This is a genomic window from Plantactinospora veratri (assembly GCF_036421995.1).
Taxonomy (GTDB): Bacteria; Actinomycetota; Actinomycetes; order Mycobacteriales; family Micromonosporaceae; genus Plantactinospora; species Plantactinospora veratri.
Genome location: NZ_JAZGQL010000015.1, coordinates 57,672 through 99,440 on the forward strand (window position 1 = coordinate 57,672; position 41,769 = coordinate 99,440).

39 protein-coding genes, 1 tRNA gene and 1 pseudogene (1 of these 41 cut by a window edge) are annotated in these 41,769 nt (G+C 70.5%); 26 read left to right on the forward strand and 15 right to left on the reverse strand.

Annotated elements, in window-relative coordinates:
* The 7 genes from glmU to V1634_RS20560 all read left to right on the forward strand — a co-directional run.
* On the forward strand, positions 1-900 hold the 3' portion of the coding sequence (gene glmU / locus V1634_RS20530) for a bifunctional UDP-N-acetylglucosamine diphosphorylase/glucosamine-1-phosphate N-acetyltransferase GlmU (protein ID WP_331209511.1). The gene continues 615 nt to the left of window position 1, outside the view; the window shows 900 of its 1,515 coding nt (coding positions 616-1,515); its start codon lies beyond the left edge, outside the window; it ends in the stop codon at positions 898-900.
* A gap of 51 nt (positions 901-951) precedes the next feature.
* Positions 952-1,932, forward strand: a complete 981-nt coding sequence (locus V1634_RS20535; protein WP_101369534.1) for a ribose-phosphate diphosphokinase — start codon at positions 952-954, stop codon at positions 1,930-1,932.
* Positions 1,933-2,259: 327 nt separating this feature from the next.
* Positions 2,260-2,949, forward strand: coding sequence for a 50S ribosomal protein L25/general stress protein Ctc (locus V1634_RS20540; protein WP_331209512.1), 690 nt, complete (start codon positions 2,260-2,262; stop codon positions 2,947-2,949).
* 120 nt (positions 2,950-3,069) lie between these two features.
* A complete protein-coding gene (gene pth, locus V1634_RS20545; protein ID WP_331209513.1) occupies positions 3,070-3,663 on the forward strand; it encodes an aminoacyl-tRNA hydrolase in 594 nt (197 codons plus the stop codon).
* A gap of 153 nt (positions 3,664-3,816) precedes the next feature.
* Complete coding sequence (locus tag V1634_RS20550) at positions 3,817-4,680, forward strand: inositol monophosphatase family protein (RefSeq protein WP_331209514.1); 864 nt, start codon at positions 3,817-3,819, stop codon at positions 4,678-4,680.
* Positions 4,681-4,833: 153 nt separating this feature from the next.
* Positions 4,834-5,745 carry a sulfate adenylyltransferase subunit CysD gene (gene cysD / locus V1634_RS20555; RefSeq protein WP_331209515.1) on the forward strand — a complete coding sequence of 304 codons (912 nt, stop codon included), beginning with the start codon at positions 4,834-4,836 and terminating at the stop codon, positions 5,743-5,745.
* The gene (locus V1634_RS20560; RefSeq protein WP_331209516.1) at positions 5,745-7,034 is read left to right on the forward strand and encodes a sulfate adenylyltransferase subunit 1; all 1,290 of its coding nucleotides are present in this window, start codon (positions 5,745-5,747) and stop codon (positions 7,032-7,034) included. Before cysD ends, V1634_RS20560 begins: the two co-directional genes overlap by 1 nt.
* 30 nt (positions 7,035-7,064) lie before the next feature.
* Here V1634_RS20560 and V1634_RS20565 read toward each other — a convergent pair whose 3' ends face one another.
* Genes V1634_RS20565 through V1634_RS20580 form a run of 4 tightly spaced genes read right to left on the reverse strand, consistent with a single transcriptional unit; the run spans position 7,065 to position 9,814 of the window.
* Positions 7,065-7,451, reverse strand: a complete 387-nt coding sequence (locus tag V1634_RS20565) for a RidA family protein (RefSeq protein ID WP_331209517.1) — start codon at positions 7,449-7,451, stop codon at positions 7,065-7,067.
* A gap of 6 nt (positions 7,452-7,457) precedes the next feature.
* Positions 7,458-8,189 carry a C2 domain-containing protein gene (locus tag V1634_RS20570; RefSeq protein WP_331209518.1) on the reverse strand — a complete coding sequence of 244 codons (732 nt, stop codon included), beginning with the start codon at positions 8,187-8,189 and terminating at the stop codon, positions 7,458-7,460.
* Positions 8,186-9,298 carry a hypothetical protein gene (locus tag V1634_RS20575; protein ID WP_331209519.1) on the reverse strand — a complete coding sequence of 371 codons (1,113 nt, stop codon included), beginning with the start codon at positions 9,296-9,298 and terminating at the stop codon, positions 8,186-8,188. The genes V1634_RS20570 and V1634_RS20575 overlap by 4 nt, the downstream gene beginning before the upstream one ends.
* A 21-nt stretch (positions 9,299-9,319) precedes the next feature.
* Positions 9,320-9,814 carry a hypothetical protein gene (locus tag V1634_RS20580; RefSeq protein ID WP_331209520.1) on the reverse strand — a complete coding sequence of 165 codons (495 nt, stop codon included), beginning with the start codon at positions 9,812-9,814 and terminating at the stop codon, positions 9,320-9,322.
* Positions 9,815-9,945: 131 nt separating this feature from the next.
* Here V1634_RS20580 and V1634_RS20585 point away from each other — a divergent pair, with 131 nt between their 5' ends.
* Genes V1634_RS20585 through V1634_RS20595 form a run of 3 tightly spaced genes read left to right on the forward strand, consistent with a single transcriptional unit; the run spans position 9,946 to position 12,713 of the window.
* Complete coding sequence (locus tag V1634_RS20585; RefSeq protein WP_331209521.1) at positions 9,946-10,275, forward strand: hypothetical protein; 330 nt, start codon at positions 9,946-9,948, stop codon at positions 10,273-10,275.
* Between the two features lie 15 nt (positions 10,276-10,290).
* Positions 10,291-12,123 carry a M91 family zinc metallopeptidase gene (locus V1634_RS20590; RefSeq protein ID WP_331209522.1) on the forward strand — a complete coding sequence of 611 codons (1,833 nt, stop codon included), beginning with the start codon at positions 10,291-10,293 and terminating at the stop codon, positions 12,121-12,123.
* The gene (locus V1634_RS20595; protein WP_331209523.1) at positions 12,120-12,713 is read left to right on the forward strand and encodes a hypothetical protein; all 594 of its coding nucleotides are present in this window, start codon (positions 12,120-12,122) and stop codon (positions 12,711-12,713) included. Before V1634_RS20590 ends, V1634_RS20595 begins: the two co-directional genes overlap by 4 nt.
* Before the next feature lie 133 nt (positions 12,714-12,846).
* Here the strand turns inward: V1634_RS20595 and V1634_RS35485 are convergent, their stop codons facing one another.
* The 3 genes from V1634_RS35485 to V1634_RS20605 all read right to left on the reverse strand — a co-directional run bounded on the left by V1634_RS35485 (position 12,847) and on the right by V1634_RS20605 (position 15,592).
* Positions 12,847-14,259: a protein NO VEIN domain-containing protein gene (locus V1634_RS35485; protein WP_407951816.1), complete on the reverse strand. Its 1,413-nt coding sequence runs from the start codon at positions 14,257-14,259 to the stop codon at positions 12,847-12,849.
* A gap of 249 nt (positions 14,260-14,508) precedes the next feature.
* Entirely contained in the window at positions 14,509-14,721 is a 213-nt protein-coding gene (locus V1634_RS20600) for a DUF397 domain-containing protein (protein ID WP_331209524.1), read from the reverse strand.
* 16 nt (positions 14,722-14,737) lie between these two features.
* The gene (locus tag V1634_RS20605) at positions 14,738-15,592 is read right to left on the reverse strand and encodes a helix-turn-helix domain-containing protein (protein WP_331209546.1); all 855 of its coding nucleotides are present in this window, start codon (positions 15,590-15,592) and stop codon (positions 14,738-14,740) included.
* Positions 15,593-15,767: 175 nt separating this feature from the next.
* Here V1634_RS20605 and V1634_RS20610 point away from each other — a divergent pair, with 175 nt between their 5' ends.
* The 4 genes from V1634_RS20610 to V1634_RS20625 all read left to right on the forward strand — a co-directional run bounded on the left by V1634_RS20610 (position 15,768) and on the right by V1634_RS20625 (position 19,488).
* Entirely contained in the window at positions 15,768-16,382 is a 615-nt protein-coding gene (locus tag V1634_RS20610; protein WP_331209525.1) for a hypothetical protein, read from the forward strand.
* Between the two features lie 226 nt (positions 16,383-16,608).
* Complete coding sequence (locus V1634_RS20615; protein ID WP_331209526.1) at positions 16,609-17,514, forward strand: arylamine N-acetyltransferase family protein; 906 nt, start codon at positions 16,609-16,611, stop codon at positions 17,512-17,514.
* Positions 17,515-17,619: 105 nt separating this feature from the next.
* Positions 17,620-17,692: transfer RNA gene (locus tag V1634_RS20620), tRNA-Arg, on the forward strand.
* Between the two features lie 50 nt (positions 17,693-17,742).
* Positions 17,743-19,488, forward strand: coding sequence for a formylglycine-generating enzyme family protein (locus tag V1634_RS20625; RefSeq protein WP_331209527.1), 1,746 nt, complete (start codon positions 17,743-17,745; stop codon positions 19,486-19,488).
* 45 nt (positions 19,489-19,533) lie between these two features.
* On the opposite strand, the gene galK is transcribed toward V1634_RS20625, so the two are convergent.
* Entirely contained in the window at positions 19,534-20,754 is a 1,221-nt protein-coding gene (gene galK / locus V1634_RS20630; protein ID WP_331209528.1) for a galactokinase, read from the reverse strand.
* Positions 20,751-21,740 (reverse strand): UDP-glucose 4-epimerase GalE, encoded by a 990-nt coding sequence (galE, locus tag V1634_RS20635; protein ID WP_331209547.1) that lies wholly within the window; start codon positions 21,738-21,740, stop codon positions 20,751-20,753. The genes galK and galE overlap by 4 nt, the downstream gene beginning before the upstream one ends.
* A gap of 220 nt (positions 21,741-21,960) precedes the next feature.
* On the opposite strand from galE, the pseudogene V1634_RS20640 reads away from it, so the two are divergent.
* Positions 21,961-22,986 (forward strand): annotated as a pseudogene (locus tag V1634_RS20640) (hemolysin family protein); the annotation flags it as partial.
* A 163-nt stretch (positions 22,987-23,149) separates the two neighbouring features.
* Here V1634_RS20640 and V1634_RS20645 read toward each other — a convergent pair.
* Both V1634_RS20645 and V1634_RS20650 read right to left on the reverse strand, forming a co-directional pair.
* A complete protein-coding gene (locus tag V1634_RS20645) occupies positions 23,150-24,418 on the reverse strand; it encodes a sialidase family protein (protein ID WP_331209529.1) in 1,269 nt (422 codons plus the stop codon).
* Positions 24,411-25,142: an RNA polymerase sigma factor gene (locus V1634_RS20650; protein ID WP_331209530.1), complete on the reverse strand. Its 732-nt coding sequence runs from the start codon at positions 25,140-25,142 to the stop codon at positions 24,411-24,413. The genes V1634_RS20645 and V1634_RS20650 overlap by 8 nt, the downstream gene beginning before the upstream one ends.
* A gap of 228 nt (positions 25,143-25,370) precedes the next feature.
* On the opposite strand from V1634_RS20650, the gene trpS reads away from it, so the two are divergent.
* The 4 genes from trpS to V1634_RS20670 all read left to right on the forward strand — a co-directional run bounded on the left by trpS (position 25,371) and on the right by V1634_RS20670 (position 28,635).
* Complete coding sequence (gene trpS, locus V1634_RS20655; RefSeq protein WP_331209531.1) at positions 25,371-26,396, forward strand: tryptophan--tRNA ligase; 1,026 nt, start codon at positions 25,371-25,373, stop codon at positions 26,394-26,396.
* 133 nt (positions 26,397-26,529) lie between these two features.
* The gene (locus V1634_RS20660) at positions 26,530-27,045 is read left to right on the forward strand and encodes a 2'-5' RNA ligase family protein (RefSeq protein ID WP_331209532.1); all 516 of its coding nucleotides are present in this window, start codon (positions 26,530-26,532) and stop codon (positions 27,043-27,045) included.
* A gap of 115 nt (positions 27,046-27,160) precedes the next feature.
* On the forward strand, positions 27,161-28,072 hold the full coding sequence (locus V1634_RS20665) for a YihY/virulence factor BrkB family protein (protein WP_407951817.1): 912 nt from the start codon (positions 27,161-27,163) through the stop codon (positions 28,070-28,072).
* Between the two features lie 116 nt (positions 28,073-28,188).
* Positions 28,189-28,635 carry a hypothetical protein gene (locus V1634_RS20670; RefSeq protein WP_331209533.1) on the forward strand — a complete coding sequence of 149 codons (447 nt, stop codon included), beginning with the start codon at positions 28,189-28,191 and terminating at the stop codon, positions 28,633-28,635.
* 230 nt (positions 28,636-28,865) lie between these two features.
* Here the strand turns inward: V1634_RS20670 and V1634_RS20675 are convergent, their stop codons facing one another.
* Positions 28,866-30,506, reverse strand: a complete 1,641-nt coding sequence (locus tag V1634_RS20675; RefSeq protein WP_331209534.1) for a glycoside hydrolase family 13 protein — start codon at positions 30,504-30,506, stop codon at positions 28,866-28,868.
* Between the two features lie 129 nt (positions 30,507-30,635).
* On the reverse strand, positions 30,636-31,709 hold the full coding sequence (locus tag V1634_RS20680; protein WP_331209535.1) for a LacI family DNA-binding transcriptional regulator: 1,074 nt from the start codon (positions 31,707-31,709) through the stop codon (positions 30,636-30,638).
* Positions 31,710-31,987: 278 nt separating this feature from the next.
* On the opposite strand from V1634_RS20680, the gene V1634_RS20685 reads away from it, so the two are divergent.
* The 4 genes from V1634_RS20685 (at position 31,988) to V1634_RS20700 (ending at position 37,152) form a co-directional block, all read left to right on the forward strand.
* The gene (locus V1634_RS20685; RefSeq protein ID WP_331209536.1) at positions 31,988-33,292 is read left to right on the forward strand and encodes an extracellular solute-binding protein; all 1,305 of its coding nucleotides are present in this window, start codon (positions 31,988-31,990) and stop codon (positions 33,290-33,292) included.
* A 133-nt stretch (positions 33,293-33,425) separates the two neighbouring features.
* Positions 33,426-34,445, forward strand: coding sequence for a carbohydrate ABC transporter permease (locus V1634_RS20690; protein WP_331209537.1), 1,020 nt, complete (start codon positions 33,426-33,428; stop codon positions 34,443-34,445).
* Between the two features lie 2 nt (positions 34,446-34,447).
* Entirely contained in the window at positions 34,448-35,293 is an 846-nt protein-coding gene (locus tag V1634_RS20695; protein WP_331209538.1) for a sugar ABC transporter permease, read from the forward strand.
* A gap of 8 nt (positions 35,294-35,301) precedes the next feature.
* Positions 35,302-37,152 carry an alpha-amylase family glycosyl hydrolase gene (locus V1634_RS20700; RefSeq protein ID WP_331209539.1) on the forward strand — a complete coding sequence of 617 codons (1,851 nt, stop codon included), beginning with the start codon at positions 35,302-35,304 and terminating at the stop codon, positions 37,150-37,152.
* A gap of 3 nt (positions 37,153-37,155) precedes the next feature.
* Here V1634_RS20700 and V1634_RS20705 read toward each other — a convergent pair whose 3' ends face one another.
* Together V1634_RS20705 and V1634_RS20710 are read right to left on the reverse strand one after the other, a co-directional pair.
* On the reverse strand, positions 37,156-37,908 hold the full coding sequence (locus tag V1634_RS20705) for a DUF305 domain-containing protein (protein WP_331209540.1): 753 nt from the start codon (positions 37,906-37,908) through the stop codon (positions 37,156-37,158).
* Between the two features lie 189 nt (positions 37,909-38,097).
* On the reverse strand, positions 38,098-38,703 hold the full coding sequence (locus V1634_RS20710; protein WP_331209541.1) for a TetR/AcrR family transcriptional regulator: 606 nt from the start codon (positions 38,701-38,703) through the stop codon (positions 38,098-38,100).
* Positions 38,704-38,805: 102 nt separating this feature from the next.
* Here V1634_RS20710 and V1634_RS20715 point away from each other — a divergent pair, with 102 nt between their 5' ends.
* The 3 genes from V1634_RS20715 to V1634_RS20725 all read left to right on the forward strand — a co-directional run bounded on the left by V1634_RS20715 (position 38,806) and on the right by V1634_RS20725 (position 41,687).
* Entirely contained in the window at positions 38,806-39,828 is a 1,023-nt protein-coding gene (locus tag V1634_RS20715; protein ID WP_331209542.1) for a hypothetical protein, read from the forward strand.
* A 128-nt stretch (positions 39,829-39,956) separates the two neighbouring features.
* A complete protein-coding gene (locus tag V1634_RS20720) occupies positions 39,957-40,298 on the forward strand; it encodes a hypothetical protein (RefSeq protein ID WP_331209543.1) in 342 nt (113 codons plus the stop codon).
* 321 nt (positions 40,299-40,619) lie between these two features.
* Positions 40,620-41,687: a BMP family lipoprotein gene (locus V1634_RS20725; protein ID WP_331209549.1), complete on the forward strand. Its 1,068-nt coding sequence runs from the start codon at positions 40,620-40,622 to the stop codon at positions 41,685-41,687.
* Positions 41,688-41,769 lie beyond the last annotated feature (82 nt).

Sequence of the window (41,769 nt, forward strand, 5' to 3'; positions counted from 1 at the left end):
ACCGACGTCTTCGGCCAGTTCGCCGCGACCGGCGAAGCCGTGGCGGTGCACGTGGCGGCGGATGCCACCGAGACGCTGGGCTGCAACGACCGGGTCGAGTTGGCGGCGCTGCGCCGGCTGCTGCGCGACCGGGTCAACGAGGGCTGGATGCGTACCGGGGTGACGCTGCTCGACCCGGCGACGACCTGGATCGACGTCACGGTCACCCTCGGTCGGGACGCCGTGGTGGACCAGAACACCCAGCTCTGTGGGGCCACCACCGTCGGTCCGGAGGCCGCCGTCGGCCCGGACACGACGCTGATCGACACCACCGTCGGCGCCGGGGCCACGGTGCTCCGGGCGCACGCGGTCGGCGCGGCGGTCGGTCCGGGGGCGAGCGTGGGGCCGTACGCGTACCTGCGGCCGGAGGCGACGCTGCGGGAGAAGGCGAAGGTCGGCACCTTCGTCGAGGTGAAGAAGTCCGAGATCGGCGAGGGTGCCAAGGTGCCCCACCTCAGCTATGTCGGTGACGCCACCATCGGGGCGCGGGCCAACATCGGCGCCGGGACGCTCTTCGTGAACTACGACGGGGTCAGGAAGAGCCACACCGTGGTGGGTGAGGCGGCCTTCGTCGGCTGCGACACCAGCCTGGTGGCGCCGGTCGAGGTGGGCGCCGGGGCGTACGTGGCGGCGGGCAGCGCGGTGACCAGCGACGTACCGCCGGGTGCGCTCGCGATCACCCGGGCCCAGCAGCGCAACATCGACGGCTGGGTACTGCGCCGCCGGCCCGGTACGAAGTCCGCGGCGGCGGCGGAGCGTGCCGGACAGGGGGCGCCCGGCGCAAGCGAAGGTGAGCCACTCCACGGGGGCTCCGTAGCGGGTGAAGGTCGTCCGGCCTCGGGAGATACTGCAACCGAATAGTCTCTGGCCCAACGCCGGGTGACCCACCGACAAACGGGAGCAGACGAGCCGATGGGCAGCATCGTCGCCGAAAATCGCAAGAGTCTGATGCTCTTCTCCGGAAGGGGATTTCCGGAGCTGGCCACGGAGATCGGTGAGGTGCTCGGGGTGGCGCCGACACCGTCGGACGCCTACGAGTTCGCCAACGGTGAGATCTTCGTACGGTTCAAGGAGTCGGTGCGTGGTTCGGACGCCTTCGTGGTGCAGTCCGTCACGCACGGCGTGAACAAGTGGGTCATGGAGACCCTGATCATGGTCGACGCGTTGAAGCGCGGCTCGGCCAAGCGGATCACCGTGGTGCTGCCGTTCTACCCGTACTCCCGGCAGGACAAGAAGCACCGCGGCCGGGAGCCCATCTCCGCCCGGCTGGTGGCGGACCTGCTGAAGACGGCCGGCGCCAACCGGATCCTCACGGTGGACCTGCACACCGCGCAGATCCAGGGCTTCTTCGACGGCCCGGTCGACCACCTCTTCGCGATGGACATCCTGGCCGAGTACGTCCAGCGCAAGTACGCCGGCCGCCCGATGACGGTGGTGGCCCCGGACTCGGGCCGGGTACGCGTGGCCGAGCGCTGGACCGACCGGCTCGGCGGCTGCCCGCTGGCGTTCATCCACAAGACCCGGGATCCGTCGAAGCCGAACCAGGTGGTGGCGAACCGGGTGGTCGGGGACGTCGAGGATCGGGTCTGCCTGATCGTCGACGACATGATCGACACGGGTGGCACCATCTGCAAGGCGGCCGAGATCCTGCACGAGGCGAAGGCCGCGGACGTGCTGGTGGCCTCGACCCACGCCCTGCTCTCCGACCCGGCGACGGAACGGCTGAAGAACAGCCGGATCAGCGAGGTGGTGGTGACCAACACCCTGCCGCTGCCGCCGGAGAAGCAGCTCGACAAGCTCACCGTGCTCTCCATCGCGCCGCTGCTGGCCCGGGCGATCCGCGAGGTCTTCGACGACGGCTCGGTGACCACCCTCTTCGGCGGGCTGAGCTGACCCTCGCCCCCTCCGGGGCGGTCCGGCGCGTCCCCTCCGGAGCGGTCCGGCAGCGTGATCCAGAGGCGGAATTGGCGGATCGCGAATGATGTCGAGCTGCCTGGGCGGGGACCGCCGCGAACCCGCATCGGGCCTCGGGTAGACTGGTGCGGTTGCCACGGCGAGGGTGCCCTGCGGGCCGCTGAAGCAAGCGCCGCACGGACGCACCGTCATCGACGCGGTGCTCCGGGCAGTGGCCACACGCAAAGCCCCCAGCGCGCCCCCTCGCCCTAGCACCGCAACCGCCAGCCGACGTAGCGACGCAGTGACCGTATCAGGAGTCTTCCCGTGTCCGAGGTAAAGATCAGCGCCGAGCCCCGCACCGAGTTCGGCAAGGGTGGTGCCCGTCGTACCCGCCGGGCCGGTAAGGTGCCCGCCGTGCTGTACGGCCACGGCGAAAAGCCCAAGCACATCGCGCTGCCAGCGCGTGAGTTCGCCGCCGCCATCCGGCACGGTGGCGCCAACCAGTTGTTCGCGATCGAGATCAGTGACGGCACCCAGGCGCTCGCGCTGCCGAAGGCCATCCAGCGTGATCCGATCAAGGACACCTTCGAGCACATCGACCTGATCCTGGTCCGCCGGGGTGAGAAGGTCACCGTCGACGTGCCGGTGCACCTGACCGGCGAGCCGGCCCGGGACACCCTGGTCGTGCACGAGCAGAACACCCTGTCGGTGAGCGCCGACGCGACCCGGCTGCCGGAGAGCTTCGAGGTCTCCCTCGACGGGCTCGAGGTCGGTGCGCAGGTGACCGCGGCGGACGTACGGCTGCCGCAGGGTGTGGAGCTGGTCGCCGACCCGGAGCAGATCCTCGCGCTCGTCACCCAGGCGCCGACCGCCGAGCAGATGGCCGCCGAGGCCGGCGAGGAGCCGACCGAGGAGGCCGAGGAGGAAGCCGGTGCCGAGGGCCCCGGTGCCGAGGCCGCCGAGGCCGAGGGCGACAACCAGGGCGCACCCGCGCAGGCCGCCGCGGAGGCCTGAGCGACAACCGTCTCCACAGGCGCCCCCGGACGTTCGGGGGCGCCTGTTCTCGTACTGTGACGCCCAGCGGGTTCGTACTGTGGCGCTCGGCGGGTCGGTGAGCAGAGGGGAAAGAGCGGCGTGGCGGAGGAGCTTCATCCGTGGTTGCTGGTCGGGCTCGGCAATCCCGGTAAGGAGTACGCGCGGCACCGGCACAACGTCGGCTTCATGGTGGCCGACCTGCTCGCCGGGCGGATCGGCGCGAAGTTCGGCCGGCACCTTCGGGCGGTCGCCGAGGTGGCCGAGGGGCGGCTCGGGTTCGGCGGGCCGAAGCTGCTGCTGGCGAAGCCGTTGACGTACATGAACCTCTCGGGCGGGCCGGTGGCGGCGCTGGCCCAGTTCTACAAGGTGCCGGTCGACCAGGTGGTCGCGGTACACGACGAGTTGGACATTCCGTACGGGCAGATCCGGTTGAAGCAGGGTGGCGGCGAGGGCGGGCACAACGGGCTGCGGTCGATGTCCAAGTCGTTGGGGACGAAGGATTATCTGCGGGTGCGGTTCGGGATCGGGCGGCCGCCGGGACGGCAGGACCCGGCCGACTTCGTACTCTCCGATTTCTCCGCCGTGGAGCGCAAGGAGCTGGAGTTCCTGGTGGACCGCGCGGCGGACGCGGCGGAGGCGGTCGTCGGGCGTGGCCTGGAGTGGGCGCAGAACACGTACCACGGCGGCACCTGACCTGCGACGGACGGACAGTGCCCGGTGTGGCGGGCCGGCGGTCCACCCCGCAGTCGCGCCTCGGCCGGTAGTCTTTTCGCCGCGGGTGAGGAGGCTGACAACGATGATCTCGCGTCAAGCGGCCGGCGGGGCCGGCTCCCTGGAGATGCCCTGATGGCCGCGCCGCCGGTGATCGACGGGGAGTTCGCCCGCTGGCTGGCAGGTCGGGCCGGTCAGGCCCTGCTGGAACTCCGGACCGAGATGGGCTTCGCCGACCCGGGGGCGTTGAAGGCGGCCGGGGACAAGGTCTCGCACGAACTGCTCCGCACCGAGCTGGCCCGGTGGCGGCCCGCCGACGCGGTGCTGTCGGAGGAGGACGAGGGCGCCCGGCTCGCCTGGGCCGCCGGGGCGGAGCCGGAGGTGGCGCCCCGGCTGGGCGCCGACCGGGTCTGGATCATCGACCCTCTGGACGGTACCCGGGAGTTCGCCGAGGAGGGTCGGACGGACTGGGCGGTGCACGTGGCGCTCTGGGCCCGGCGGGCCGGCACCGCGCACGGCATCGTCGGCGCCGCGGTCGGGCTCCCCGCCCAGCACCGGGTGCTCGGCACCGACCAGCCGCCGTCGTACCCGCCGATGACGCTCGCGGCGGCGACCGGGGGTACCGGATCGGCCGGCCCGGACGGCACGGCCCGGCGGGTCCGGCTGGCGGCGAGCCGGAGCCGGCCGCCGGTCTTCCTCACCGACCTGGCCGCCGAACTCGGCGCCGAGCTGGTGCCGATGGGCTCGGCCGGCGCGAAGATCGCCGCGGTGATCAGTGGCGAGGTGGACGGGTACGTGCACGCTGGCGGCCAGTACGAGTGGGACTCGGCGGCGCCGGTCGCTGTGGCGACGGCCACCGGGCTTTTCGCTTCCCGTATCGACGGATCCGCGCTGAAATACAACCAGGCCGATCCCCGCCTGCCGGATCTGGTGGTGTGCCGTAAGGATCTCGCTCCTCGGCTGCTCGCAGCGCTGCAGCGCCACCTCCGGGTACCCTAGGCCGGGACATGGCGACTTAACCGACCGGGAGGGTCTGGAATCCCATGGGCGAGCAGCACGAACGAGGGCCGGCATGAGCGGGCGCGGCGAGCGGATCGGCCAGCTCAGCACCGGGGAGCCGGATTCCGTCGGCGGGCGCGGCGAGGTGACGCGATGACCTCGCCAGCGGCCTACCGGGTCTCCCATCTCGACGCGCTGGAAGCCGAGAGCATCTTCGTCATCCGCGAGGTGGTCGCCGAACTGGAGCGGCCGGTGCTGCTCTTCTCCGGCGGCAAGGACTCGATCGTCATGCTCCGGCTCGCCGAGAAGGCGTTCGCGCCGGCCCGGATCCCGTTCCCGGTGATGCACGTCGACACCGGGCACAACTTCCCCGAGGTACTGGCCTACCGCGACCGGCGGGTCGCCGAGATGGGGCTGCAACTGGTGGTGGCCAGCGTGCCGGAGGCGCTGGAGTCCGGACTGGTCCAGGAGCCGACCGACGGGGTACGCAACCGGATCCAGACGCCGGTGCTGCTGGAGGCGATCGAGAAGTACCGTTTCGACGCCCTCTTCGGCGGCGCCCGCCGGGACGAGGAGAAGGCCCGGGCCAAGGAGCGGGTGTTCAGCTTCCGCGACGACTTCGGCCAGTGGGATCCGAAGAACCAGCGCCCCGAGCTGTGGTCCCTCTACAACGGCCGGCACCACCCGGGCGAGTCGATCCGGGTGTTCCCGCTCTCCAACTGGACCGAGCTGGACGTCTGGCACTACATCGCCCGGGAGAAGATCGGGCTGCCGTCGATCTACTACGCGCACGAGCGCGAGGTCGTCGAGCGGGACGGCATGCTCTACGCGGTCAACGAGTTCATCTCCCCCCGGGCCGGCGAGACGCCCTTCGTCGAGCGGGTCCGCTACCGCACCGTCGGCGACGCCTCCTGCACCGCCGCCGTCCGGTCGGCGGCGGACACCGTCGAGATGGTGATCGAGGAGGTGGCCGCGACCCGGATCACCGAACGCGGCGCCACCCGGGGCGACGACCGGGTCAGCGAGGCGGCGATGGAAGACCGCAAACGGGAAGGGTACTTCTGATGACGGCGACCGTGGTCCCGACCGAGACCCGTGCGATGGACCTGCTCCGGTTCGCCACCGCCGGCAGCGTCGACGACGGCAAATCCACCCTGATCGGCCGGCTGCTCTACGACACCAAGTCGCTCTTCACCGACCAGCTCGAAGCGGTCGAGGCGGTCAGCGCGGCCCGGGGCGACGAGTACACCAACCTGGCGCTGCTCACCGACGGGCTGCGGGCCGAGCGCGAGCAGGGCATCACCATCGACGTCGCGTACCGGTACTTCGCCACCCCCCGGCGGAAGTTCATCATCGCCGACACCCCCGGGCACATCCAGTACACCCGGAACATGGTGACCGGGGCCTCCACGGCGGACCTGGCGCTGATCCTGGTCGACGCCCGCAAGGGGCTGGTCGAGCAGTCCCGCCGGCACGCGTTCCTCTGCTCGCTGCTCCGGGTGCCGCACCTGGTGCTCTGCGTCAACAAGATGGACCTGGTCGACTGGTCCCAGGAAATCTTCGAGCGGATCGCGGACGAGTTCACCGCGTTCGCGGCGAAGCTGGACGTGCCGGACCTGACCGTGGTGCCGATCTCGGCGCTGCACGGCGACAACATCGTCAGCCGGTCCGAGAACACCCCCTGGTACGAAGGCTCCTCGCTGCTGCACCACCTCGAACACGTGCACATCGCCAGCGACCGTAACCTGGTCGACGTACGGTTCCCGGTGCAGTACGTGATCCGTCCACAGTCGACCACGGTCACGGACTACCGGGGCTACGCCGGGCAGGTCGCCTCCGGGGTGCTCAAGCCGGGCGACGAGGTGATGGTGCTGCCGTCCGGGTTCACCAGCCGGATCGCGGCGATCGAGACCGCCGACGGCCCGGTCGAGCAGGCGTTCCCGCCGATGTCGGTGACGGTGCGGCTCACCGACGAGATCGACATCTCCCGGGGCGACCTCATCTGTCGGCCGACCAACGCCCCGGCGGTGGCCCAGGACGTCGAGGCGATGATCTGCTGGATGGACGAGACCAAACCGCTGCGGGTCGGCGGCAAGTACGCCATCAAGCACACCACCCGGTCCGCCCGGGCGGTGATCCGTAACCTGCGGTACCGGCTCGACGTGAACTCGCTGCACCGGGACGAGTCCGCCGCCGAACTGCGGCTCAACGAGATCGGCCGGGTACGGCTGCGGACCACCGTGCCGCTGCTCGCGGACGAGTACCGGCGCAACCGGACGACGGGTGGCTTCATCGTGATCGACGAGGCGACCAACCGTACGGTCGGCGCCGGCATGATCGTCGAGGCCGGCTGACCGTCGGGTGGCGGTGCCGCCCCCGGTGGTTCAGTGGGCGGCCAGGGCGTCTACCTGTACCCGGAAGCTCGGACCGACGAGCCCGGCGACGAACAGGATGCTCAGGGTCGGTTTGTGGCGGACGAGCCAGCGGGCGAGTTCGGCTCGCAGCCGATCCATGTCAACGTCGCCGACAAGATAGATGGTCAGCTTTACCACATCCCTGACCTGTAGGCCGGCGGCGAAGAGGTTCCAACGGACGTTGTCGAGCGCGATCACCAGTTGTTCGATCGAGTCGTCCGGCACATGCCCGCCAGGTCGGATTCCGAACTGGTCGGAGAGCACCAAGCAGCGCGGCGAGTTGACCTCGGCCTGGTGGTGGAAGCCGGCGATCGGCGGGTGCACCCGTTCCGGCGAGGGGTTGTGGAATCGTGTCATGACGGATCAGCTTGGTCCGGTCCGGGAGAGGTGGGAAACCGCCTCCTTGGTGAACGCCTGGGCGAAGTCACGGAGGAAGGCGAGGACCTGCTCGATTTCTGGGGTTGCTGCCCGGTTGTCGATGCGGGTGGTGACGCGCAGGTTGCCGTGGCGTAGCTCGTACAGAACCTCTACCCCGGCGGCGTCAAGGTTCTTGGCTCGGGGATACTGCTTCGGCTCGATCGGAACCACCGTCTGAAAGTAGACTCCTTCGTCCCACCAGCCGCTGACATCCTGTGTCGATATCTCCGGCTTGGATTCCGCGAACTTCCGCAGCGAGATCACCTCGGCCTCGTGGGCTTTCTCGGCATCCTCCTGTTTCGGGTACGTCCGCAGCCTGACGGTGCCGGCCGGATCAAACTCCCCGACCTCGGTACGGAATCGTTCACTGTCGTCGAAGGCTCTGATGGCGCAGCTCAGGTAGACGTTGTTGCCCCGAGGATCGAACCGTACTGTCGGATCGTCCGAGGAGCGGAGTTTCAGGCCGAATCGTGTAGCGACCTCCGCCAGCTTCATGCGTTCGCACATGTCCGGCGTCGCCTGCCCGTACGTCACGCGTGGCTCGGGGGTCTCGGTTGGCTTCGGGTCGGAGTCGCACCCGCCGATGACGAGGGTGACAACAGCGGCCAGCACTGTTCCGCGTCGAACGATTGGATAGCGATTCCGACGACGTACCTGCATGCCGACAACTCCGTTCATCGAGCCCGCGGTAGATGGAAGTCCCTGCTGTTGGTGCCGTCGAGCAGCCGGGGCTGTCGAGGCACCAGTCGCCCGTCTTCCCCGTCTGCTGTGTCCCGAATGGATTCCATCCGAGCGAGGACGCCCTTCACTTGCCCATTAAGCTCCTCGTACTGCTCTTCCGAGTTGTCATTGATGACCTTGATGACCTCGGCCAGGGCCTGTACGAGCTCCTCGGCGGTGCCTCCGGTCAGGGCATGTCGATCCATGGGGTTTGGGGCTGCTCCGCTTGTCAGTGCGGAGCTGCCGGCGCTGGCCATGTCGAGGCTGTTGGCCCAGAGGTCCCGGCCTTTGGCCATGGGGACGAACGCGCTGACAATGACCATGGCGTGCTTGGTGGACTGCTCCTGCTGCTGCGCTGCCGCCTGCGCGGGCCGTCGGTGCAACTGTTCCAGGAGCGCTTCGCGGGTGGCGTGCAGCACGTTCATCAGGCTCTGCTGGCTGAGCTCGACGGTGGTGTGCGCGGCCTCCAGGCCGGCGACGAGCGAGGCGAGCATCCGGTGATGGCTTGCCAGGGTGCGCTCGAACGGGTCGTAGAAGTTCGTGGCGAAATCCTCGGCCGCCTCACCGGACCAGTGGCCGAGGCTGTACCGCAGCTTGCCGAAGTCGTGGGGTACGAAGTCCTCGAGCCGGGCCAGTGCGTCCCGTACCGGCTGGATGATGTCGTTGAAATAGACGGATCCGGTCGGATGGGCCAGTGGCTTGACCATCGCCCGGATCGAGTCCATGTTGTCCGACGCCCAGCCGGACGCCTTTGCCTTGTAGTCCTTGACCTGCTGCTGGATTTCCTCTTCCAACGAATCCTGCCAGATCAGGCGTGGTGGGAACGGCTCCGGCACGCGCCACGTCCGGCTGAACGAGACAGTCCCGGTGAAGTCGACCTTGATCCACGAACCTTGGGATGTTCCGAGGGCGGCTACCTCAAGGAAGACGTCGAACGAACTGGACTCCTTGTCTTCCATGTACGCGAACACCTGGTCGATGTAGTGCAGCTCGGCCAGGTAGGTGCCGATCTCGTTGAGGTACTGGTGCATCTGGCGGTAGTCGAAGGGAATCGAGGTGTCGACCATGGCGTCTCCCGTCTGGCCAGGTCAGTCAACGATGTTGCGAGGGATGTGGCGTACCAGCGGCGGTTCTCCGGGGGCCGGGGGGTCGGGCGGGGCGAGGGCGCGGTGCTGGTAGTCCGACGCGTTGTTGCCGAGGAGCCGGGCGAACTCTTCCGCCGCCGCCTCGTCCGTGGCCGCGTACCGGTCGGCGATCGTCACCAGCGCGGCGCCGACCTCCGACATCCGCAGCGAGGTCAGCCGCAACACGTCCTGTACCTCGGCGCGCAACTCCAGCAGGCGTTGCTGGGCCGGGCCGATCCCTCGGCCAGGCAGGTCGAACTGCCCTTCCATCGCCCCGGCCGTCTGGTGCACCAGCACGGTCACGTCGGCGTAGGTCCTGGCGATCCGCGGCAGCTCGTTGCGGCCAGCCCGGTAGAGGTAGTAGAGGTGGGCGCCGAGTTCTTTACCCGAGCCGACGTTGCCCACGCTGGCGTCATCGCCGCGATACTCCGGCCGCCACCCCGGCTCGGTTGTCTCCATGATCCCGATACCCCCGATTATCAGGTGAAATTGACTCGGAGGTTATAGCACGAAGCGCAACCATCTCGTCACCCTGCAGTCGGGAACCTGTGGATAACCCTGCTGGCAGCCCAGCGGTAGCGTGGACGGGCATGGGGGACGAGGTGCGTGCCGATCCGGTGGAGATCGTCAGGGTCGCGCAGTCCTATCTGGACAATTCCACCGAACTCGCGTCCGCGCTGCGCGCGGTGCGCGCCGACGCCGTGCTCTCGCCGGCTGACTTCGGGCGGGTCAGCCCGGCCGGCCAGCTCAACGACGCCTACAACACCATGGCAGGCAGCGCCGGTACGGCCGTCGAGCGCGTCATCGGCGTGCTGGAGGTCGACAACGAGAGCCTGCTCCAGGTCGCCTTCGCCTATCGGCAGTCCGACGAGCGAGCCGCCGAGCGACATCGCCGCGATCATCGCAACATCCCGATCTAGGGAGAGGACTCGTCGATGGGCATCCCGCCGGAGGATCGGGAGATCCGGGTCGACGCCGCGCTCTGGGACCTCCAGGCCAACCCGGGCCGGATCGACAGTGCCGCGTCGGCGTGGCGGCGCTTCGGCAAGGCGAGCGTCGCGGTCGGCGACGACCTCGACGCGGACAGCCGGAAGTTGCTCGGCTCGGACTGGGCGGGGACGGCTCGCGACTCGTTCGGCCAGCACCAGTCCAAGGTGTTCGGCAGCCTCGACACGATGGGCAGCCAGGCCGACCGGCTTGCCTCGGCGCTGGAGGGCGTGGCCGAGCTGCTGCGGTGGTATCAGAATGCGCTCGACGGCGAACGCGAGCAGATTATGGGCGCCGTGCCGAGCTGGCAGGCGGGTGGTCAGATCGTCTTCCGGTGGAACCAGCCGGCACAGGCCACCCAGGTCAGCGAGGCAACCAACCGGGCCAGCAACCTGCGCAAGGAGCTTGACGACGCCCTGAAGGGAAAGCTGAGCGGCTTCTCCGCACCGGAATGGGACGCCATCTCGACGCAGTGGGACGGCGTCTCCGCCGGTACGGCGGACCCGTTCATGCTGCCGGCGGAGGCGACCGGCGTCTCGGTGCTGATGGTCGACGGCCAGGCCGTGGTCAACACCGGTCCGGGCAACGACAACGTCAAGGTGACCCGCGACCCGGCGACCGGGCAGGTGGTCGTCGAGGTCAACGGCGTCACGTATCGCTACCCCGAGGGCACGCCGGTGACGATCCGCGCCGGGGAGGGCAACGACACAGTCGAGGTGCCCAAGGGCGCGAATCTGAGCATCACCCTGCTCGGCGGCGAGGGCAACGACATGCTGCGCGGCGGAGACGGCAACGAGCGGATCATCGGCCTGCACGGTGACGACAAGGTGTACGGCGGCGCCGGGAACGACTACGCCTCGACCGGCTCCGGCCGGGACTACACCGATGGTCAGGGCGGCGACGACCTGCTGGCCGGCGGGCGGGGCGACGACGTCGTCTACGGACTCTCCGGCAACGACAACGTCTCCGGAGGCGAGGGTGCGGACTACCTCGAAGGCGCGACCGGCGATGACACCGTGCACGGCGGTGCGGGCCGGGACATCGTCTCCGGCGGCCGGGACAACGACCGGCTCGACGGCGGCTCCGGCGACGACGTGCTCTACGCCGGCCACGGTCGCGACACGGTCGCGGGTGGCGGTGGCGCCGACACCGCCTACCGGCAGGACGAGGACCAGGTCACCGGGGTACGCCAGGACGTGCGGATCGAGGTGAGCGACGCGGCGCAGTACATCAAGATCGACGGGCCGGCCGAGTTCCAGGAGCGGGTCCGCGCCGACCTCGACATGATGCGCGCCTCCCCGATCGGGCAGCAGATACTCGCCGAGCTCGACGACATCCGCAACGACTCGGCCGCGATCGCCGCCGACTGGCCGGTGCTCGGCGACATCGCGTACCAGGGCAACCCGCTCGTCATCCGCGAAGATGGTGCCAACAACGCCTCGTACACCACGAACTGGGTTCTGGGCGAGGACTACAAGGTCGGCTACAACCCGGAGCGGCTGTCGACGGGGGCGTCGAACGAGCGCCCGCCGGTCGTGGGCCTCTTCCACGAGTTTGCGCACGTCTACGACTTCGGGAACGACACCTCCGCCTCCGGTGACCATGAGGGGCCGGACGATGTCGGGGTCGAGAATGACGAGCGGCAGGCAGTCGGCCTGCCGATCGACGAGGACGACGACCCGAACACACCCGGCCAGATCGACCCCGACCACCCCTACAGTTACACCGAAAATGCCTTCCGGGACGAGCTGGGCCAGCCGAAGAGGACTTCCTATTCATGATCAAGAGGTTGCTTCTCGTCGGCGGCGCGGCGCTTGCCCTCGTCATCCTGGCTGGCTGCGCGGAGCCGTACGAGGATTTCGAGCCGGAGTGGACCCCGACCGGCGTCAAGCCGTCGGCTAGCTTCGACGCGGAGGTCGCCCCTCGGGCGGCGGCCCTTGACATCCGCTACACACTGCGCAACCAGGGAACGGAACCGATCGTCGCCTACGTCGGGGTGGAGGACGACGCCGCATCGCATCCCGAGGACGTGTACGTGACCGTCCGGAAGGATGACACGGTCGAGGTGGCCAAGCGCACCTTCGCCATCCCACCCGGGTTGAACGTCGAAGCGATCGGCACCATCGAGGGCGTGGTCGTCCCACCCGGCGAGGAAGTCAGCGAGGAGTTCTCGGTCCACCTGCCGCTGCGCGCCAACCGGCCCTACTCCAGCAGGTTCAAGCTCCCGGAGCCGGTGCGGGAAGTGGTCTTCTGCCTCGGCGCCGTACTCCAGAGTGAGGCCGCCGCGCCGAAACCCGGCGCCGACGGTCGCGGGAAGTATCCGCTGAACGGGCCACAGCATCTCTTCTGTTCGCCGCCCGCGATGCTGTGATCGGCGCCCCGCTCGGCGGACGGGTGGTGCACAGGTTGCGGCCGGACGGCTGCGGAGAGCGGCGGCGCCAGAGCCCGGACGCGCGATCTGATGGTAACGCCGGGATAGGCAAAGCCCTAACCCCTGATGTTCCTCAAGAGCATCGACAACGACCGAGATTGGAAGGAGCAATCCCACAAGCGGGACAGAACTCAACTCGCTCTCCATTGGAAGGCTTCAGTGTCTCGCGCCGAGAAACGAAACCATCGATTATTGATGTCACGGACTCTGGCTGTCTGCCGCGCGTCGCATGCTCGCCCTTCGCTCTCTGGGTGACGGGCAACTTATATAGATATTGCGTCGGGGTTAGGGTCGATCCATTGATATGCCATGGCCAGAAGCAGTACTCGCGCCCTCCAGTGCATTCAATGTCTCCAGGTCCCAACAATTGGATATCGGCAACCACGTAGAGGGCATGGTCTGCATCGCAGTGTTCGAGGTCTAGATTGTGGTGGACCTCGTTTGGCGTGAGAATTACCTCCTCGCCACGAGTCTGCGTTCCCTTCACCTCAACATGAAGAACTCCTTGGGCGGGGTGACGACATAGCAGGTCGAAGCCCAGCCGCAGGCGCCCGACTCTTTCGACGGTCCATCCCCGCTCTTCAAAATACCGCTCAGCTAGGTTCTCCGCATGGAGCTCAACGGCGCGATTGGCAACCGCGTCCTGCCGTCGCCCTTGAGTACGATTTGCCCGGGCAGTGACTATGGCGGCACTGCTGTAGACGTTGTCTCGGATAGGCATCTGATCGGTGGTACTTGGTACATTTCCAGCCCTCGCAGAGCTATCCTCCGCCGACGTTCGACCTTGGCTGGTCGGTCCTTGTGACGGGGAGTCCAGGGCCGCCGAAACGAAGGAAGTATCGGCGTCTTGCATACGCGCGGATTGCGCACGGAACCCCTCGTTGCGTTCGCCGACCTGTAGGCACTGATCGTTTGCCAGGCTCTGATCGTGGGGCCTGGAGTCGATCGATCGGGCAGTCAGGGTAGTAGAGGTTAGCCCGAAATCTTTCATTAATGCATCTGATTGGTCTTCAGTGAAGAATCGGGCGGTCAGCGTCTTAATCGCTCGATCCCGAACCGGCACACTGCTAAGTAAGGTTGCGGCGGCGGATATAAAGCCGGCCGACGGGTTCTTTGAATCAAACGTCCTGATACTCGGGGTGTAGGGCCAACTCAGATTCTCCTCAATCCCCACTATTTCCCATAAGGGGCTCGTCCTAAGGTCCCAGAAGGGGTAGCGCAGGTCTGGATCTGGTAGAGGGCGCCCATACCGCTTCAGGAGGGAAGGCATCCTCTCTCGGAATTCTCGCCAGCTAACCAACCGCCGCCGTCCGTCAGCGATCCTCCCGATCATCCACAACAGTGTTAAGGGCTTGTGGCGGCTGCTCAAATGTTCCGTGCCGCAAAGCTCCAGTGCATTCAATTCATCGAATAGTTGTGCCTCGCTCATTCGTAGTCGTGAAGTTGTGTCGATTTGACGCCGTTGATCTCCGCCTTGGGCTTTCATTTGATCACCACTAACCTCGGCTTGGCGGACGGGACGCCTGATGACGGCACGTCAAAGCCTAAGTTGCCCGGATCTTTGTCTCAATCATCCTAATGGCCGGAAGGCGCTACCCTTTGGCTCTCCGTATTAGCTATTGATCCCAGCCAGCTTGTCCACGGTGGAGAAGATCGTCAATTGGAGGTGAGTACGGGTACGTGCGCTGGTGATGCCAGTCATACGGGATGGCTCGGCCTCGCTCAGGCTAGCCGCTCAGTCGGACTCGCAACCTGAGGCAGGAATGTTGCGGCAGAAGTTGCGCCAAGCGTAGTGCGTGAATGACAGCACGGAGCCTCGCCGATCCTTCGAGTCACGTACGCCGACCAAGTGACCTAGGTCAGCGGCCTCGACACAGTTTGAGCCACTGGCGCTGCTGCGGCTGCTCTTCCGCCAGGTGGCCCGGCCCGGGACGGTGGTGTCGCTCATCTGGTTCTCCGCAGTGCTAGCTCGGGTATCCGTCCGCCACCCCGGCGAGGAAGTCACAGGTCTTGTCCGGGTCGAGCGCCTTCGCGCGCAGGTGGTCGAACATGAGTCTATGTCGTGCCACCTGCTCCTCCTCTTCGAGTAGCGCGGTCGTCGCGTCGTTGTCGACGTAGACGATCGTCGGGTCGAGCACTGGGTCGTCGTAGTCCAGGATGGTGAACGGGCCGCCCATGGCGGCATGCGCTCCAGCGGTGAACGGCAGAATCTGGATCTCGATCGTCGGTCGCGCGCACGCCTCGATGAGCCGAGCGACCTGCGCTCGCATCACGTCCGGACCACCGACCACGCGTCGGACCGCCGCCTCGTCCAGGACGATCCAGAGTTTCGGTGGTGCGTCCCGGGACAGCAGAGCCTTGCGGGCACTCCGCGCCGCGATCCGTCGGTCGACCTCATCAGGATCGGCAGTGCTCCGGCCGGCGAGGACGATCGCGCGGGCGTACTCCTCGGTCTGCAACAGCCCTGGCACGTACAGGCTTTCGAAGGTGCTGATCGAGGAAGCCTCGGCCTCGAAGCCGACGTAGTCGTCGGGCAGGACGTCGCCGTACGCGTTCCACCAGCCCTTCAGGCGGGCCTGACGGGCGAGAGCGCTCAACGCCTCCGTGTCCTCGGTGGATGCCTGGTATATCCGTAGCAGGTCCTGGACGTTTTGCTGGGTGATCCGCGAGTGCCCGAGTTCGACTCGGATCATCTTCGACCTGTGCCAACCGAGTTCTGCCGCAACGCTCTCGGCGGTCAGGCCGGCTGCCTCCCGCAGTCGTCGAAGCTCTCGTCGCAGCCGGCGCGCTCGGATCGTCGGGCTCGGAATCGGAGCCACTACCTCACCTCCCTGAAGCCTCAACGATCGTCGTTGTTGAGCATCAGTGCTGTCAACGCTGCGCATGAATAGATGACAACATTTTTTTACTTACGACGTTGCAACTAACGACTCAAGCGTCCATGCTCTCTGTAGCGCACCGTTCACCGACGACGATCAACGCTTGGAGGTCTACGTGACGCAGAACAGTTCGCCGCACTGGGACCGGTCGCGTCGCGAGCGAACCCCACCTGAGGAGCCTCAGCCCGACCCGGCCGCCCACAGTGCAGAGTCCGATCCGTACGCCGAACTCTTCGCGGTCCTCGACCGGGCCGACGTCTCCGAGGCCGTCCGTGCGGCCCTCGCCCACGCTCTCCACCCACCCACCCCGCCGGACCTACCGACCGACCCCGACGCCCACCGCCGACTCCACGCCGCCCGCGAGACCGGCCCCAACCTGCGGCTGCGTTCCCTCAGCCGGACCACCGAGCCGCGCCGCCGCTACACCCTGCACGTCACCTTCCCGGCCCACGACCTGCTCACCGCCCGCAGCAAAGCAGCCGTCTACACCGAAGCGCTGCTCCTGCTCCGGCCCGAGCTGACCGCACACCCAGCCCTGCTGAGTCGAGCCGACCAGTGGAACCACAGCGAGCCGGTCACCTGCGGCCGACCCGGGCCCGACGGCGAGGTCTGCGTCCGGGCCGCCGACCATCCCGGCTGCCACTGGGACAGTGTCCTCGGCGGCTCGTGTTGGAGCATCGAAAAGCCGACCGGTTCGGCCAGCTACTGCGATCGGACGGAGGATCGGTGAGCCTCCCGCCCCGGGGCGGGACGCTTCCGCCGTACCCCCGGGTCTGTCCATGCCGGCACTCCACCGGTGTTTCCCGGGCCGCCTACCCGCACGGCTCGCCCTCGCCGTCCTGGCCAGCCGGCTGGGCGATCTGCCGGCCGCAGCCGAGGTACTGCGCGAACCCAGCCGATTCGTCATCACCTGAGGAGCCAACAAGTTTGTCGGTGCCCCTGGCTAAGCTCACGCGGTGATCGGCTCCACCTCGACCAAAATAAATCTCTGGCGGCCACCGGCGCTCGACGACGAGGTCGCCACCGCCTACCTGCGCCGGCTGGGTCTCGACCCGACGGCCGAGCGGGCGGAGCGGCCGTCGGTGGCGCAACTGCACCGCCTGCATGCCGCGCACGTCGAGCGGGTGCCGTACGAGACGGTCTGGATCGCGCTGGGGGAAACCCGGGGGATGGACCCGGTCGAGGCGGCCGGCTGCCTGGTGGCGGGGCGTGGCGGCTACTGCTACCAGCTCAACGGGGCCTTCTCCACGCTGCTGACCACCCTCGGCTATCCGGTGACCTGGCATCGGGCCGGCGTGCAGGGCCAGCCCGGCGACCCGGCCGGGGACAGCGGCAACCATCTCGCGCTGACCACCGTCCTCGACGGTCAGGGCTGGTGGCTGGACACCGGACTGGGCGACGGGCCGCTCGACCCGGTGCCTCTGGTCGCCGGGGCGTTCGGTCCGGACGACCGGTTCCGGTTGCGGCCGTCGGACTCGGTGCCGGGTGGCTGGCGGTTCGACCACGAGCCCGGCGGCGCGTTCGTCGGGATGGACTTTCCGACCACCGCGACCGGGCCGACCGACCTGCTGGCCAAGCACGTCGAGATCTCCACCTCGCCGACGTCCGGAATGGTGCGGGTGGTGACGGTGCAGCACCGGACCCCGACCGGTGCCCGGATCATCCGTGGCCGGATGCTCTCCGAGCGGCCGGTGGCCGGCTCCGCGACGGTCCGGCAGCTTTCCGGGTACGCCGAATGGCGCGCCCTGCTGCGCGAGGTGTTCCGACTGCCGCTCGACGACGTACCGGAGGAGCGGCTGCGGGCGGTGTGGCAGCGGATCGAGGCCGATCATGCCGCATGGGAACGTGAGCGCCGATCCTGAGAGGTGTGTCCCCGCGGTCCGGTCCGTTCGTGCGGTTCTCGGGTCGGGTCCGAGGTGGAGCGCCGCCGTTACCATCGACAGTGGAACCCGCCCGGGTTCCGTACGGCCCTCGTAGCTCAGGGGATAGAGCGGCGGCCCTCGGAGCCGCAGGCGGGTGTTCGAGTCACTCCCGAGGGCACGGCAGGTCGGTCGACGACAGCTGTCGTCCGGTTCGCAGGCGGTGTTTTGGTGACGGTGCGGCGACGGAAGGCGGTCTACTGGGCCACCGGCTTCGTCGTCGTCGCGGGTCTGGCCCTCGCCGCCACGTTCTTCGGGGTGCAGAGCCTGGAGGTGGCGAGTTGGCTGGCGGGTGTCGCGAGCCTCGGAGCTGCGGTTCTCACCCTGGTCCTGACCAGAGACGGGCTTGTCGCCGCGGCGTCCCCGGCGCCTGCCGGCACCGCCGCCCTGCCCGCGCCTGACCGGCCCGAGATGCCGGGCACGGTCGGGCCGCCGGCCGCGGTCGGGCCGCCGGCCGCGGTCGGGCCGCCGGTCCCGGCCGCCTCGCCGGTCCGGATACGCCCGTCGGGTGCCGGCCCGGACGACAGACCAGAGCATCGGCGGGTCGCGCACGTCCGCATCGCCGCCACGGCCTGGATGCCCTACCTCGAACGGCGGGGCGTGTCCGAGGGCTTGCTCCGGGGCAGGCCGGCCGGAGAGGTCTTCCCGGCTCTGGCGCCGCTCGACGAATTCCTCGGACGCTCGCTGCCGGAGATCGATGTCGAGGTACGCACCGCACACCGGCCCCGCGACGTACCCGTGGACAGCGTCGCCCGGTTCTGGACCGTCATGCTGATCGACTCGATTCTGCACGACGGTGGCCTGGGCCTACAGCGCTGGCTACTGCGGGAGACCGACACGATCCTGCGTACGGAACCGGCGGCCATACCGCGTCTCGCCGCGACGTGGCAGTGGTTGTTCGACAACCACCTGAGTTCCAGCGCCGGCCAACCCGAGCCCGAGCTGACCCACACCCTGATCAGCGAGGCGATCAGTCAGTGCGGTGAGGACCATAAGCGGCTCTATCCGAGCGTCACCTTCCTGATGCAGATCGCCCGCGACGACCCGGCGACGTTGCGACACATCCGCGATGTTCTCCAGCAACACGACGGCCTGCTCAGAGAACGCGGCGCCAACCCGGCGACGTTGAAGCGGGTACGCATCCTGCTCGGCCGGCTCGGCGCGGTCGCCGCTCCCGGGGTCTTCGACCCCGACCTGGTCAGCTTCGCCGCCAGCGCCGTCTGCCCCTATCCCTTCCAGGCGATGCGTTTCCCGCTGACGGTCGGCGAGGTCGACGCCATCCTGCGCCGACCAGGTGGCGCCGGCCCGGCCACGCCCTACGTCCTCACCCAGGAACGGTCCGACGGGTCCGCGTTCGCCGGAATGTGGCGGGAGCTGAGCAACCTGCTCGGCTCGCTGCCCCGCCCGCCCGAACGTGACGACTGGCGCTGGGACGTTCCCACGGTCGCCGAGTGGATCACGCTTGCCGGCTGCGTTTCCCAGCCGTACCCCTGGGGTCTCGACCCGCCGACGCCGTTGCACGCCAACCTCAAGTTCACCCCGGACAGCCGGCTCAGCCCGGTCGGTACGTACGTCGCCGGCCGATCACCGGCCGGCGTCTACGACTGCTGCGGGGGAGTACACGAACTCGTCCGTGAGCTGCCGCACGAGCGGTTCGAGACCGACCGGCGTTTCGAAGGCGCCTTCCGGCTCGCCGGCGGTTCCTACCTGAGCCCGCCGGACGGAGTCACCGGACAGCTGTTCCGCCACCTCTCGCCGCGCGACCGGGGCGACCGGCCGAGCTGCGTCGGCGTCAGACTCGTCGCCTACCGGGAGCGGGACGAAGCGGTTCGCTGGGAGGCGTTGCGCGCCTATCGCGTCGGCCGGCAGAAGCCGCCGGTGCCCCGGAAGCCGCCGGCACCTCGGAAGTCGCCGTGACCACCCGCCGCCAGGGGCGTCGCGCGGTGGGAGTCCCGCGCACCGTCAGTCGATCCGTTCGGCTCCGGCCCCCGGGGTGACGGTGAAGCTGGACGGGGCGCGGAAACCACGTCCGGCGTACGCCTCGGCGACCGCCAACGCCACCGTCTCGGCGGCCGCCGCGTCGACCAGGGCGAGTACGCAGCCGCCGAACCCGCCCCCGGTCATCCGGGCCCCGTACGCCCCGGCGGTCAGGGCCGCCTCGACCGCGGTGTCCACCTCCGGGACGGTGATCTCGAAGTCGTCCCGCATCGAGGCGTGCGAGGCGGTCAGCAGCGGCCCGATCTCGGCGAGCCGGCCGGCGCGGAGCAGTTCGACGGCCTGGCGTACCCGCTGGTTCTCGGTAACCACGTGCCGGACCCGGCGGCGTACCGTCTCGTCGTCGAGCCGGGCCAGCGCGGCGTCGAGCCGGTCGACGGTCACGTCCCGCAACGCCGGCACGCCCAGCGCGGCGGCGGCGGACTCGCAGGCGGCGCGGCGGGCGGCGTACTCGCCGCCGACGTGCCGGTGCGGCGCGTTGCTGTCGACGACCAGGATGGCGAGCCCGGCGGCGTCGAGGTCGAACGGCACCTGCTCGACGGCGAGCGTCCGGCAGTCCAGGAAGAGCGCGTGGCCGGGCCGGCAGCGCAGGGACGCGGACTGGTCCATGATCCCGCACGGCATCCCGGCGTAGTCGTTCTCGGCCCGCTGCGCCAGCGCCGGCCGGTCGTCCAGCGGCAGGTCGAGTTCGCCGAGGTCGGCCAGGGCGGTGAGTACGGCGGACTCCAGCGCCGCCGAGGAGGAGAGTCCGGCCCCCAGCGGCACGTCGGAGGCGATGGCGAGCCGGGCCACCGGTACGTCGTACCCGGCCTCGCGCAGCGCCCAGACGACCCCGGCGACGTACGCCGCCCAGCCGGTCACCCGGCCCGGTTCGGCGGCGTCGGCCCGGCCGAACGAGATCCGCTCACCGGCCTGCTCGGACCAGACCGTCCAACGGCGCCCCTGCTCCGGTGCTGCCGCGACGACGGTGCGCTGCGGCAACGCGAACGGCAGCACGAAGCCGTCGTTGTAGTCGGTGTGTTCGCCGATCAGGTTGACCCGACCGGGCGCCGCCCACACTCCGGCGGGGCGTTCGCCGCCGTACTCGGTGGAGAAGCCGGCGGTGGCGCGTTCGGTGACCGGCCCGACCGGCCGGCCCGGGTGGTTGGTCGCGGCGGGGCGGTGGCCGGTGTCGGGGCGGCCGGTCACGACGCCGCTCCGCCGAGGAGCTGCTCCCGGTAGAACGTCCAGGCGTCGGCGACGATCTCCGGCAGGGCCGGCTTGGCCGGGGTCCAGCCGAGGTCGGCCCGGGCCCGCTCGGCGGAGGCGACCAGCGCGGCCGGGTCGCCGGGGCGGCGCGGTGCGGTCTCGACCGGTACCGGATGCCCGGTCACCTCGCGGACCGCCTCCACCACCTGACGGTTGGAGAAGCCGCAGCCGTTGCCGAGGTTGAAGACCTGGTGCGCGCCGGCCTTGGCGGCATCGAGGGCGAGCAGGTGTGCCCGGGCCAGGTCCTCGACGTGGATGTAGTCCCGGACGCAGGTGCCGTCCTCGGTCGGATAGTCGTCGCCGAAGAGTTGCAGCTTGTCGCGGCGGCCGGCGGCCACCTGGAGGGCGATCGGGATCAGGTGCGTCTCCGGCTCGTGCCGCTCACCGAGCGCCACCCCGTTCCGCAGGTAGGCGCCGGCGACGTTGAAGTAGCGCAGCGAGACCGCAGCCAGCCCGTGCGCGGTGGCCATCGAGGTGAGCGCCAGGTCGACGGCGAGCTTGGTGGCGCCGTACGTGCTGGTCGGCAGCGGGGTGCTGGTCTCCTTGATCGGCGTCTCGGTCGGGTTGCCGTAGACGGCGGCGGTGGAGGAGAAGACGAACCGGGGTACCCCGGCGAGCCGGGCGGCGTCGAGCAGCGCCAGTGAGCCGACCGTGTTGACCTGCCAGTAGAGCTCCGGCCTGACCATCGACTCCCCGGCCGCGATCAGGGCGGCGAAGTGCAGCACCCCGTCGAAGCCGGCGTCGGGGGTGAGCACCCGGGACACGTCGGCGATGTCGGCCCGGACGAAGGTGGCCTCCGGGGCCAGTGCCTCGGCGTGCCCGGTACGCAGGTCGTCGAGGACCACCACGTCGTGTCCGGCGTCCAGCAGCAGCCGGGTGACGACGCTGCCGACGTAACCGGCACCTCCGGTGACGAGCAGTTTCACGCCTGTGCCCTTTCTGCTTCGGTACGGCCGGAGCAGCGCCGACTCGTCGGTGCCGCCGTGCGGGTTCTGTTTACTGCCGTGCAGGTTCGCGTTCGACGCCGAGGCCCTCAGCATTCCACCATGTTCTGCCAATTCTGCACAGAGTCGAACATCGGTCGGTGGGATGACGCGGGCCCGGAGGTGCCCACATCGGGCACCTCCGGTGTCTACCATCCTTGGCATGCGGGACGGCGGCAGTACCGGGCCCCGGCGACGATCGCCGGGGCGTCCTCAACGGCAACCGGGTCCACTCGCGCGAGCCCTGGCCCGGATCATCGTACGGGCGGCGGACGGCTCGACCCGACTGGTCACCGCGCTGCTCGGGGCCAGCCCGACGGCGGGTCGGGAGCAGATCAGCGAGGCGGAACTCCGGGACCTGGTCGCCGCGAACACCCGGCTCGACCCGGTCGAACGGCGGATCATCGACGAGGTACTCGTGGCCGGCGCCAGCCTGGTCCGGGAGGTGATGATGCCCCGGACCGAGGTGGTCTTCCTGGCCGCCGGACTGCCCCTGAAGGAGGCGGCCCAACTCGTCCGGGTCGAGACCCACACCCGGTATCCGGTGGTCGACGGCACCTCCGACGACGTGGTCGGCTTCGTGCACCTGCGCGACGTACTGCTCCGCCCGGACGACGACGTCTGCACCACGATCGGGGACCTGACCCGGGAGGTGAAGAAGATCCCCGGCAGCAAGCGGGTACTGGCGGCGCTGACCGAGATGCGCCGCGAGCGCCACCACCTCGCGGTCGTGGTCGACGAGTACGGCGGCACGGCCGGGATCGTCACCCTGGAGGACCTGATCGAGGAGCTGGTCGGCGAGATCCACGACGAGTACGACAGCGCGCCCGACCCGGTGCCGACCGGCGGGCCGACCGAGGTGGACGGCCGGCTCAACCTCGCCGACTTCGCCGAACGGGTCGGCTTCGCCCTGCCATCCGGCCCGTACGAGACGGTCGGCGGGTTCGTGATGGCCGCCCTCGGCCGACTGCCGGTCTGCGGTGACGAGGTACCGGTGCCGGGCGTGGCCGAAGCCGGTGGGTCCGGCAACGGCGGTGGTTCGGGCCGCTCGGCGGGCGGGCACCGCAACGGTGACGACCAGGAATCCGGCTCCGACCCGGACGGCTGGCTGCTGCGGGTGCTGGCGGTCGAGGGCCGCCGGGTGGCCAGGGTCGGCATCTCGGTGGCCCGGCTTCCGGAGCAGCAGCGGGCCAGCGTGCCGGCCGCGCGCACCGACGGGCACCGGGAGGGGCACGGCGAGGGGCACCGCGAGGGGCGCGACGAGGGGGAGACCGGGGACGCCGCCGAGTCCTCGCCCGGCTCGGCCGATCTCCGCTGATTCGCGACCACGGTGGTGCCAGGACCGGGGCCGGTCAGATGATCTGGAGTTTGCGCCAGGTGGCACCGTCGGCCGAGTAGGCCGCCCAGCCGGTACCGAAGAGGTCGTAGGCGACGTAGCCGGCGACGGTCCGCTCCAGCCGGGCGAGCGGCGGCAGGCTCCCGCCGGCCCGCTGGAAGGTCACCCCGTCGTCGGCGCTCAGATAGAGCTGCCGGTCGGTGCCGGTCACCAGCAGCCGGCCGTCCAGCAGCGGCACCAGCGCACCGGCGAGCCCGGCCGGCCCACCCGACCCGCCGGCCCGGCTCCGGGTGAAGGTCTCGCCACCGTCGGCGGAGTGGTAGAGGGCCAGCAGGGTCCGGTCGGTGCCGAGCACCGCCGCGTACGCCTGGCTGCCCAGGCTGGCCACCTCGACCGTACCGGCCGCAGGGGTGGCGCCGGGCAGGTCGACGGTGCGCCAGTTGGCGCCCCGGTCCCGGGTCATCGCGACCGCGGCGCGACCGTCCCGGAAGCCGCCCACCCACCAGGCCCCGTCGGCGCCGGCCGCCGGCGCCACCCAGCAGACGTCGAGACCGGGTTGGCTCGCCGGGACACCGGCCCGGCTCCGCTCCGGCCGCCACACCTCCACGTCGAGGTCGCACCGTCCGCCGCCCGGCCCGGCCCGGAGCAGGTCGCCCCGGGCCGCCGGGACCTGGCCGGCCCCGTTCCCGGTGCCGACCTCCCGCCAGCTTCGGCCCTCGTCCGTCGAGGCGTACGCCCCACCGGGGTGGCTGACCAGCAGCCGCCCGTCGGGGAAGGCCGCCAGCTCCAGGTCCCGCTGCCCGGTACTGCTGGCCGGCAGTTCGCTGTACTGCCAGCTCGCGCCGCCGTCGGTGGTGCGGGCCAGGTTGGCCGGGCAGGGCTCGGCGGCCCCGCAGCGAGCCAGCAGATAGCCGTGGTCGGGGTCGACGAACTCGACGTCGCCGATCGTCCCCGGCACGTGTGTGACGGCGGAGGCGGTGAGCCCGTTGATCGTGATCCCGGCCCCGGTGTAGACCGGGCCGCCGGGCGGTGCGTCGGCCACCGGCGGTGGTGCCGGCGGGGTGCCGTCGGGCGTCCACGGCTGGAGCGCCACGGTCGCCACGACCGCCAGGCCGAGCAGGGCGGCGCCACCGGCCGCGCCGGTCGCGTGCCGGCGGCGACGCCGGGTCGCCGCGCGGTCCCGGATCCGGGCCAGCGGCGGCTGGTCGATGCTGTCCAGCAGCGCCGCCCGGCCGCGTGCCAGCCGGGTGTCGAGGTCCGGGCCGGAGAGGTCTCGGTCAGGCATCTCTCACCCCCGTCGCACCGCCGGTCGTACCCGGGCCGGTGGTTCCCGTCCTGGCGGCCATCGCATCCGGCCGACCCACCGGCCGGTTCGCGCGTTCGGCGCGCCGGTCGGTGCCGTCGGCCGGCAGGTCCGGTCGGCCCCGCGATGCCGATGCCGGGTCCGATCCCGATCCCGGCGCCGGGGCGGGTCCGCCGGTGCCCTGGTAGTCGCCGAGTCGGGCGGCGAGCGCCGTACGCCCCCGGGACAGCCGGGACTTCACCGTGCCGGTAGGTACCCCGAGCACGGACGAGATCTCCTCGACCGGCAGGTCGGCGAAGTAGTGCAGCACGATCACCTCCCGATAGCTGACCGGCAGGCCGGCCAGGGCCTCCCGCAGGTCGGTCCGCTCGGGTCCGGGAGCGGCCTCGACCAGTCGGGTCACCGGACGGTCCCGCAGCAGGATGGTGTCCAGCACCTGGCGCCGCCGCCAGCGCCGCCGTACGACGTTGACCGCGACCGTACGCAGCCACGCCTCGGGGTTGTCGACGCCGGCCAGCCCGTGCGGCCGGGCGATCGCCCGGGCGAACGCCTCCTGCACCACGTCCTGCGCCTCGGTCAGGTCCGTGGTGAACGCGTAGACCTGCGCGACCAGCCGCCGGTAGCAGGCGTGGTACAGCTCGCCCATCGCCTCGTCCACCGCGCCCTGCCCGCCGCCGGCGGAGCGTCCGCCCCGATCCCGTGCCAAGCGCTGTCCCTCCCGGCCGGGCGGTACGCCGCTACCCGAGTGGCGGCGGAGCCGCCGACCGACTCCGGTTTCAGGGTACGAGTCCGCAGCGCCACGCCAGGTTCCCCGGTTTTCCGTGGCCACCCCCGGGCCCCGTTCGGCAGCGTGCGGGGCCGGACGAGGTGGCCGGGGCGGATTGGCACGGGGGCGTGCGGACACGCTCCCACGGTTGCTGTCAGAATTGCCGGCATGTCCGACGCTCCTGCCCGGCCCCGGGTGCTCTCCGGGATCCAGCCGACGGCCGACTCGTTCCACGTGGGCAACTACCTGGGTGCGGTACGCAACTGGGTGGCGATGCAGGAGACGCACGACACCTTCTACAGCGTGGTCGACCTGCACGCGATCACCGCCGGGCACGACCCGGTGGCGCTGCGGCACTCCACCCGGGTCGCGGCGGCGCAGCTCTTCGCGGTCGGGCTGGACCCGGAGCGGACCACCCTCTTCGTCCAGTCCCAGGTGCCGGAGCACGCCCAGCTCGCCTGGGTGCTGAGCTGCATCACCGGGTTCGGCGAGGCGAGCCGGATGACCCAGTTCAAGGACAAGTCGGTCAAGCAGGGCGCCGACCGGTCCAGCGTCGGGCTCTTCACCTACCCGATCCTTCAGGCCGCCGACATCCTGCTCTACCAGGCCGACGCGGTGCCGGTCGGCGAGGACCAGCGGCAGCACCTGGAACTGACCCGCGATCTGGCGCAGCGGTTCAACACCCGGTTCGGGAAGACCTTCACCGTGCCGGCGCCGTACATCGTCCGGGAGACCGCGAAGATCACCGACCTCCAGGACCCGACGGCGAAGATGTCGAAGTCCTCCTCGTCGCCGGCCGGGATCATCATGTTGCTCGACGACCCGGCGAAGTCGGCCAAGAAGATCAGGTCGGCGGTGACCGACACCGGGCGGGACATCCTCTTCGACCCGGAGCGGAAGCCGGGGGTCTCCAACCTGCTGGTCGTCTATTCCGCGTTGACCGACCGGAGCGTCGACGAGCTGGTCGAGGCGTACGCGGGTAAGGGCTACGGGGACCTGAAGAAGGACCTGGCCGAGGTGGTGACGGAGTTCGTCCGGCCGATCCAGCAGCGCACCCAGGGCTACCTCGACGACCCGGCGCAGCTCGACAAGCTGCTGGCGATCGGTGCCGAGAAGGCCCGCGCGGTCGCCTCGGTCACGCTGCGCGAGGCGTACGACCGGGTGGGGTTCGTGCCCGGTACGCGGAACGGCTGAGCCCGCCGGAGGTCCCGGCGGGAGTCAGACCGCCGGGTCCGGGACGTGGTCGCCGGGCGGCGCGCTGCCGGCCGGCGGGTGAGTGGAGCGGAGTGTGGTTGTCACGGACGGATCGCAGGATCCGGGAACTCCGATGACCCGGATCGGAGTCGCCGTCGATGTGCCGGAGCCGTGGTGCGAGTTCCTCACCCGGCGGCGGGCGGAGGCGGGTGACCCGCAGGCCGCGTACGTGCCGGCGCATCTGACGCTGCTCGGGCCGACCGACGTACCCCTGGCGAGCCTGCCGGAGGTGGAGCGGCACCTGACCGAGGTGGCGGCCAGGCACCGGCCGTACCTGCTGCACCTGCGCGGCACCGGCACCTTCCGGCCGATCACCGAGGTGGTCTTCGTGGTAGTGGCGGCCGGGATCAGCGAGTGCGAGCTGCTCGCGGCGGCGATCGGCCGGGCGCCCGAGCTGCGCCGGGAGAGCCGTTTTCCCTACCATCCGCACGTGACGGTCGCCCAGGACGTCGCGCCGGAGGCGCTGGACCAGGTCTACGAGGACCTGGCCGACTTTTCCGCGCTGTTCAAGGTCGAGAAGTTCACCCTCTTCTCACACAGCGGCGACGCCCGCTGGCAGCCGCGCCGGGACTTCCCGCTCGGCGGCTGAGTCCGGTCCGGCGGCTGAGTCCGGTCCGGCGGTCGGGAGTCGGTTCGGTGTCGAGGTGCCGGCGTGGCGGGTCGAGCGGGCCCCGCGCCGGCTGGCGATGGACAAGGATGGCGGCGTGAACGCGTTCGAGCGGGCGGTGCTGCGCGTCGACGCCCGACTGACGGCGTACCGTCGACGGTCGCCGTCGTTCGACCACCTCGCCCGGGCGGTGGGCCGCTACACCGACGTGCTCGGCCCCCGGCTCGCGGCCGCGATCGCCTACTACGGCTTCTTCGCGGTCTTCGCCCTCGGCCTGGTGGCGTACGCGGTGCTCGGCGCGCTGCTCGGGGACAGCGCGGAGAGCGGCGAGGTGATCGTCGGGTTCATCAAGCGGAACCTGCCGTTCGTCGATCCCGAGCAGATCCGGCAGAGCAGCAGCCGCCCGGGGATCATCGGGTTGATCCTGTTGGCGGTCACCGGGATCGGCTGGGTGGAGTCGATCCGTTCCTCGCAACGGTTGATCCACGGGCTGGCCCAACACCCGGGCTACATCGTGCTGCGCCAGCTCGTCGACCTGGCCGTACTGCTGGTGATCTTCGTGTTGCTCGGGCTCTCGATCGGTGCGGTGGACGCGCTGGAGTCACTGCTGAGCTGGCTGCTGGGGGCGCGTTCGATCGGGCTCACCATCTGTAGCTGGTTCCTGGCGTTCCTGATCAACATGCTGCTCGCCTCGGCGCTGCTGCTCGCCGTACCCCGACTGCGGATGAGTTTCCGGCGGTGGCTGCCCCCGGTGCTGCTTGTCGCGCTGGGCGTGACGTTGCTGAACTCGGTCGGCCGGTACTACGTGGTGCGCTGGGAGCGCAATCCGGCGTACACGGTGGTGGCCGGCGCGGTCGGTCTGCTGATCTATCTCTATCTGCTCAACCAGTTGCTGCTCTTCGGTGCGGCGGTCGCGGCGACGAGTCGGCAGGGGAAGGTCCAGGACCTGACCGGGGCGCCGGAGGTGCCCGATCCGGCCCGGCCGCAGCCGCCGACTGCGGCCGGGTGAGGATGGTCGGTGGGGCCGGCGGCAGCCGAGCGTGATCGGCCGCGGGGAAAGTGACCTGAGCTGTGATTCGGGCAAAAGCCACTAACCGTACGGCGATCACCGCGATGATGAGTCCCGTGGGCGCACTAGTGACGTTGGACCTGCCGGATGACTCGCCGATCCTCGCCCTGCCCTGGATCATCACCTTCGGGCCGCTGGACGACGACGCGGAGTGGGAACCGGTGGTCTGCGGCCCGTACGAGCGGCCCCACGCGCTGGCGCTGGCCGAGTCGGTGGTGGCCGACGAGGAGCTGATGGCGGTGGTCGAGCCGCTGCTGCCCCGGGTCTCCGCCGAGGAGATCCGGGCCGAGATCGCCGCCGCGCAGATCGCGGTCGAGGCCGAGGACGAGGCGGCGGACCTCGACGACACCAGCATCTACGGCGACTACGAGGATCTCGGCGAGGAGGAGGTGATCGGCGAGAGTACCCGGGTCCAGGCGCACCCCCGGCAACCTCCGGACCCCACCGAGGTACGCGCCGGTATCGCCCGGATCGCCGCCCTGCTCACCCGCTCTGCCCCCTGATCCGCTCTGCCCCCTGATCGCTGTGCCCGCTGATTGCTCTCCCGCCCGCTGATCGGTCTGCCCGCTGACCGCTCTGCCGGCGGGCGAACGGATGGCCGGGCCGGAACGCACCGGTGCTCCGGGAACGCGCTCCCGGAGCACCGGCACCACCATCCCCTCCACCACAAAGGGGTCGCGGCCCCGGCCGCCCGTCGGCGCGGAGCGCGGCGGACGACCAGGTCGATAGTGGGTTACCCGGTTGGCGGCCGGATGAACCACCCCGCCGTATCGGTCGGCAGCCGGGCCGGGTCGTCAGCCGGACCCGGCGGCTGGCTGCGCAGGACAGGCGTCCCGTAACCGTCGACGGCGACCGGCTCGGCGCCGAAGTTGACCACGCAGACCAACTCCGCCGCCCCGGCCGCCGGCCGGCTGAAGGCGAGCACCCCCGGCTCGCCCTCCAGCCAGGTCACCCCGCCCGGCTCGGTCGCACCGCCGGCCGGCGCGGTGTGCTCGCGCCGCAGCCGGAGCGCCGCCCGGTAGAGCTCCAGGGTCGAGTCCGGGGAGCCGGTCTGGGCGGCGACCGAGAGGGCCCGCCAGGTGGGCGGGACCGGCAGCCAGGCCGGAGCGCCGCCGGCCGGACCGAAGCCGTACGGCGGGACGTCGCCACTCCACGGCAGCGGTACCCGGCAGCCGTCCCGGCTCTCGCCGGTGCGCCGGAACGCGGGATCCTGGCGCAGCTCGTCCGGCAGGTCGAGTACCTCCGGGAGGCCGAGTTCCTCGCCCTGGTAGAGGTAGGCGCTGCCGGGCAGTGCGAGCATCAGCAGCGCGGCCGCCCGGGCCCGGCGCAGCCCGAGCGCGCCGTCGCCGTACCGGGTCACGTGCCGCTGCTTGTCGTGGTTGGAGAGTACCCAGGTGGTCGGGGCGCCGACGATCGCCGACTCGGCGAGCGCGGTGTCGACCACCTTGCGGAACGAGTCGGCCGACCAGGTGGCGTCGAGGAAGTCGAAGTTGAACGCCTGGTGCAGCTCGTCCGGGCCGACGTAGCGGGCCAGCCGCTGCGGGGTCTCCGCCCAGGCCTCGGCGACCGCCATCCGGCCGCCGGGATAGCTGTCCAGGATCGGCCGCCAGGCCCGGTAGATGTCGTGCACCTCGTCCTGGTCGAAGTAGGGCAGCCGGGCCCGGCCGAGCAGTTCGACCTGGCGCTGGCCGGCCGGCACCCCGTCGCCGACGTCCGGCAGCCCGTCCGCCTTGATCATTCCGTGCGCCACGTCGATCCGGAAGCCGTCGACGCCACGGTCGAGCCAGAACCGCAGTACGTCGGCGAACTCGGCGCGTACCTCGGGGTGCCGCCAGTTCAGGTCGGGCTGGGCCGGGTCGAAGAGGTGCAGGTACCACTGGCCGTCCGGGACCCGGGTCCAGGCCGGGCCGCCGAAGATCGATTCCCAGTCGTTCGGTGGAAGTTCGCCGTCGGCGCCCCGGCCGTCCCGGAACAGGTAGCGGTGCCGTTCGGCCGAGCCGGGCGGGCTGGCCAGGGCGGCGACGAACCACGGGTGCGCGTCCGAGGTGTGGTTCGGCACGATGTCGACGATGATCCGCAGCCCCAGGGCGTGCGCGTCGGTGATCATGGTGTCGAAGTCGTCGAGCGAGCCGAAGATCGGGTCGACGTCCCGGTAGTCGGCGACGTCGTAGCCGCCGTCGACCATCGGCGAGCGGTAGAACGGGGTCAGCCAGAGCGCGTCGACGCCGAGATCGCGCAGGTACGGCAGCCGGCTGCGTACCCCGGCCAGGTCACCGGTGCCGTCGCCGTCGGCGTCGGCGAAGCTGCGGACGTAGACCTGGTAGACCACCGCGGACTTCCACCAGTCCTCGGGCCGGTTGGGTGAAGGGCTCATCTGGACTTGTCCGTTCGTCGGGCACGGGGATGCCGGGCGGGTCAGAGCAGGATGCCGGGCCGGCTCTGCAAGAGTCGGGCAGTTCTTGCGCAAGAAGATTGCCGGCGCTGCCCGCCGGCTCCGGTCGGTTCAGACCGGCAGCGGCAGGTCGGCGGGGGGCCGGGGCTGGTCCGTCGGCCTCTCCAGCACCCCCGGCACCACCGCCGTCGAGCCGCGCACCACCAGTTCGGGCCGGAAAATGTATTCCGAGTGCGGTGCGGCGTGCCCGTGGATCTCGTCGACCAGTGCCCGTACCGCCGCCACCGCCATCGCGGTGACCGGCTGCCGCATCGTGGTCAGCGGCGGATCGGTGAAGGCCATCAGCGGGGAGTCGTCGTAGCCGACCACGGAGAGGTCGGCCGGCACCGACAGGCCGCGCTGCCGGGCCGCCCGGATCGCGCCCAGCGCCATCAGGTCGGAGCCGCAGACCAGCCCGGTCACGCCCCGGTCGAGCAGCCGCGCGGCGGCCACCTCGCCACCCTCCACACCGAACAGTGACAGCTCGGCCAACTCGTTCAGCTCGGCGTCGGGGAGCCCTACCAGCCGCCTCATCGCGGCCTTGAACCCGGCCACCTTGCGCTGCACCGGCACGAACCGGCCGGGGCCGGTGATCAGGCCGATCCGGCGGTGCCCGAGCGCGACCAGGTGGGCCACGGCCAGCTCGCCGGCCTCCCGGTCGTCGCAGGAGACGAAGGGCGCCGGCAGCCCGGGTTGGTAGCCGTTGACCAGCACGATCGGCAGCGGCCGGGCGATCAGCGTGCGGTAGCGGGCGGGATCGGCGGAGGTGTCGGCGTGCAGGCCGGAGACGAAGACGATTCCGGAGACCTGCCGGTCCAGCAGCATCTCGACGTACTCGTCCTCGGTGACCCCACCGGGGGTCTGGGTGCAGAGCACCGAGGTGTAGCCGGCCTGCGCCAGCCCGGACTCGACGACCTGGGCGAAGGCGGGAAAGATCGGGTTCTCCAGCTCCGGCACCACCAGCCCGACCAGGCCGGCGCTGCGCTTGCGCAGCCGGGCGGGGCGCTCGTAGCCGAGCACGTCGAGAGCGGTGAGTACGGCCTGCCGGGTCTCCGGCGCCACCCCGGGGCGGTCGTTGAGCACCCGCGACACCGTGGCCTCGCTCACCTCGGCCTGTTGGGCGATGTCGGCCAGTCGTGCACGCATGGCGGAACTGTAGCCCACGAGTCGTTTCTTGCGCAGCCCACGGCAAGTACTTGCAGAGCCGTCCCGAGAGTCGGCCCACCGATACGGCCGGTACCAGTGCAACAGGCGCGGGTGGCACGGCGCCGATCACCCGGGAGACGCTTCAAAGGGGACGAATTACCCCGGGGAGATGACGAGTGGGCAGCGGTTGTTGCAAGTGTGTTTGCAAGGGGTTTCGTAATCGGCAACTCCTTGCTACTGTCCCGCCGATACCCGGCCGGCAGACCTAGGAGCGCTAGATGCGTCGCACAGCCAGAGGGATCGTCGTACTCGCCTGCACGACCCTTGCTCTGACGCTCGCCGCCTGCGGCGGCGAGGACGACAAGTCGGGGGAGTCGGGGCAGAAGACCGATCCCGCCGCCCTGAAGGCGGAACTGACCTGGTGGGACACCTCGGACCCGAAGAACGAGGGACCGGCCTTCCAGGAACTCGTCGCGAAGTTCAACCAGACGTACCCGAACGTCAAGATCAACTATCAGTCGGTGCCCTTCGGCGAGGCACAGAACAAGTTCAAGACCGCGGCCCAGGCCAAGACCGGTGCCCCGGACATCCTCCGGGCCGAGGTCGCCTGGGTGCCGGAGTTCGCCTCGCTCGGCTACCTCTACGCCCTCGACGGCTCGGAGCTGACCGCCGACGAGTCCGACTTCCTGCCCACTCCACTCTCGGCGGACAAGTACGACGGCAAGACGTACGGCGTACCGCAGGTGACCGACTCGCTCGCCCTGCTCTACAACAAGGAACTGCTGACCAAGGCCGGCATCAGCTCGCCCCCCGCGACCTGGGCCGACCTGAAGACCGCCGCGCTGGCGGTCAAGCAGAAGACCGGTGCCGACGGCGTCTACGTCAACCCGGCCGGCTACTTCATGCTGCCCTTCATGTACGGCGAGGGCGGCGACCTGGTCGACGCCGGAGCCAAGAAGATCGTCGTCAACTCCGCGCAGAACGTCGCCGGCCTGAACGTGGCCAAGGACCTGATCGCCAGCGGTGCGGCGCCGAAGCCGGCCGCGAACGACGCGTACGGCACGATGATGACCCTCTTCAAGGAGAAGAAGGTCGCGATGATCGTCAACGGGCCGTGGGAGGTCAACAACATCTCCACCGCGCCGACCTTCGGCGGTCCGCAGAACCTCGGCGTCGCCCCGGTCCCGGCCGGCTCGGCCAAGGCCGGCGCACCGGTCGGCGGGCACAACTACGTGGTCTGGTCCGGCATGCCGCAGGAGAAGGTCGAGGCGGCGATCGCCTTCGTCAAGTTCATGAGTTCGGCGGAGTCGCAGGGTTTCCTCGCCGAGAAGCTGGGCCTGCTGCCGACCCGCAAGTCGGCGTACGAGCTGGACGCGGTGAAGAACAACCCGGTCGTCTCGGCGTTCCGGCCGGTGGTCGAGTCGGCGGTGCCCCGGCCGTGGATCCCCGAGGGCGGCCAGTTCTTCGGTCCGCTGGACCAGATGGCCACCCAGGTCCTGGTGCAGAACAAGGACCCGAAGGCCGCGCTGGACGAGGTCGCGAACAAGTACAAGTCCGAGGTCGTACCGTCGTACGGCATGTGATCCGACCGTCGGCGCCGGCCCCGGCCGGCAGACCCTCGGTGCCGGCTCCGGCCGGCGAAACCCTCCGGTACCCGGCGGGGCCGACCGGCGCTGGCCGGCGGCCCTGCCGGGCTCCCTTCCTGGAGCGTTGCTGATGACCACCGTGACCGCCGGCCCGGTGCCGGCGCCCGCGCCGCCCGGACGCCGCCCCGCCGGCCCGTCCCGGCTGCGCCGAAGCTGGGACAAGCACTGGTACGCCTGGGCGATGGTGCTCCCCGTCGTGCTGGTACTCGCGGTACTGATCTTCTATCCGCTGGTCCGCGGCCTCTGGCTCTCGCTGACCAACCTGACCGAGGCCAACCAGGTGGCCGAGGTCTGCACCAGGTCGATCACCGGCGGGGAGGTCTGCAAGGAGAACCCCAACCGGTGGGAGTTCGTCGGGTTGGCCAACTACGCCCGGGTGCTCACCGGTCAGGTCGGCGAGTTCTGGCAGTGGACCGGGGTCACGCTGATCTGGACCTCCCTCTGCGTGGTGTTCCACTACGGCCTCGGGCTGGGGCTGGCCACCATGCTCAACCGGCCGATGCGGCTGCGCGGGCTCTACCGGGTGCTGCTGGTGCTGCCCTGGGCGGTGCCGGCCTTCGTCAGCGCCTTCGCCTGGAAGTTCATCTTCAACGAGCGGTTCGGCCTGGCGAACTCCCTGCTCAGCGCCGTCGGGATCGACCCGGTCGACTGGTTCGCCAACCGGTGGACCTCGCTGTTCACCGCGATCGTCACCAACATCTGGCTCGGGGTGCCGTTCATGATGGTGGCGCTGCTCGGCGGCATGCAGACCATCCCGGACGAGCTCTACGAGGCGGCCGAGATCGACGGCGCCAGCCCGTGGCAGCGCTTCGTCAACATCACCCTGCCGGGCCTGCGCCCGGTCAGCATGACGGTGCTGCTGCTCGGCACCATCTGGACCTTCAACATGTTCCCGATCATCTTCCTGGTCACCGAGGGCCAGCCGGCCGGCCAGACCGACATCCTGGTGACCGGCGCCTACCGGGCCGCCTTCGAGGGGATCCGGAACTACTCGCTCGCCTCGACCTACGGGGTGTTGATCCTGTCCATCCTGCTGGTCTTCTCGATCTTCTACCGGCGGGCACTGCGCAAGCAGGGCGAGGTGTGGTGAGCATGAGCCGATCCGTGCGTACCGGCCGGAGCCCGCTGCGGTCGGTGGGGCTGCACGCCACGCTGATCGTCGCCTCGCTGATCGCGGTCGGCCCGATCATCTGGGTGCTGCTCTCCTCCTTCAAACCCGGGTACGCGGTGCAGAGCAGCGAACTCAGCCTGGTCAAGGACCCGACGCTGGCGAACTACGCGTACGTGCTGGGCGAGACCCGGTTCCTGCGCTGGTTCGGCAACTCGGTGCTGGTCGCCGCGTTCACCATGCTCTTCGGGATCTTCCTCGCCGCCACCACCGGATATGCGGTCTCCCGGTTCAACTTCCCGGGCCGCCGGCCACTGATGACGGTATTCCTGGTCACCCAGATGTTCCCGGTCGCCATCCTGATCGTGCCGATCTACATGATCATGGCTCGGCTGGGGCTGATCAACACACCGGCCTCGCTGATCATCGCCAACCTGACCATCGCGGTGCCGTTCTGCGCCTGGATGCTCAAGGGCTACTTCGACTCCATCCCCACCGCCCTGGACGAGGCGGCGGCGATCGACGGCTGCGGACCGTTCGGCATCTTCTGGCGGATCGTGCTCCCGCTGGCCCGGCCGGCACTGGCGGTCACCGGCTTCTACGCCTTCCTCACCGCCTGGGGCGAGGTCGCGTACGCCTCGGCCTTCATCCAGGAGGACCGGAACTTCACCCTGGCGTACGGGCTCCAGCAGTTCGTACCCCAGTTCAACCCGCAGTGGGAGTACCTCACCTCGGCGGCGGTGCTGGTCACCATCCCGGCCGGGCTGGTCTTCCTCTACGCCCAGCGGCACCTGGTCTCCGGGCTGACCGGCGGCGGCACCAAGGGATGACCGGACCGATGGAACACCCGGCGGGGCACCCGCGCCCACACCACGACGGCTCGGCGCTGCACGTGCCGGAACAGGCCCCGTCGCTCGGCGACACCGTCGACGTCTTCCTCCGGGTCCCGGAGTCGTCCCCGGCCAGCCGGGTGTACCTGCGCAGCACCCCGGACGGCGAGCCGCACTTCACGGCGGCGACCGTCGACCGGCGCACCGACGCCGAGGTGTGGTGGCGGGCCGAGGTCGAGGTACGCAACCCGGTGACCAACTACCGGTTCCTGGTGGTCGGGGCGGACGGGCGGCAGCGCTGGGTCAACGCGCTCGGCGACTTCGGCCACGACGTACCGGACAGCACCGACTTCCGGCTGGTCGCGTACGACCCGCCGCCGGCCTGGGCCCGGGACGCGGTGGTCTACCAGATCTTCCCCGACCGGTTCGCCCGGTCCGCCGCCGCCGACGCCCGCCCGGTGCCGGACTGGGCGATCCCGTGCGACTGGGACCGGACCCCGGTGGTCGGCCGGGGGCCGGAGACGCCGTACCAGTTCTACGGCGGCGACCTGGACGGCGTCGCCGAGCGGCTGGACCACCTCGACCGGCTCGGGGTGAACACCGTCTACCTGACCCCGATCTTCCCGGCCCGCTCCAACCACCGGTACGACGCCGCCACCTTCGACCACGTCGACCCGCTGCTCGGCGGGGACGCCGCGCTGGCCCGGCTCGCCGCCGCGGTGCACGCCCGGGGCTGGCGGCTGCTCGGCGACATCACCAGCAACCACACCGGGGACAGTCACGAGTGGTTCGTCGACGCCGCCTCCGACGCCGACTCCCCGGACCGGGAGCTGTACTACTTCGACGAGACCGGCGACTACGAGTCGTGGCTCGGCGTGAAGTCGCTGCCGAAGCTGAACTGGGGCAGCGCCGAACTGCGCCGGCGGTTCCTGGCCGGACCGGACTCGGTCCTGGCCCGCTGGCTGCACCCGCCGTACGGGCTGGACGGCTGGCGGGTGGACGTGGCCAACATGACCGGGCGGCGCGGCCGGGACGCGTACACCCACGAGGTGGCGGCGGCGCTGCGGGCGGCGGTCGCGGCGACCCGGCCGGACGGGCTGGTGGTGGCCGAGCACGGGCACGACTTCACCGGTGACCTGGACGCGGACGGCTGGCAGGGCACCATGAACTATGCCGGGTTCTGCCGTCCGGTGTGGAGCTGGCTGCGGCACGACGGGCTGGACCTGCCGGACTTCCTCGGCGTACCGGCCGGGGTGCCCCGGCGGGCCGGGCCGGAGGTACTGGCCACGATGCGGGCGTTCGGCGCGCTGGTCTCGTGGCGGGCGCTCACCCACTCGTGGCTGCTGCTCGGCTCGCACGACTCGGCCCGGATCCGCACCGTCGTCGGCGACGCCGGCCGGCAGGAGGTCGCCGTCGGACTGCTCTGCACGCTCCCCGGTACACCGATGATCTTCGCCGGGGACGAACTCGGGCTGACCGGGCGCAACGGCGAGGACTCGCGTACCCCGATGCCGTGGCGGCGGCCGGAGAGCTGGGACGGGGCCACCTTCGAGCGGTACCGGGGGCTGCTCGGGCTGCGCCGGTCGGTGCCGGCGCTGCGGCACGGCGGCCTGCGCTGGGCGTACGCCGACGCGGAGAGTCTGGTCTTCCTGCGCGAGTCGCCGACGGAGTCGGTGCTGGTGCTGGCCCGGCGCGCCACCGCCGAACCGGTCCGGCTGGCCGGGCTGCCCTGGGCCGGGCCCGAGGCGGTCAACCTCTACGGCGGTGCGGACGCCCTGCGCCCCGGCCCGGACGGCGCGCTGACGCTGCCCGGGGACGGCCCGACCTTCCAGGTCTGGCGGCTGCCTTCGGTCAGCTGAGTCTCACTTCGACTTCGGGTCGAGCACCTCACGCATCCGGTTGACCTCGACGGCCTGCTCGAAGGCGATGTTCCGGGCCAGCTCCCGGAGCTGCCGGTCGACGCCGTTCACCAGTACCTCCTGGGCCATCGCGATGGCGCCCTGGTGGTGCGCGCTCATCATCTCGACGAACCTCCGGTCGAAGTCCGTCCCGGTCGTCGCGGTGAGCGTGGCGATCGCCTCCGGGCTCTGCATGCCGTGCATGGTGGGGTGGTCGTGCCCGGTCCCGCCGAGCAGTGCGCCGAGGCCGCGGTCGCGCAGCCAGCCCCGCAGTACCTCGAGTTCGGGCTGCTGGGCAGCCCGGATCCGGTCGGCGACCGCGATCACGCCGGTGCTACCGGCCCGCTCCGGGACCAGCGCGGCCATCTGGAGGGCCTGCTCGTGGTGCGGCACCATCATCGTGACGAACCGGATGTCGGCCGCGTTGTGCTGCGCCCCGGGCGGCGGGGTGAGCTGGTCGGGCCGGAGCACCTGGGCCGACTCGCCCGGCCGGCCGGGCCGGATCACCGGCGCGGTGCCGATGGCCGAGGTGGGCAGGGCCGAGGGGGTCGGTGCCGGGGGCGTGCCGGCCGGGGCGGCGGCCGGAGCGGTCGGTCGACCGTCCCCGCTGGTGGCGACACCGGCGATGCCGAGGGCGAGCAGTACCGCCGCCGACTCCACCAGCGCGAGAAACACGATCACCGGCCGGCGGCTGCCGCCGGTCGCGCTCCTGGCCAACACCACAGCGTGACTCCCGTCCGCCCTGCCGGCCGGTCGTGGCGTAGCCGGGGCTCTGCGCCGGGGCCGGGTCTCAACCCCGGGTCGGCCGATGGTAGCCCGGCCACCGGGACCGTGGAAGATCCAGTACGCCCTGACCTCGGGCTGCCGCCCCGGCCGGACCCGTCCTGATCGGACGGCTTCCGTCACCTACTGTCGCACGCCCTGGCCGGCGAGGAGGGCACGTACGCCGTCGAGATAGGTCCTCGAATCCGGGCCGGCGACGAGTATCCGTTGCAGGGCGAAGCCGGGGATCAGGCCGAACAGGGCGGCACCGACCGCCTCGACGTCGGCGTCGGCCGGTAGTTCACCGGCCTGTTGGGCCCGGCGGGCCAGTTCGACGTAGCGGGACCGGAAGCGGCCGTACAGCCGGGCGACGAACTCGGCCAGTGCGGGATCGCGCAGCGACTCGGCCCAGACCTGGATGGCGAGCGGGAAGACGCCGTCCGGGCCGGTCTGGGACTCGACGAACGCGAGCGCCCGGTCCAGCGCCTCGATCAGCGGCAGTGGCGGCTCGGCCGAGGCCAGCTTCTCGAAGAGCTGGTCCGCACCGTCGAGTACCGATTCGGCGATCGCGGTGACCAACTCCTGCTTGCTGCCGAAGTAGCGGTAGACGGCGCCGACCGAGAGACCGGCCTCGGAGATGACGTCCTGCATCGAGGTGGCGTGGAAGCCGTTGCGCAGGAAGCAGCGCCGGGCCGCGTCGAGGATCTGCTGTCGCCGGGCCGCCAGGTGTTCGTCGGATACGCGTGGCACGGCACACAGCGTAAAACGAACGCTCGTTCCTTGACTGGGTTATCGGCTGGGAGGACCCTGGGAAATAAGAGAACGAGCATTCGTTTTAGGAGGAGTCCGGAGATGACCCATCCGCCGGAGCTGACCCATCCCTCGGAGCTGACCCAACCATCGGCGCCGTCCGAGCCGCCCACCTCGACGCATCTCCGTCGGCCGCTGCCGGTGGCCGTACTGCTGGCCGTGGCGGTGGTGCTGTTGCAGTCGCTGCTCGTACCCCTCTTCGCCGGGCCGGCGGCGAACCTGGAGCCGCGGGACCTGCCGGTGATCGTCGCGGGTCCGGCGCCGGCCGCCGACCGGCTGGTCGGGCAGCTCGACGCCGCCGCACCGGGCGCCTTCGAGGTCACCCGGTTGCCGGACGGCGCGGCCGCCGACCGGGCGCTGCGCGACCGCGAGGCGTACGCCGCCTTCGTGCTCGGCCCGGACGGCGCGACCCTGCACACCGCGAGCGCGGCGAGCCCCACCGTGGCGGCCCTGCTCACCCAGGCGGCCGGGGAGTTCTCCGGCGGCCAGCCCGTCCGGGTGGTCGACGTCGTGCCGGCGGACCCGGACGACCCCCGGGGTGCCGGGTTCGCGGCCGGCTTCCTGCCGCTCGCGCTCACCGGCATGGTGCTCGGGGCGCTGCTGGTGCTGCTGGTGGCCGGCCGGCTCGCCCGACTGGCCGGGTTGGTCAGCTTCGGGCTGCTGGTCGGCGTGGCCGGCCCGCTGGTGCTCCAGGGCTGGCTCGGGCTGCTGCCCGGCGACGCCGTGGCCGTCGGGGCCACCCTCGGGCTCGTCGGCCTGGCGGTCGCGGCCACCGTCGCCGGGCTCGGCGCGCTGCTGGGCCGGCCGGGCATCGGGCTCGGCGCGGTACTCGTCTTCCTGGTCGGCAACCCGCTCTCGGCGGTCGGCGCGGCACCGGAACTGCTGCCCCAGCCCTGGGGCGAGGTCGGCCAGTGGCTCCCGATCGGCGCCGGCGGCACCCTGCTGCGCTCCACGGCCTTCTTCGACGGCGCCGGCCCCACCACCCCACTGCTGACCCTCGCCGCCTACGCCGCCGCCGGGCTGCTGCTCGTCGCGCTTCGGCGGAGGGCTACCTCGGTGAGGTAGTGGCCTCGATCTCCCCGGATGCCACTACCTCCCGAAAGAGCATGATCGCCCACGTCGTCCCCCGGTGGGGGCGGCGTGCGGCGGGGCGGGGGCGGCATGCGGGTGGGGGATGGGGGAGGATGGCCGCCGTGGAACCTCTCCGGCTGATACTCCTCTACGCCCACCTGATCGGTTTCGCCCTGCTGCTGGGTGGTGCCGCCGCCCAGTACGTCACCGGACGGATCCGGATCAACCCGCTGATGCTCTGGGGCGCCGCCATCCAGGTGCTGACCGGGATCGGACTCTCCGCGCCGCTGCGCGACGGCGACGAGCCGGCACCGGCGAAGCTCGCCACCAAGCTGGTGATCGGGCTGATGATCTTCGTGATGGTCTTCTTCTCCCGGAAGCGGGAGGAGGTCAACCGCGGTCACTTCATGGCGATCATCGGGCTGACCCTGGTCAACGCCGCGGTCGCGGTCTTCTGGCGCTGACCCGGCGCCGCTGAGTCGTCAACCCGGCGCCGCCGGGCTCCGGCGCGGCGGTCGGCCGGGCGGAAGGCCCGAAACGGGACGTCCCATAGGTCCAGGTCACGCATCGGGCGGGCCGGGAAGTGATGTCGCGCACCCTGAAGTTACGTAAGGGTAACGGGCGTTCAACAGTCAGGCACGATTGTCGGCCGGTGGACAGGCGCGGGCGTACGCTCCCGTCCGTAACGTGGGACAGCCGGCGGCAACGCGCAGGCCGGCTTAGGGCTGCCACCGCGGTGGGCGGTGTGCAATGGGAAGGAGACCGTCTTGCGCTCTGTGCGTGGGATGCGGATCGTCTCGGTATTCGCGGTGGGCGGGCTCGCGCTGGGCGCCGCCGCCGCGTGTGGTGAGGCACCGAGCGATAGCAACGCGGGCGGCGCCGCGGCCGACAAGTACACCGCGTGCATGGTGACGGACGTCGGAGGTATCGACGACAAGTCGTTCAACACCTCCGCCTGGGCGGGCCTGGAGGCGGCCAAGGCCGCCGACGACAAGATCGACATCAAGTACGTGGCGTCCAAGGCCGAGGCCGACTACGAGCCGAACCTGACCCAGTACGTCAACCAGGACTGCGACTTCATCCTCGCCGTCGGCGGCCTGATGAGCGGGGCGACCTCCAAGATCGCCAAGGCGCACCCGGACCAGCAGTTCGGCATCGTCGACGCGAAGCTGCCGGAGAGCAACGTCTACCCGATGCAGTTCGACACCGCGCAGGCGGCCTTCCAGGCCGGTTACCTGGCGGCCGGGCTGACCAAGACCGGCGCGGTCGCCACCTACGGTGGGGAGAAGATTCCGCCGGTGACCATCTTCATGGATGGCTTCGTCGACGGCGTCGCGCACTACAACAAGGTCAAGGGCAAGTCCGTCAAGGCGATCGGCTGGGACAAGGCGAGCCAGAACGGCTCGTTCACCAACAGCTTCGTCAAGCAGGACGAGGGCAAGAAGGTCAGCGACACGCTGGTCGCCCAGGGCGCCGACATCATCATGCCGGTGGCCGGCGGGGCCGGCCTGGGCACCACGGCCGCCGCCCAGGCCTCCGGCGGCAAGTACTCGGCGATCTGGGTGGACAGCGACGGCTGCGAGAGCACGCCGAACTGCGCCGCGCTGGTCACCACCGTGGTCAAGAACATCAAGGACGCGGTCAGGGAGGCGGTGGTGACGGCGGCCAAGGGCGAGAAGCTGGCGCACGACCCCGGTTACCTCGGCACCCTGGCCAACAACGGCGTCTCGCTGGCGCCGTACCACGAGTTCGACAGCAAGGTGCCGGCGGAACTGAAGACCGAGGTCGACAAGATCAAGGCTGACATCAGCTCCGGTGCGATCAAGGTCACCTCGGCCAGCCAGCCGAAGTGACCCCGGGTGGGGGGGCCCCCCGGGGGGGGGGGGGGGGGGGGGGGGGCGCCCCCCGCCCGGGGGGGGGGGGGCCGGGCGGGGG

Excerpts from the sequence above, each read along its gene's own strand:
- V1634_RS20535 (WP_101369534.1), top strand. The coding sequence starts at position 952 with ATGGGCAGCATCGTCGCCGAAAATCGCAAGAGTCTGATGCTCTTCTCC.
- V1634_RS20550 (WP_331209514.1), top strand. The coding sequence starts at position 3,817 with ATGGCCGCGCCGCCGGTGATCGACGGGGAGTTCGCCCGCTGGCTGGCA.
- cysD (WP_331209515.1), top strand. The coding sequence starts at position 4,834 with ATGACCTCGCCAGCGGCCTACCGGGTCTCCCATCTCGACGCGCTGGAA.
- V1634_RS20560 (WP_331209516.1), top strand. The coding sequence starts at position 5,745 with ATGACGGCGACCGTGGTCCCGACCGAGACCCGTGCGATGGACCTGCTC.
- V1634_RS20565 (WP_331209517.1), bottom strand. The coding sequence starts at position 7,451 with ATGACACGATTCCACAACCCCTCGCCGGAACGGGTGCACCCGCCGATC.
- V1634_RS20570 (WP_331209518.1), bottom strand. The coding sequence starts at position 8,189 with ATGAACGGAGTTGTCGGCATGCAGGTACGTCGTCGGAATCGCTATCCA.
- V1634_RS20575 (WP_331209519.1), bottom strand. The coding sequence starts at position 9,298 with ATGGTCGACACCTCGATTCCCTTCGACTACCGCCAGATGCACCAGTAC.
- V1634_RS20580 (WP_331209520.1), bottom strand. The coding sequence starts at position 9,814 with ATGGAGACAACCGAGCCGGGGTGGCGGCCGGAGTATCGCGGCGATGAC.
- V1634_RS20585 (WP_331209521.1), top strand. The coding sequence starts at position 9,946 with ATGGGGGACGAGGTGCGTGCCGATCCGGTGGAGATCGTCAGGGTCGCG.
- V1634_RS20590 (WP_331209522.1), top strand. The coding sequence starts at position 10,291 with ATGGGCATCCCGCCGGAGGATCGGGAGATCCGGGTCGACGCCGCGCTC.
- V1634_RS20595 (WP_331209523.1), top strand. The coding sequence starts at position 12,120 with ATGATCAAGAGGTTGCTTCTCGTCGGCGGCGCGGCGCTTGCCCTCGTC.
- V1634_RS35485 (WP_407951816.1), bottom strand. The coding sequence starts at position 14,259 with ATGAAAGCCCAAGGCGGAGATCAACGGCGTCAAATCGACACAACTTCA.
- V1634_RS20600 (WP_331209524.1), bottom strand. The coding sequence starts at position 14,721 with ATGAGCGACACCACCGTCCCGGGCCGGGCCACCTGGCGGAAGAGCAGC.
- V1634_RS20645 (WP_331209529.1), bottom strand. The coding sequence starts at position 24,418 with ATGCCTGACCGAGACCTCTCCGGCCCGGACCTCGACACCCGGCTGGCA.
- trpS (WP_331209531.1), top strand. The coding sequence starts at position 25,371 with ATGTCCGACGCTCCTGCCCGGCCCCGGGTGCTCTCCGGGATCCAGCCG.
- V1634_RS20660 (WP_331209532.1), top strand. The coding sequence starts at position 26,530 with ATGACCCGGATCGGAGTCGCCGTCGATGTGCCGGAGCCGTGGTGCGAG.
- V1634_RS20675 (WP_331209534.1), bottom strand. The coding sequence starts at position 30,506 with ATGAGCCCTTCACCCAACCGGCCCGAGGACTGGTGGAAGTCCGCGGTG.
- V1634_RS20680 (WP_331209535.1), bottom strand. The coding sequence starts at position 31,709 with ATGCGTGCACGACTGGCCGACATCGCCCAACAGGCCGAGGTGAGCGAG.
- V1634_RS20685 (WP_331209536.1), top strand. The coding sequence starts at position 31,988 with ATGCGTCGCACAGCCAGAGGGATCGTCGTACTCGCCTGCACGACCCTT.
- V1634_RS20690 (WP_331209537.1), top strand. The coding sequence starts at position 33,426 with ATGACCACCGTGACCGCCGGCCCGGTGCCGGCGCCCGCGCCGCCCGGA.
- V1634_RS20695 (WP_331209538.1), top strand. The coding sequence starts at position 34,448 with ATGAGCCGATCCGTGCGTACCGGCCGGAGCCCGCTGCGGTCGGTGGGG.
- V1634_RS20700 (WP_331209539.1), top strand. The coding sequence starts at position 35,302 with ATGGAACACCCGGCGGGGCACCCGCGCCCACACCACGACGGCTCGGCG.
- V1634_RS20715 (WP_331209542.1), top strand. The coding sequence starts at position 38,806 with ATGACCCATCCGCCGGAGCTGACCCATCCCTCGGAGCTGACCCAACCA.
- V1634_RS20725 (WP_331209549.1), top strand. The coding sequence starts at position 40,620 with ATGCGGATCGTCTCGGTATTCGCGGTGGGCGGGCTCGCGCTGGGCGCC.